The following is a 57,671-nucleotide window of genomic DNA, read 5'->3' on the forward strand; positions in this document are numbered from 1 at the left end:
TAGGTGAAAACTTAAGTTATAAAAAAACCGTCCTTTAAGGACGGTTTTTTTACGTTCTATTGTGCATAGCTAATCACTTTAATAACTTTGCTGACACCACTTACTGTACGAGCTGCTTCTGCTGCTGCATCTGCTTGGGTTGGTGAAAGTTTTCCGACTAAGAACACTTCTCCATTTTCAGTAATGACTTTCACTTCTGTTGATTTTACTTCCGAATTAATCAGTAATTTTGATTTCACTGCGGTAGTAATCCAGCTATCAATAGAGATCTGACCAACACCAATTTTTGAGCCGGTACGAATTTCATTATATATTTCAGTAACACCTTCTGCGCCGGCAGCAAGATTCTTCGCATTTTCAACCGCATCAAACCCCGGAGCTTGACCGATTAGCAATACTTTACCATTGTAAGCGACTACATTAATGCGAGCTTCTTGTTTCAGTTGTTCATCTTTATTGATATTGTAAGCAACACGTTCTTCTAAGATCTCATCATCCACTTGTGTGCCGGTAGAACGAGGATCGGTTGCTACTTTAGTTGCAATAGCTGCGGAAGTAACTACAGTTGTTGCAATACAACCTTGTAATGATAAGAGGCTTACAGCGAATAAACTCGCTACACTGATTCGTTTGGCTAAAGTAAGCATAACAATATCCTTCTAAATGTTAAGAAAAGAGTAACTGGTCAACTAATTCACAGAGTAAGTTTACACAGAATTGATGGCCTTCGATAATTCGTAATTCATTACTGGAAGGCATTGAAATTTCAAGGTCGTGATCGTCAAGCAAACCTTGTGTATGGTCATTACGGCTACTGGTAAATGCTAAAACTTCTAAACCTTCATTTTTTGCAGAATGTAGCGCATTTAAGACCGCTTCTTCATCGCCTAGAGGCGAAAAACTAATAAATAAGTCTCCCTCTTTTGCAATTGCTTGTAGCTGTTTACGATAGATTTGCGTAAGGTCGTTATCTTGTGCAATTACCCCTGCCAACACACCGTCAAATTGCAATAATTGAGCTGCAAAGCTTGGGCGCGCAAGATCGTATTTATGTAATAAATGGCTGACTAAAAGCTGTGCGTTCGCATATGAACGCCCGTGTCCGCATACAATAATCTTATTACCTCTCAATAAACAGGCAACAATGCGATTTGCGGCTTCGCTAAGCGTTTTAGGCAGTAATTCCGCCGCTGCAATCTGGATCTGGATGCTTTCGGTAAAGCGATCTTGTATTTTTTCTAGCATGAAAAGAACTATCCTAAAAAATTGGGGATCCAAAGAGGCGGATCATTTCCTTCAAAGGCAACAACATCAAAGCGACAGTTTGCCGTGTCTAAGCTCTGTTTACGTTGCGTAAACAGCCACATATTTGCGGCATCTAACCATTTTTGTTGTTTTCGGTAATCAATACTTTCGACTGCAGAGCCGAAGCGCTTACTTTTACGTTGGCGAACTTCTACAAAAACCAAGGTTTCACCTTGTTGCATAATAAGATCAAGTTCGCCGCATTTAAAAGTCTGATTAGCCGCAATGAATTTCAGCCCTTGCCCTTCTAAAAAGGCACGGGCTTTATCTTCAAAACAAGCACCTTGAGAACGCTTAGTTAGCGCTTTGAACAGCACCATTACGATATTGCAACCAAGTCATTTCACGTTCGATATTACAATTCGGACCTGCAGTTAAGTTGCCTGTTAAACCGGAGACACTGTAACCCGGAATTTGGCGGAACTCATTAAATTTATTCGCAAGTGCCCAAGCATCGGAACCCATTGCATATAAGCGCATCATTGAGAAATCGCTTGCCGCTAGGCTATCTGCTTTTTTGTATTCATCCGAATCTGTGTCAGACAATAATGGAATTTCGCTGAATTTTACGCCTTCCATCGAAGTACGGAACTCAATCCCGTTATTCGGTGAGTTACTACGTGAAGAGGTATAAATAGCAAGCTGTCCGGCTAGCACCGAGTTATCAACGCCTTGTTTTAATTCAAGTAATTGTTCAGCTGTACCTAGTGCGTATAATGCCGCGCCTTGAATACTGCCTGAGTTTTGAATAGCCACAACAGAATCTTGTGGGATGTTGTAATAACGAACATCTGCATCCGTATTGGTTAATTGTCTCCAGCGTTGAGCAAACGCATCAGCAGAACGTTGTCCGAAATCATCTTGCGGTGCTGCAACAATCGCACGAGAGTAACCGTCACGATATAAACGATCTGCACCTGCTCTTGCTTCAGCTTCCGGTGATAAACCGTAGTAACATACGCCCGGAATCGCTTTAACATTTGGGGTTGAGTTTAGCGCTAACACGTTAACACCTTTAATTTCAGGGCTGATGAGCATTTCATCAACACGAGATTTAAGTAACGGCCCGATAATTGTTTGTGCGCCTTGTTGTTTTGCTTGCGCTAAAATACTTTCAACAGAACCGCTATCAGTATCATAGGTTTGTACTGCAATTGAGTCGCTACCTTTGGCGTCATTAAAGCCTTTTTTGATGATATCGCCTAAAATTTTCGCATCACCACTTAATGGTAAAAGTAACGCAACGCCATTTAATTGAGTTTGTTGGAAGTTTGATACATTTTGTAGTTCAGCCGGCATAAAAGAAACCGCACTGTGATTAGGATACAGTTGCTTCCAGTTATTGATACCTTGTGGCATTTGTGCCGGTGTTGAAACGTTTTGGTTATATACCGCAATAAGCGCTAGCCAACCTGCAAATTCCGTTTCGCCTGGGCCTGCGCTTGCGACTGAAAGCACACCTTTATTGGCATTACGTAATAATGCCCAAATTTGGTCATTATTTTCTTGGCGTAAACGATTTTCAGAGAATTGTGCGCTCATCAAAGAACGGGCACGTACCGCTTCGATAACATCTTTGTTATTTTCCGCAATACGCGCTTGAGTTTGGTGATAACGTAACAATTGTGACTTGCTTAACAATGCGATTGGCACAAGTTTAAGTTGTGCTACTGCCTGAGCGTTGTTGGCTTGTAAAGCGGAAAGCTGCGCCGCAACTAAGTTATATTCGACTTTTTGAATTTCATTTTTTTGAATTTCAGCAAGCGAAGCATTTAATTCATCAAACATATTTTGTGCTTCGAACGCTTTATTTTCATCAATCAATTTACGAATTGCGAGTAAGCGATAAGTGATTTTATCTTCTTTATCCGTCGCTTGCTCCGCTTTATTGATATAAAACTCAGAAGTTGCGTACGCTTCATTTTTTACCGTTTTTGTTAACGGGTTTTCAAAAAAACTTGTACCGGTACAAGCAGAAAGAAAAAGTGCCATTGCCGTTGGGACAAAGACAGTTTTTAGTTTCTGTTTTAAAATAGTCGCCATTGTATTGCTCCTAATAGACTATAATAGGCAGAATAATGTTGAAATCTTACTTACCAAACGAGTGAAAAGCAAATGAAAAACGAACAAAACGGCACTTTGTATATTGTCGCAACGCCAATCGGTAACCTTGGAGATATAACTCAACGAGCATTAGACACTTTTGCCCAAGTCGATTTAATTGCTGCGGAAGATACCCGTCATAGCGGTTTATTACTTAGTCATTATGGCATCAAAAAACCGTTTTTTGCCTTACATGATCATAATGAACAACAAAAAGCTGCCGTATTAGTCGAAAAATTACAACAAGGGCTGAATATTGCCCTGATTTCCGATGCCGGAACGCCATTAATTAGTGATCCGGGTTTCCACTTGGTGCGCCATTGCCGCCAAGCCGGAGTCAAAGTCGTGCCATTACCCGGAGCTTGTGCGGCGATTACTGCACTTTGTGCTTCCGGTATTGCCTCTGACCGCTTTTGTTTTGAAGGGTTCTTACCGGCTAAGACAAAATCACGCTGCGATAAATTAGCGGAAGTGGCTGATGAAGCACGCACACTGATTTTTTATGAATCAACTCATCGCATTTTAGATACGCTTGAAGATATGCAGAAAATGTTGGGCGCTGATCGTTATGTGGTGATGGCTCGTGAAATTACCAAAACGTGGGAAACCATTCACGGCGATACGTTGGCAAATTTAATTGCATGGTTAAATGAAGACAGCAATCGCATTAAAGGTGAGATTGTGTTAGTGGTGGAAGGAAAAACGCAACAAGACGATGAAGAATTTTCCACCCAAGCGGTTAAATTACTCGGTTTACTTTGCCAAGAATTACCGCTGAAAAAAGCGGCGGCAATCGTAGCGGAGACTTTCGGCTATAAAAAGAATGCACTTTATCAATACGGTTTGGAACATCTCTCCGATAACTAAAATACAAGCGGTTAAATTTCCTAAAAATTTAACCGCTTGTTTGTTAGATTCTCGCCAAATCAAAATTTGCTAAATCAATTTTATCCTCTGTGCCGTAGAATTCGGCTAACGCTTTACGTAGCGTTTCGGCACGTTTGGGTAAATAACCACGCTCCGCATAAATTTTTACTTGATCAAAAACTGCTTGTTTAAACGCGGAATTATCGCCCGGATTACCGGAAAGATTATCCGCACTGGCAAAATAGCGGAAGCCGGCAGCGGTTGCCAACACCCATTCAATCGCTTGCGGTTTAACTTCCACTGATTCAAATTCACGCTGACGTTCTGCCGAGCGTCCGTCCGGTTCGTACCAATAGCCGAAATCTTCTAATTTACGGCGTTCAGTTCCTGCCACAAGCCAATGGGCAATCTCATGTAATGCACTGCTGTAATAGCCGTGTGCAAATAAAATCACGTTGTACGGGCGATCGGATTTCACGCCGTCTTCATCTAAAAATGCGGGTAAGTAAATCGGGTAGTCTTCGCCCTTTTCTAAGCGAGTATTGTATTCTTCGGCGAAACATTCATCGAAAATACGAATAATGTCTTCAATTTTATGATTGTCTTGGTTCATAGCAAACTTATTGTGATTAATAAAAAAATGGCACAGGCGATTGACTTGTGCCATAAGATTATAACTGATTTAGCCAATTTAAAAATTGATTTGCTTCTAAGAAGCCGGTAACTCTTGATTGCGTCAGTTCATTACCGTTCTCATCAAAGAATAAAATGGTCGGTAAACCTAGTACGTTGAAGTGTTTCATCAGCTCATCGTTTTGTGGCGAATTATTGGTCATATCCACTTGCAGCACCACCATTTCAGCCAATTTTTGCTGTACAGCTTGGTCGGTAAAAGTGTATTTCTCAAATTCCTTACACGCTACACACCAGTCAGCGTACAGATCTAACATCACTTTTTTGCCTTGTGAAGCGGTCAATTTTGCTTGTAATTCTGCAAGTGATTGCACGCGTTCAAAGGCTAAGTGGTTGCTTACTTGTGCCGAATGGCTACTGTTACCTTGATTCCACACTAAATTCGCCCAAGGGTAAGAAGCAAGCGCAAATGTAAAAAATAGTAGAATTCTGACCGCTTGTTTGATGACACCTTGTGCCGGAATCACGCTAATCAACCAGCCAACAAACACCATTGCCAGCGCCGACCACATCAACGGCTCATAATGGCTTGGTAAAATACGGCTAAGTAAAAAGACCGGTAAAGCTAACATCACAAACCCGAAGGCGGTTTTGACTTTCAATAACCAATCGCCCGATTTCGGCAAAATACGGTTACCGAATAAGGTAATCAGAATTAACGGAATTCCCATTCCTAAAGCTAATAAATAGAGTGCTAATCCGCCTGTGAGTAAGTCCCCACTTTGGGCAACATACAGTAATGCACCGGATAATGGCGCGGAAGTACAAGGTGAAGCGACTAAACCGGCAATCATCCCCATCACAAATACACTACCAAATGCACCGCCTTGCTGTTTCTGACTCATCGCATTCAGTTTTTGTTGCCATGAATTCGGCAAACGGATTTCAAATAAGCCGAACATCGAAGCGGCTAAAATGGTGAATAGAATCGCAAGCGAAATCAGTACCGGCGGACTTTGCAACGCCACTTGGAACGGTAAGCCGATCGCCGCCACCACTAAACCTAATAGCGTATAAGTAAGCGCCATACCTTGTACATAAGCAAAGCTGAGTAATAATGCTTTAAACGTGTTAGGGCGTTGCTTATTGCCAATCACAATTGCAGATAATAACGGCAACATTGGCAAGACGCACGGGGTAAAGGCTAAACCGATACCCAGTACAAAGAACCAGAAAATCGATAAACGATTGTTCGCTAAGTTCTCGGCAAGCTGATCCTGTTCCGCTTTCGGCGCATTAGCCTGTGGCTGAGAAGCGGTTGAATTTTCACTATTTTTTGCAAAATTTTGTGCGGAATCGACCGCTTGTTGCCCGTCTAATGCAATGCTGACCGTTTCAGGCGGGTAGCAAAAACCTTTGGTACAGCCTTGGTAACGAACCGAAAGACTACTGTTTGCTTGTGCCGCAGAGAATGTTACCGGCAGCGTAAGCTGATCACGGAAAATTTCGACATCACCAAAAAATTCATCATGATAATTTTCCGCAGCAGGGAAAGCTAACGGCTGGATTTCAGCATTTTGTGGCGTGACTTGTATTTCTTTTTTATACAGATAATAGCCGTCTGCAATTTGCCAATTCAGCTCAATTTGATTATCGGATTTCGGTGTCGCCGAAAAAGCGAAAGCCTCTGCGCCGCTTAAATATTTTGGCTGATTATTGCCAAACAAGCCGGCATGTGCGGGAAGTGTTAGCGCTAAGCTAACAAATAAGAGAATGAAACGTTTCAACATACGAATTAATACAAATAATAAAGGTGCGATATTTTACCTAAAAGGTGCGATATTGTAATGCAAATAGGTAAAGTCGAGAAAAGTTATGATTTCTTACCAAAATATAGTCTTTAATTAATAATGGTAAAGATTGACAAAAAATTACCTTAAATATTGAGAAAGTTGTTCGATAAAGCCATAATAAATTTACGCGTTTTAATTCAGAGGAGAAAAAACGATGTATGAAATAGTCTTTTATCGAGACCGACGTGGGCGAGAACCCGTCAAGGAATTCCTGCAGGAATTTATTAATGAACAACAAGACGAAAATCGAGAGCGTTTGCACAAAATTAGTCATCATTTGACGATTTTACATTTGCACGGCACTCGAGCAGGCGAAAGTTATATTAAGCATTTAGAAGATCGTATTTGGCAGTTACGTCCAATTAGCGATTGTTTGCTCTTCGCCGGTATTGTACGAGGTCAGTTTGTATTGTTGCATCATTTCGCCAAAAGCAGTAGTCGGCTTCCTAAGCGTGAGCTTGAGCGAGCAAAAAGTCGTTTGGCAGATCTACAGGAGAGGATAAAAGATGAGCCCCATTGGTTCTAGTTGGACATCATTTGAACGAGAAGTGTTTAATGAGTTGGAAATGGAAGAAAACCATTTTCGTGTTAAATTGATTCTTGAAATTATTGAGACCCGACAGGCGTTAGGTATTTCACAACGTAAATTAGAAAAACTAAGTGGCGTAAAACAATCGATGATAGCCCGGGTTGAAAAGGGAAGCTCCAATCCTTCTCTTGGTACGTTACTAAAATTACTGGTGCCGCTGGGGAAAACATTACAAATCGTGCCTTTAGACGATACTCATTCTAAATAAAGACAAACAAGCGGTCGAATTTGCATAAAATTTTGCAAATTCGACCGCTTGTTCTATTTAGATATGATTATAGTGCGGTTTTAAGTAAGTAGAGGGTATAGCCGATATAACATAATAGGAAAATACCGCCTTCTAGACGTGTAATCTTAGCTTGTTTTTTCTTAAAGCTGTAAGCAAAGAAGAAAAGTAATAACGTTAAGGCAAACATCACTAACATATCACGAGAGAATACCGCTGATTCTACCTGCATCGGTTCAATTGCGCCGGCAATACCGACAACCGCAAGGGAGTTGAACAGGTTTGAACCAACGATATTGCCTACCGCTAAATCCGATTCACCTTTGCGAGCGGCAATGATTGATGATGCTAATTCCGGTAATGATGTACCGATTGCCACAATCGTTAAGCCAATCACCAAATCACTTACGCCAAAGTATTTCGCTACTTCAACCGCCCCCCAGACAAGTAATTGTGAACTTGCCATTAAAAACGCTAAACCGATCGCAACCCAAAAGAGTGCTTTTTTAAGTGGTAATTGTTCCGTTTGAAGCGATTCTGTTTGTGCTAACGCATCATCTTTATTGCGTAAGCCAACCCAAATCGTCCAGCCCATATATAGCGTAAAAATCACCAATAAAATGACCGCTTCTAGCTGAGTGACTTGCGCATCAAACAACATATAAGCGGAGATTACCGTTACTAAAATCAGGATCGGTAATTCACGTTTAATCACTTCCGAAGCTACCATAATGGGCTTAATTAACGCAGTAACCCCTAAGATAAGGGCAATATTAGTAATATTAGAGCCGTAAGCATTACCAAGTGCAATGCCTGATGCGCCTTTTAGCGCTGAAGATGCCGAAACAATCATTTCCGGAGCGGATGTACCGAAACCGACAATCACAATACCGATTAACAACGGAGACATGCCAAAATGGCGAGCAGATGAAGCTGCGCCTTCTACAAATTTATCTGCACTCCAAACGAGTAAAATTAAGCCAATTACAATGGCAAGAGAAGCGTATAACATTAGGTTTCCTACGAGTAAAAATGGGCGTATAGTATAGGTTAATTTTTAACTATTGACTATAAGGAACCAGCGATGAAAGTGATTAGTTCAGCAATCAAAAATGGGGCGTTTGAAGACCAATACGGTAAACGTGGTAGCCAATTTAGTCCAAATGGAATGCCGAGTTATTCCATTCCGTTTGAAATTAGCGATGCACCGCAAGGTACGAAATCTTTTGCTGTTGTTTTGGAAGATAAAGATGCGATTACTGCAAGCGGTTTTGTCTGGATTCATTGGTTAATTGCCGATTTAGAACGCACCAAAATTGCCGAAAACGAAAGTCTAACGGCAACTGATTTTGTACAAGGTGCTAACTCGTGGGCAAGTAAATTAGGTAATTTCTCGATCGAAGAAGCTTCAAATTATGGCGGCATGGCACCACCGAATTGCAAACACCGCTATGAACTTATTGTTTATGCGTTGGATACCAAGCTGAATTTAACTTCCGGTTTCCGTTTTAACGATCTGCATTTTGCAATGCAAGACCATATCTTAGCTACAGCAAGTGTAATGGGAACTTATGACGTTTAAGCGTTAAGCTAATTGCTGGTGGTGCATTGAACAGACAGCACGAGTGAGGACACTCCGCCGGCATGGTAAAACTTTTGAGAAAAATGACCGCTTGTTATATTTAATTTTATTGCAAGCGGTTATTTTTTATAAAATTTTTACAAAATCATAAGAAAAACATCTTGCATAATTATGCAATAAAAATTAGTATTCATTCAGTTATTTGAAATATACAGGATTTTAAACGAATGGCAATTCGCATTCACAACGTCAACTTTTTTTACGGTTCAAGCCAAGCATTATTCGATATTAATTTAGATATCGAAAAAGGCGATACGGTAGTGCTGTTAGGTCCGAGCGGTGCGGGTAAAAGTACCCTGATTCGCACGCTAAACTTAATGGAAATTCCACAATCAGGTACGCTTGAAATCGCACAACATAAATTCAATCTTTCAGCAAAAACCGATGCCAAAGAAATTGCATTATTACGCCGTGAAGTTGGTATGGTGTTTCAGCAGTACCATTTATGGCCGCATTTAAGTGTGATGCAAAACTTGATTGAAGCGCCGATGAAGGTGTTAGGCTTAACTAAAGATGAAGCGGTACAGCGTGCTAAATCGCATTTGGAGCGTTTACGTTTAGGCGAATTTGCCGATCGTTTTCCATTACAGTTATCCGGTGGTCAGCAACAACGTGTGGCAATTGCCCGTGCATTAATGATGCAGCCACAGGTGTTATTATTTGACGAGCCGACTGCCGCACTTGACCCGGAAATTACCGCACAAGTGGTTGATATTATTAAAGAACTGCAAGGAACCGGTATTACCCAAGTTATCGTTACCCACGAGGTCGGTGTAGCTCGTAAAGTGGCTACCAAAGTGGTGTATATGGAAAAAGGCAAAATTATCGAACAAGGCGGAGCGGACTGCTTTGAACATCCGAAAACTGCTCAATTTGAAAATTATCTTTCTCACTCAGAATAATTATATGCAAGGACACATTATGAAAAAATTATTATTAGCATCAGCCATCGCACTTAGTGCATTTCCAGTACAAGCAAAAGATTTAACCTTTGCTATGGAACCTAGCTATCCGCCGTTTGAATTAACCAATGAAAAAGGTGAAATCATCGGTTTTGATGTAGATATTGCCAATGCAATCTGTAAAGAAATCCAAGCAAATTGTTCATTCAAAAGTCAATCATTTGACGGTTTAATTCAAGCGGTAAAACAAAAACGTATTGATGCGGCGATCTCTGCGATTGATATTACCGAAGCACGTGCAAAACAAGTGGCTTTCACTGAAGCTTATTACGATAGTTCGGCAAGCTTTATCGCAGTAAAAGGTAAAGCAGATTTAAATACGGCTAAAAACGTGGGTGTACAAAACGGTACGACTTTCCAACAATATGTCGTAGCGGAAGCAAAACAATATGCACCGAAATCATACGCTTCATTACAAGATGCAGTGTTAGATTTAAAAAATGGTCGTATTGATATTATCTTCGGTGATACAGCGGTATTAGCTGATATGCTATCAAAAGAAGCGGAACTTTCATTTGTAGGTGAAAAAGTAACCAATCAAAAATATTTCGGTAACGGCTTAGGTATTGCGGTCAATAAATCAAATAGCGAGTTAGTTGCGGAATTAAATAAAGGTTTAGCGGCAATTAAAGCAAATGGTGAATACCAAAAAATCTACGATAAATGGATGACTAAATAATTTTTATGTTTTCAGAATATCTTCCGCTTATTTATAGTGCAACCCTAATGACCTTAGGGTTAGCACTCGCCTCTCTGGTAGTCGGCTTATTACTTTCAATGCTGTTTGTGGTACTTGAGACCAATAAACAGCCTTGTATTAGTAAACCGACTTCTGTTTTTCTAGCATTATTGCGTGGTTTACCTGAGATTTTAGTAGTTTTACTGATTTTCTTCGGTTCTACCGAATTGCTTGAGAAAATTACCGGTGAATATATTGAATTTAGCGCATTTAATTGCGGGGTATTAGCGCTTTCGTTAATTTTTTCCGCTTATGCTTCGCAATCGTTGCGTGGTGCGATTCAAGCCGTACCAAACGGACAATGGGAAAGTGGTGCAGCTCTTGGGTTAAGCCGTGCGCATACGTTTTTAAAAATTATTATGCCGCAGGTTTGGCGTCATGCTTTACCGGGTTTAAGTAACCAATGGTTAGTATTGTTAAAAGATACGGCTTTGATCTCTTTGATTGGCGTGGATGATTTAATGCGTCAAACCGATTTAATTAATACCAATGAACATCAGCCTTTCACATGGTACGGTTTAGCGGCATTAATTTATTTAGCGATTACTTTAATTAGCCAAGTAATTATTGCCAGACTTGAAAAACGTTTCACACGCTTTGAAAGAGGGGGTAAATAATGTTTCAAGATTATTTAGCCGTCATAGCGCAAGGAATTCCGACCAGTTTAAGTTTAACCGCCGTATCGTTGCTGATTGCCTTTGTGTTAGCAGTGGTTTTTACTTTCTTGCTATCAATGGAAAACAAGCTGATTAAAGCGGCGGTAAACGGTTATTTGATGCTATTTACCGGTACACCGTTGTTGGTACAGTTCTTTTTGATTTATCACGGACCGGGGCAGTTCCAATGGATTGTCGATAGCTTTGCATGGCAATTTTTATCGGATGCGTGGTTTTGTGCGGCGTTAGCGTTGGCATTAAATAGCGCGGCATACTCAACCCAATTATTCCACGGGGCGGTAAAGGCAATTCCGAAAGGGCAATGGGAAACTTGTGCAGCACTTGGTTTAAGCCGTTTAGATACTTTGAAAATCTTAATTCCATACGCATTACGCCGTGCGTTACCGTCGTATAGCAATGAGATTATCTTAGTGTTTAAAGGTACATCGTTAGCTTCGACTATCACGCTATTGGATATTATGGGCTATGCCCGCCAGTTATACGGTACGGAATACGATGCGATTACTATTTACGGTATTGCCGGAGCGATTTACTTAGTAATTACCGGTATTATGACGATTCTGTTACGTAGAGTAGAGGCGAAAGTGCTGGCATTTGAACGTCCGGCAACGGATAAAGCGTAAATTTTTGCGATGGTGCTCGTCTTTGACGAGTACCTTTATTTTTATATACGAACAAGCGGTCTGATTTTGAGAGAAATTTGCAAATTTCCCGTTAAATCAGACCGCTTGTTTTTAGGATAAAATGGATAAATTACGCAACTTTCTTAGCTAACATGGTCGCGAAACGCATTTTAATGCGGTTACCGTTCGCATCGGTTTTATGCAATTCACCCAAATCTTCGTTGTACTTCACTAATTCCCAATCTTGATAATAGTTCGCTAACTCTCGCTCGCCGAAGGTAAATGAGAACGGCATCGGACACGGATATTCTTCAGTACTCATCGCACACACAATTAAGTTATAACCGCCGACTTTGGTGTTTTTTTGCATATTTTCAATAATTGCCGGAATGCGTTCACGGTTTAAGAACATCATTACAACTGTCGAAACAATCAGATCATATTCACCGTTTTGATTACCAATTGTCGCTTGGTTAATATCATAAATACCCGTTTCGATATTGCTCAGATTCTCTTTCTCAATCATATAATTTAAGAATTCGATACTCTCAGCATTATGATCTACCGCTGTCACATCAAACCCTAGTAAATTCAGATAGAGTGAATTGCGTCCTCGTCCACAACCTAAATCCAACGCTTTACCGGCTTTCACATAATTAACCGCATTTAACACTTCGGAGTGTGTAGTGGTCAGGTTATATTTTTTCGCATAGTAATCTTTTGCTTCACAATAGAATGCGAGCTGACATTCCAAATCATCAGAAAGCGCTTCAACTTTATGCCAAAGTTGGGGTTCAACAAACGGAGGCAGATTTTCAGGGGTAAAAGTCAGGCTATTAACTTCTTCACCTTGTTCAGTCAATTCATAAAATTTTAATTCGCCTTTAAGAATGGTTAATTTTGCCCAAGTCCCTTGTTTAGTGTTATGTTTTTCTTGAAACATTTGTGGCAGGCTGTCTTTGGTCCAAACCGGCATTTGTTTGTAGCAAATTAAGTTTTGCATGATTGATCCTCTCTAACAAAATAAGATAATGTTGAATTTTACTCCTCTGATTTCTCTAGGCAATAAAAAAAACCGACTAAAATAGTCGGTCATATCAAAAATACCTAAGATTTATTAGATCACTTTTTTAAATTTCGACGCCTTTAAATTGGCGACCGAAATAGACTAAACCGGTATTTGGGGTGACATCAATATGTTTCAGCTCCACCATAAAAATCGTATGTGTGCCAACCGAATGGGTGTTAACAATATCACCTTGTAAAGACGAGATTGAACCGCGTAACACCGGTTGTCTGTCAATCCCTTCGTCCCAAATATCCCAAGCAAAGCGTTCTTCCATACTGCTATTTAGCATACACGCAAAATGCTTCGCCATTTCTTCTTGTTCATGACTTAATACGTTGATGCACACTTTACCGTTTTGCTTGATGATATCGTGTACGGAGCTGTTTTGATTAATACAGAAAAGTAATGTCGGTGGCGTATCGGTAACCGAGCAAACCGATGATACAGTAATGCCTATTTTACCTGCCGCGCCGTTGGTCGTTACAATACTGACCGCAGCGGATAAATGCGCCATGGCATTACGAAATTGTTGTGAAAATTCAGGTACCTTTTGAGGTTTTGGAATACAAGACATAAATCTCCTTTTAAATTACTCCTTCCAGATAACGTGATATTCTCGGTTATCCGCATCATGAGAAATCAAGAAGCGTGCGAATACATCGTCCATTTCATCTTTATCATTTACTAAGCCAACCCAGACTTCGGCAAATGCGTCAGGGTCAATCAGAGTGCCGATTTCTTGATCCCAATTTTCCGAGGTTTCGACCATTTCAACGGCGCCACGCTCTTCAAATTGTAAATTGAATAATAAAATATCCGCAGGATCTAAATTCTCACCCGCCATTTCAAGGAAAATATCATAAGCGAGGTCAATCGCTTCATCTGGAGTTAATTTGTTCATAATTTGTTTCTTTTATGTAAAAAATAGCGACCTAATTTGCCAATAAAGGTTAAAAAAGTCAAATTTATAGACATTGGATCAAGCGACTTATTACTTGTCCGGCGGTTTTTTCTTTAATAATTTGCCAATTGTTTGGTAATTCAAGCGGCGGATGGTTCTTTTCCGTTTCCACATAAATCAGCGCATTGTCGGCAAGCCATTGGTTTTCAGCCAATAATGTTAGCACCTTCGGCACAAAGCCGTGATTAAAAGGCGGATCGACAAATACCACTTGAAACCCCTGATCAGGATTTTTTTGGGCTAAATATTGCAGCGTATCGGTATTAATCACTGTACCATTGATGGTTTTAAGTGAGGTTAAATTGTTTTTCAGTAGATTTGCCGCATTTGCAAATTTTTCAAGAAAAACAACCGCTTGTGCTTGGCGAGAGAGTGCTTCGATACCAAGTGAACCACTGCCCGCAAAACAATCTAAACAGCGGCTGCCCGCCACATCATTCATCAACCAATTAAACAGAGTTTCTTTCACCCGGTCGGTAGTCGGGCGTAAACCTTCCGCATTTAATACCGGCAGCTTTCGCCCTCGCCATAGCCCAGCAATGACACGCACTTCGCCGGTCGGTTTATTTTGTAAAGTGGAATTACGATTTTTTTTCATACTAACTAAAGGAAAAGTAAGGATTATTTGATAAACTACACAAGTTTAGTCCATTTTAAAGGAAAAGTGAGAAAAATATGGCAGAAAAGAAAAAAGGTTTTTGGTCTTGGCTAGGTTTTGGCAAAAAAGATGAGCCGAAACAAGACGATGTTCCGGCGGAACAAAATGTTGAATCTACAGCAGAAACGCTAGAACAAAAAGTCGAGCAAGCAGAACAAAAAGCCGAGCAGCTACAAGAGACAGTAGAACAAAAATTAGAAGATCTTGAAGATAAAATTGAAGATAAGTTTGAGCAAATTACCTCGCAGCCGGAAATCAAACAATTTGTTGATTCAGTTGAGCAAAAAGCGGAACAGGTTGAGGATTTTGTTGAGCGCATTGAAGATGCGATTGAGCAAAAGTTTGAACAAATCGAAGAATTCGTTGAACAAAAATCAGAGCAAATTGAGCAATTTGTTGAGGATAAAGTCGAAGAAGCCAAAAGCTTTTTGCATGAGACAGCGGAAAAGATAGAGCAATCTTTTGAGCAAGAAAAAGAACAATCCGTTTCAATTATTGATACGGCTAAGGCCGAAATTCCGCCAACAGATGTTACCCAAAACATTGAGCAAGAGGTTGAAGAAACCTCGGTACAAGCGGTCGAATTTGGTGAAAATCTTGCAAATGAAACGACAACTGAGCCAGAGCCGGTAAATCATCATCAGCAAATCGAAGAACGTGTTGAAAAAGTTGTAGAAGCGGAGCTTGCTGGCGAAGTTAAAACAAAATCGGATGCGGAAGAAAACTTTGAAGAGCTGGAAGAATTAGTTGAGCTTGAGGCAGAAAAAGCAGAACACGAGCAAGCGGCACAAAAGGCGGATGATTACCAAGAAAAACCAAGTGAAGGTGGCTTTTTCAGCCGCTTGTTAAAAGGGCTCGTTAAAACGAAACAAAGCATCGGTTCCGGTTTCCGTAATTTCTTTAGCGGCAAAAAAATCGATGACGATTTATTTGAAGAACTGGAAGAGCAGTTATTGGTCGCCGATTTGGGCATGCCGACCACAACTAAGATTATTAACAGCCTTACGCAACACGCAACTAAACAGCAGTTAAAAGATGCGGATTTACTTTATCAGCAACTTAAAGTTGAGTTGGGCGAAGTATTAAAACCAGTTAGCCAACCGCTTGAAATCGATACAAGTAAGAAGCCTTATGTAATTTTAATGGTTGGCGTGAACGGGGTGGGTAAAACTACCACTATCGGTAAATTAGCTCGCAAATTCCAAGCGGAAGGTAAATCTGTAATGCTTGCCGCCGGTGATACTTTCCGTGCCGCTGCCGTAGAACAGTTACAAGTTTGGGGTGAACGTAACAATATTCCGGTGGTCGCACAATCTACCGGTTCGGACTCTGCTTCGGTGATTTTTGATGCGATGCAATCAGCGGCGTCAAAAGGGATTGATATCTTAATCGCAGATACTGCTGGTCGTTTGCAGAATAAAAACAACTTAATGGATGAGCTGAAAAAAATCGTACGTGTGATGAAAAAATATGATGAAAGCGCACCGCACGAAATTATGCTTACCTTAGATGCCGGTACAGGACAAAATGCAATTAGCCAAGCGAAGTTATTTAACGAAGCGGTCGGTTTAACCGGTATTACCTTAACTAAATTAGACGGTACGGCAAAAGGTGGTGTGATCTTTGCGATTGCCGACCAATTTAACATTCCGATTCGCTTTATCGGGGTCGGTGAAAAAATTGAAGATCTCCGCCCATTTAATGCGGAAGAATTTATCGAAGCATTATTTGAACACGAAGAATAACAACAATTATTACGCGCAGGCGGAGAAAGAGATTTTTGCAAAAAATAAGCAAAATTAGACCGCTCTTTCTGGAATGTCGTGATAGAAAAAGGTAAACACAATGATTAAATTCACAAATGTAAGTAAAGCCTATAAAGGTGGCAAGCCGGCATTACAAGGTATTAATTTCCATTTGCCGGTTGGCGGTATGGCGTATTTAACCGGCCATTCCGGTGCCGGTAAAAGTACCTTGCTTAAGCTGATTATGGGCATTGAGCGTGCAAATGGTGGGCAAGTGATGTTTAACGGACACGATATTACACGTCTTGAAGCACACGAATTGCCGTTTTTACGCCGCCAAATCGGTATGGTTCACCAAGATTACCGTTTACTTACCGATCGTACCATTCTGGATAATGTCGCTTTGCCGTTGATTATTCAAGGTATGAATCAGCAAATTGTTGAGCGTGAAGCGCGTATCGCTTTAGAACGTGTCGGCTTGGCAAATAAAGCCAATTATTTACCGCTACACCTTTCAGGCGGTGAACAACAACGTGTGGATATTGCCCGTGCGATTGTACATCGTCCGATTTTATTATTAGCTGATGAGCCGACCGGTAACTTAGACGAAAAATTATCGTTTGAGATTTTCCGCTTATTTGAAGAATTTAATCAATCCGGCACAACAGTATTGGTCGCAACTCACGATACCAATATTATTTCAAAACGCCCGAAACCATGCTTAGTATTAGAGCAAGGTCATCTTAGAAATTAAGGAAACAATATGGCTCGTTCATTTAATACCAGCTTTGGTGCGCAAACACGTTATACCTTACGTTCTGTATGGCAAGATCTCCTAAAACGTAAGTTTGGAACTTTTTTAACCGTATTAGTGATTGCGGTATCACTCACTATTCCGACCGTAAGTTATTTACTTTGGAAAAATACTCATCAGGCAGCGACAGAGTTTTATCCGGAACCGGAGCTCACGATTTATTTGCATAAAAATCTTGCTGAACATGATGTGAATGCCGTGGTAGAACGTATTCGCCACTTTGATGCGGATAAAATTGAATCGTTGAACTATATTTCTCGTCAGCAAAGTTTAGATGAATTTCGTTCATGGTCTGGCTTTGGTGAAGCTTTAGATATTATTGATGATAATCCGCTACCGGCGGTAGTTACCCTCAAACCGAAAAAGCAGTTTACCGCTAATGATGCGATGCTTGAATTACGTAATGGTTTACAGGCGATTAAAGGTGTGCAAGAGGTTCGTCTAGATAACGGTTGGTTAGAAAAATTAACCGCTTTAACTTGGCTGATTGCTCGAATTGCAATGGTTTGTACGGTGTTGATGCTAATTGCGGTATTTTTAGTGGTGGGAAATGCGGTGCGTACTGATGTCGCAAATAGCAAAGCTTCAATTGAAGTGCAGCAATTATTAGGTGCAACGGATCACTTTATTGCTCGCCCGTTCCTTTATACCGGTATGATTTATGGCTTTTTCGGCAGTTTGCTTGCTATTGTGTTTAGTGCGGTTTTAATCAGTTACTTTACCGGTGTAGTGAAATATGTCACTGATATGTTCACGGTTAAATTTGAGTTAAACGGCCTGGATTTTAGTGAAATGTTCTTCCTGATTGTGGCGTGTATCTTTATCGGTTGGTTATCAGCAAAAATTGCGACTAATCGTCATATACACCGAATCGGTTCTCGCTATTAAGCTAATTTAAGGCAATAAAAAACGGATATTCAGTGATGAATATCCGTTTTTTTATATGGTTAGAATTGGTAGTTCAGATTTAATTTTGCGACATTTTGCTTCGCCACTTTTGAACCGTCAGTAACACCGGCTGAAAGGCTGAGTTTGAGATTTTGATATCCCATTTCCACACCTGCCGCTAAATGTTGACGATTGCCTGTTTCTAAGCTGAATTCGTGATCCGCCACTTTAATTTTTGCATCGCCGTTATGTACCCAATACTCTGCGGAGATTAACGGTTTAATATTAAAGTGAGTGCCAAGAGCAAACTTATAACCTAGCTCAAGTCCTGCAAAATAGCTGACAAAATCGACCGCTTGTTCTTGCACATTTAGTCCGTCCAATTGGTAATTGGCGTGTCCTAAATGATTATAGCGAATACCTGTTTTCGCGGTGGTTTCAAGCTGATTCCAAGTTAGTTCCTGTCCTAAAGTTAAGCCGGTTTGTATAAGTTTACGGCTAAAGCTATCGGTTTGGTTTGCCGATTTTAGCTTATTTTTAATTCGTCCCGCACCTAGATCCAATGCAGCAAATGTACCGTTATTTGTTTGATATTTCACAAATGCGGAAGCAACTTGCAAATGATGTTTACCGCTGTTATAAGCAAAATCATTGCTATTACGCACATCGGTTAAGATAGCGCCAACTTGCGTATTGGCATTTACTAAACCACTTACACCTAACTGAGAACGGAAGCTATCCGTTTCATAATGTTGCGGTGCATTACGATAAGCAGAGCTATTCGTAACCGTGTTATTAGACCATACACGGAACTGATTACCATCGGTTGGGAATTTTTCAATCACTTGCTGAGCAATATCCATATTCACATCCGCAATACTATTTAATTGCGCTGCTGCGTTTGATTCGACTAAATTCGAAATTAGCTGAACTTTTTGCTGTTGTTGTAACAACATTTCTGCTCGACGCAGTGCGGCAATTAATGCTTCAGTATCGACCTCAGGTTTTTCGGCAGTAAGGCTTGCGAGTGTTTGCTGTACAACCGGTTCTACTACAGGTTTTGCTTCTGCAGTAACGCTTGTCCCTTTTTGAGTAGTTTCCGGAACATCCGCAGTCGGCTTTTCTGCTTCGGTAACACTTGCTCCTTTTTCAGTAATTAAAGGTACATCAGCTACTGGTTTTTCCGCTTCAGCAACACTTGACCCTTTTTCAGTAATTAAAGGTACATCAGCCGTTGGTTTTTCCGCTTCGGTAACACTTGACCCTTTTTCAGTAATTAAAGGTACATCAGCTACCGGTTTTTCCGCTTCAGCAACACTTGACCCTTTTTCAGTAATCAAAGACATATCAGCCGTTGGTTTTTCCGCTTCGGTAACACTTGCTCCTTTTTCAGTAATCAAAGGTACATCAGCCGTTGGTTTTTCCGCTTCGGTAACACTTGCTCCTTTTTCAGTAATCAAAGGTACATCAGCCGTTGGTTTTTCCGCTTCAACAACACTTGACCCTTTTTCAGTAATCAAAGGCACATCAGCCGTTGGTTTTTCCGCTTCGGTAACAGCTGAACCTTTGGGTAATTAAAGGCACATCAGCCATTGGTTTTTCCGCTTCGGTAACACTTGACCCTTTTTCAGTAATCAAAGGCACATCAGCCGTTGGTTTTTCCGCTTCGGTAACACTTGACCCTTTTTCAGTAATCAAAGGTACATCAGCTACCGGTTTTTCTGCTTCAGTAACAGCTGAACCTTTTTGGGTAATTAAAGGTGTATCAGCTATAGGTTTTTCTTCGACCTGAACACTATCTCCTTTTTCTGTTACTACAGTTGGCGGTGTAACTGGTAGAATAGGTTGAGCCGGCGGAGTAACGGTAACTGGCGGTGGAGTCACCGTATCCAACGGGGCAGTTTTAAACGAGTTACCGTCTTTTACAATATTTAGATCACTTGCTTGTGAAGCCGTCACGGTTAAACCGTCTGCATTACCTTGTACATTAACATAGGTTTCATCTGGATCTAACCAGCCCCTAATATCTAGGTTAATATTTCCAGCGGTACTGGCAAGATCAATGCTGCCCGAGTCTACATTAGCAATTAAGGTACCGCCACTACCGCTAAGATGTTGTATTGAAATTGGGAAGTTTGTATTTTCGGTATTTAGCTTTGTGCCATTTTCAAGTGATAAATTTTCAACTTCCAAATCACTTACCGCAAGATCTGTACCTTGAGTAAGCTTTAAATTCTTCACACCACTGATTGCGGTTGAACGGTGTGTATTAACCCCTTTTAATTCGAGTGTACTATTCGTATTGTTGCCAATATATCCGCCTACTTTATCTGTTTCACTGATTACTGTGACCTCACCGGTCACATTATTTGGTGAGTCTAAGCCGAAATATACTCCTTGCAAGACTTCGGAATGGCTATCAAGCGTAATTTTGGTATTACTTTGTTTTGAACTCGAATTTAGATTACCTGCAAGAATATTTTTAACAATCGTATTTTTAAGTACGAGTTCTGCTTTTCCAGCGTCTTTTGTCGCACCCATACCGCTACCCATAACAATATTTGGGCGGCTTAATTTATTCGCATTAGTACCCATTTGAGTATCTACATTATCGAGTTCTAATCGGTTACCGTTTACAAATATATATTGGGTGATTTCTTGTTGGTTTGCCGCATTTAGATCAAGCGTTAACCCCTGAGAAGGTAAGAAACTCAGTTTGGTATTTCGAATAACCGTATCTCCGGTAATATCTAATGGAGAACCTCGAACAGTGAGGATATGATTAGCTCCATCGATCGTAACGTTACCAATTTCCCATGGTATTTCCTGTCTATTTTGATTTACTTTGGGTAATAAAGTGAAGTCATTCGTAAGGCGAATGGTGAGGTTAGTGGCTGATTTTGCTTGAGCTAATGCACGTTCAAAATCACTTTGTGAAGAGACTTCCACTACACTGGTTTGAGCGTAAGCAATAGGGCTAATCGTTGTTGTTATTATGGTTGGGATGCTACATAAAATAGCAATCGCAACACGATTTTTAGTAAATTTCATATAAACTATATCCTTAGGTGAAAACCAATATAGTTTATAGTATATTTTGACTTTTCTTGGTATTTTGTTGCAAGATTTTACATATCTTTATCATTTGTGAAATGTTAGTTAAGTGTAAGTTCTTTTTGCAGATTTTTTGTAAAAAAAGACCGCTTACCTTTATTTGGTAAGCGGTTTAGTTTGATTGATGATGTATAAGTTATCTAGAAACGTTTGCTAAACTCCACAAAAGCACGGTGTTTATCGTAGCTATAGAATACGTGATTACTTTTTACTTTATTAAAGCTATACGTCAGGCGAGGCGTAATCCCCCAATAATGTACGGCACGATGCCATAGACTTAATGATGCACCGTATTCTTTATTACGTTGTGTAATACCAAAGATTGGCATTGGCGCTTTGTAATTTTTTTGTGCATAGTTAACACTTAATCGTGTTGATAGTCCGAGTGGCCATTCTTGTCCCCAACCAAGCACAATTCCGCGACGGACATAACTATCGTCTTTATCTCGAGTTGCTGTTCTATTATAGTTGATATTGCTAAACCAATATTGTTTTGCATTCGCAAGGTAGGTTAAGCCGCTAGAGACGAAATGGTAATTGCCGTTTAAATGTTTGCGATCCATATAACGTTGTTCGGCATATTCATAGCTGGATTCCCATTGCCATTTAGGTGAGATCCAATAACTTGTTTCTAACGTTGCACCACTTGCTTTAGAAAAGCGTTTTAAACTTTCACTGCTGTTTGAGCCACCGGCATAAAGTGTTTGCTCCATAAAAGGAAGGAGTGCCATGGTAAAGCGAGCGGTTTGATAGCCTAAACCAAGGCTTCCTCTTGCACTTACTTCATTATATTTTTTATTATTCCAATAATATTTTCCGTTACTGCTTAGACGAAATTCATTATAGAAATTATTTCCCCAAGACCATTTTTTACCGGCATAGAAATTAAAGCCGATCCCTTGTGCAGATTCTGATTTAGGTGCGCTCCATTGTCCGTAAGTTGTGCCGGATTTCGGTGCATTATTAATGTTAGGATCGTTTAAATAGGTGAAGCCACCGGAGAATGTCCAACGATCTTTATTTGCAATTGCGGTAATGTACTGATCAATCAAACCTTTGATTTGGGAAGGTGGATTTTCGGATCGTATTTTTTGAAATTGATCTTCGGCCGCTTCCAATTCATTATTCTCAAAGAGTGCCATTGCAAGTTGTAAACGGACTAAGCCTAAACCAGAATGTTCGGCTAATATTTCACGATATTTTGTAATTGCACTATTATAGTTACCTCTGTAGCGAGCTAAAATAGCTTCAGACCACTTAAGCATAATTGGATCTTGGTATTGTGTTGGCAGCTTACTATAAAATGGATAAAGAAAGCTGACTGAATCAGAGTTAGATTGCTGTAATGCCAAAATAAGCGCGTTTGAAATTAAATCTGGGCGCTTAGAAAATTCCTCTTTGCTCATACTTAGACGCTTTTTTTGCTGAATCGCAAGTTGAGGCATTGGGTGACTGGCAGGTTTTTGGATACGAGATTCAATCGCTACTTCCGTTTGGCTGCGTAAATCGTTTAAATGTTCAGAAATTTGTTGCTCTGTCGTATTAGCAAATGCTGAATATGCCGTAGATACGGCAAGTGTAGGAATGAGTAGATTTAATTTCATTTTATGGTTTTTAGTAAAGAATGTAAATTTTAATTATATATGAGAATTATTCTTATTAAAACGACTTTTACATAAAAAAGCTATCCTATCGGATAGCTTTTTTAATTAAAGGATCTTAAATTCTTTTAATGCATGGAGTATGCCATCTTCCTCGATATGTTTCGTGATATAGTCAGCATGCTGTTTTAATTCTTGTTCTGCATTTCCCATTGCTACGCTAAAACCGACAGTATCAAACATTTCAATATCATTAAACCCATCTCCAAATGCCATCGTATTTTCGATATTTAAACCAAAATGGCGGATAACATCTTCGATACCACGGGCTTTAGAATTTTCGATACGTAGAATATCAACCGCATTTGAATTCCAGCGTACGGCTTTAAGTTCATCTAGCAGCAGGCCTGACGCACGAATTTCTTCATCACGACTTTCCGGATAAAACGCAAGCATCTGTACCGCAGTGCTTTTTAAATAGAATTTCGGGTCAACCACATAATCTGCTTTGATTGGTGCGGTCGCCGCTCGCACGATAGGATTTTCTTCCGACACCGCAATCTCTTCCGGTGTGACAAATGCATAAGCAATACCTAATGCATTAAGTTTTTCAATACAACGCTCAATTTGCTCAATAGTTAAACCATATTGACTAATCATTTGATCTTTATAGAAATTATACTGACCGTTAATCGTAACAAATAGCTCAAAGCCATGTTTGCCCATTAATGGTTTTAAGGCTTGAGGAAAACCACCAAAATTACGTCCAGTCGCAATAGCTGGGATAATACCTTTTTCTTTTAGTTTAGGTAGGACTTGTTGAGTGATTGAATCTGGAATATAAGCTTTTGATTTTACATAGAGTGTTTCATCAATATCAAAAAAGATGACTTTAATTGGCTGACTTGGTTTGGTCATTCGTTAGTTTGTCCTTAATAAAAAGCGAGTTATTAAGTAAAGATTTTACTCTTTTTTCGATCTATATCGCAAAAAATCTCCGATTTTTCTGATGAAAGTTTGATACAACCAAACTAAAAAGGAGTAAGTATGAATTATTGGGGATTTAGATGTATTCATTGCCGTAAACCATTAGCAATAGCGCAGCATACTATTTGTAGTAGCTGTTATCGAAAAATAGAAAAAAGCTGCTATTGTGGATGCTGTGGTGCGTTATTGCCAGAAAATCAGTTATATTGCGGTAATTGTTTACGTAATGAGCCAAAATGGCATCGTATCGTACAGATTGCATATTATAAGCCACCGCTTTCCGATTGGATTCATCGGTTTAAGTTTCAGGATCAATTTTGGTTGGATCAAGGTCTTGCTAGATTGTTGCTATTAGCGATAAAGCAAGCGCAAAGAACACATCAATTAGAATTGCCGGAGGTAATTTTCCCGGTACCACTTTTTTGGCACAGAGAATGGCAGAGGGGTTTTAATCAAGCGCAGCTGCTGGCGGAACATTTATCAAATTGGCTAAATATTCCTTTAGATAATGTTAGTTTAAAACGAGTACGAGCGACATATTCTCAACGACAACTTACAGCCTATGAACGGAAGCGCAATTTAAAAGGCGCATTTCGTTATACGCCAAATCGAGCATATCACCGTGTTGCGATTATTGATGATGTGGTGACAACCGGCTCAACGTTAAATGCAATTTGTGCCGAGTTACTTAAGCAGGGTGTACAGCACATTCAAGTTTGGACATTGGCTCGAGCTTAATTTAGCTTTAACAAGCGGTCATTTTTACAGATTTTTTGCAAAAATAACCGCTTGTATGGATTTGTATATGAAGGAATTAGGTTAAATTTTTAAAATAATCGATGATTAATTGGCTTGCCACTCGTACTTTTTCAGACTGAATACGCTGCGGCGTAACTAAATATAGTGGTGTTTTTGGTAATTTCCAATCTGAACAAAGTGAGATTAATTCGCCGGATTCAAGCTGATCTCGAATATATTTAATCGGGAGTTTAGTAATACCTAATCCATTTAACAGTAAACCTTTTGCCGCATTAAGTGAATTGCAAGTAATACGATAATAGGGCATAAATGTTGCGGTATCTCGTCCTCGGCTTAGCAGTATTGGGGATTTTTTCTTTTCTTTATCCGGATAACTAATCCAGTCCAACTTCTCTAGTTCGGATAAATTTTTGGGCAATCCATGGCGCTTAATATAGTCGTGATGCGCCACAATTGCCCATTCAAAATTATGTAGATGACGAGCGACAGTGCGGTCATCTGTGATATTGCCCGAACGTAGCAAAATATCAAATTTCTGCTCCGAAATATCAACAGGAGTATCTTCAAAGGTAAGATTCAAACGAATTTCTGGATGATTATCGAGAATATTCTTAAACGTTCTGATTAAAAAACTATCAATTAGACCACTTACAGAAGCGATTTTTAATTCACCGACAGGTTCTGAGCGAAGCGCTTCAATGCTGCGAACCGCATTTTCTGCGCTGTGTTGAATATGTGCAATATGCTGATAAAAAATGTTCCCCGCATCAGTTAAAGATAGCTTTCGTGTTGTTCTATTTAACAGTTTGATTTTTAACTGATTTTCTAACTTTTTAATCGTTTGCGTTACCGCGGAGGGTGTCATGGACAACTTCTCAGCGGCCGCTTGCATCGCACCTTGCTCAACGACTGTTACAAAGACCAGCATTGCTTTGTAATCATACATACAAAATCCTTTTATTAAGTTGTGCTTAATAGTGTATTAAGTAAAATGGGGTTGTTAAGGCATTTTAAATCATTACAATTAATTTGAAATTTTTACTATTTCATTATTTTTAGCAATGACATATATGAACTAGTTATGCCTTAGAGTTATGATGAGATTCTACGGCTTTTTAGTGTCTTTGCTTAGCGAACTTTTGTATAAAAATAGAAAATTTTCTATTTCAAATGTAAAGCGTTTGTTGAATTAATGAAATAGGGAAAATTTCTGTTATCTCCATTATGAATGAGTATTATTTGTAATAAATGAATAATACATTGGAGTAATAAGCATAGTGATCAACCGCACTAAACAATTTTGATAGTGATTTACGAATTATTATTAGAAGTATTTTGTGACTGGTTTTTTTTCAAAGACGGCTGAAAAGGATTTTCTGGCCGTCTTTTTTCGCTTTAAGCTTTAGCGGAATACACTTTAAATTTATTGGATTTGGCAATCACTTTATGTGAACCGAAAGCTTTATCCAATAAATCCGGATAAGGTAAGAAAGCATTCGCTACAATACGCAGTTCTCCACCACGATTTAAACGATTTTTCGCTTGTGCAATTAAATCTTCTACTGCTCGATAAGCGGTATCAATCCCATCGTGAAACGGCGGGTTTGATACGATCAAATCAAAACGTTCCTCAATATGCGAAAACACATCGCTTGCCACTACAGTTCCTTCCAAAGCATTTTCTGCCAATGTACGACGAGATGATTCAAGTGCCATTGCATGAATATCGGACATAGTTAATTTAATCTTTTCAAATTGCTGTTTTAGGCTTGCCCCAATCACACCGGCTCCGCAGCCAAGATCCAGTATTTTTCCTTTTAAGCGGTCTGCCTTATTAAAACTCGAAAGTAATAATTGCGTGCCACCATCTAATTCTGCCGAACTGAATACAGCCGGTAAAGCAAAAATGGTTAGATTTGGTAACTGGTAAGATTTCCAGAATTTTTTACTGTTAAATTCAGGCATACTTTGCAACTCAAAATGATATAAACCGCAGCGACGAGCGGAATCAATTTTGGCGATATTGCCGTAAGGCTCAAGTAATTTTTCTACCGAACGCACACCGGCACGGTTTTCACCGATAATCAACATTTCTTGTCCTACATCGGCTTGCGAAAGCCATTGTAGTAATTGATATTGACATTCTTGCTTATTTTTAGTCCAGTAAAAGACGGCTAATTCGGCTTTAATTTCGCAATCTAAACCGAAGCTCACATCGGCATATTGGCGTGCATAATCGAAATAACTGCTAAAAACGGCAACGCTTTTTGCATTCGCTTTTATTTGATCGGCAAAGCGATCTCGAACATCACCAAAAAGTAAAATGGATTTATTGGCAAATAACGGTAAATGACGAGTTAATACTTCACTTTCAAGAGAGAGCATAAATATCCTTTTATTTCTGAATATTACGGAGCGTAATCATAAAAACATTTCCGCATTTTACCGACTTTTGGTACTATTCCCTACTTGTTTTTGCGAGGTATGAGATGAATCGGCGAGATTTGCTATTAAATGAGATGAATATTCCTCAATGGATGCTAACAAAACCGCAAGTATTAAAGGGCGATGCGCAAATTCGCTTGGATAAAGCGGTGAAACTGGTTGTGGTATGTGAAGAGAATCATCAAGCTAGCGGTCTGTTTTCGGATATTTTACGCACCTTGCAGCTGCAGCCAAACCAATATCAATGGTTGGATGCGGAACAAGCCCAGCGTTTAGCTTTTGAACATCAGCCTATTTTTTGGTTAATCCAAGCAGAATCACAAGCGGTTGAAATTGCAAAAAAATTTGCAAATCAGACCGCTTGGCAACATAGCTCGTGGCAAGATTTAACTAATGTCACAACTAAACGCCAACTTTGGCGACAAATGGCGGCATTTTGTCAGCATTTTGGGGATAATCATGATTGAAGTAGTGAATGAATCGGATTTTGACCGCTTGTTTGAAATTGAACAAGCCGCACACCTCGTACCTTGGAGCAAAGGCACGTTACTCAATAATCAAGGTGATAAATATTTAAATCTCAAGCTGACCGAACAAAATCAAATCGTGGCTTTTGCTATTTGCCAAACCGTATTGGATGAAGCAACCTTATTTAATATTGCGGTTGACCCTCGTTTCCAAGCAAAAGGTTACGGCAAACGTTTATTATCCGCCTTAATTGAAAGACTGCGTGAACAAGGTATCTTAACGCTTTGGTTGGAAGTACGAGAATCCAATCTCGCCGCACAAAAATTATATGACGTACTCGGTTTTAATGAAGTCACTATTCGTAAAAATTATTATCCGACACCGAGTGGCGCAAGAGAAAATGCCGTTGTGATGGCATTGTATTTATAAAATAATTAGGAACATTAAACATAATGACCACAGAAACCCCATTAATGACCTTTGAGGAATTAGATTTAGCCCCTCAACTGTTAAAAGCATTGAATAAAAAAGGTTATAAACGCCCGACCGCCGTACAAGCGGAAACCATTCCGCACGCGCTTGACGGACGTGATTTACTTGGCTCAGCACCAACCGGCACCGGTAAAACCGCTGCATTTCTATTGCCAGCGATTCAACATTTATTAGATTACCCACGCCGTAAACCGGGTGCACCACGTATTTTAATTTTAACGCCGACTCGTGAACTTGCGATGCAAGTGGCGGAAGAAGCACAAGCTTTTGCTGAATTTACCAAACTTAGTATTGCAACGATTACCGGCGGTGTGGCGTATCAAAACCACGGCGAAGTGTTTAACAGCAACCAAGATATCGTGGTCGCGACACCGGGACGTTTAATGCAATATATCAAAGAAGAAAATTTTGACTGCCGTGCGGTAGAGATTTTGATCTTTGATGAAGCAGACCGTATGTTACAAATGGGGTTTGGGCAAGATGCGGAAAAAATTGCAGCGGAAACCCGTTGGCGTAAACATACGTGGTTATTCTCAGCAACGTTGGAAGGTGAGCTATTAGTGGATTTTACCGATCGAATTTTGGATAACCCGTTAAAAATTGATGCGGAACCAAGCCGCCGTGAGCGTAAAAAAATCCAACAATGGTATTACCATGCGGATAACTTAGAACACAAAACCAAATTGCTTGCTCGTTTAATTTCTACGATGGAAATGGAGAAAGCGATTGTTTTTGTGCGCCGTCGTGAAGATGTGCGTGAGTTAAGCGATACGTTACGTAAACGTGGTTTACGTTCGACTTATTTAGAAGGCGATATGGCACAAACCCAACGTAACCAAGCGATCGCCCGTTTAAAAGACGGTGTAGTTAATGTGTTGGTTGCGACGGATGTTGCTGCACGTGGTATTGATATTGATGATGTTGATTATGTGATTAACTTCGACTTACCGTACAGTGCAGATACCTATTTGCACCGTATCGGTCGTACCGCTCGTGCCGGTAAAAAAGGCTCGGCAATCTCATTGGTGGAAGCGCACGATTACAAACTATTAGGTAAAATCAAGCGTTATACCGAGGAATTGTTAAAACCGAGAGTGATTGAAGGTTTAGAACCTCGTACCAAAGCGCCGAAAGACGGTGAGTTGAACACTACGACCAAAAAAGAAAAAGCACGTATTAAAAAACGCAAAGAAGCGAAAAAAGAAGCGGCAAAAGCCAAAGTAAAAGTGCGTCATAAAGACACCAAAAATATTGGTAAACGTCGTAAACCGGCTTCAGAAGCGACAAAATCTGAGTAATACAAGCGGTTAAATTTTTGCAAAATTTTGCGGAAATTTGACCGCTTTTGCTTTCTAGTTTGTAGAGAGGAAGAAATGGATCTACACAACATCCGAGAAGATTATAGTAAACAAGAATTGTCCCAAGCGCATTGCCATGCGGATCCGATTCAACAATTCGAACAATGGCTACAAGAAGCGATTAGCGCCAAAGTGAACGAGCCGACAGCAATGAATGTGGCGACTGTGTTAGACGGAAAACCGACCAGTCGTATTGTGCTATTAAAAGAAGTGAATCCAAATGGCTTTGTATTTTTTACCAACTATCAAAGTCGTAAAGGGCAAGAGATTGAGCAAAATCCTTATGTTGCGTTAACTTTTTTCTGGGCGGAGTTAGAACGTTCGGTACGCATTGAAGGACGGATTGAGAAAATTTCAGCTGAGGAATCGGATCGCTATTTTGCCAGCCGTCCTTATACCAGCCGAGTTGGTGCTTGGGCGAGTAATCAGAGTCAAGTGTTAGCCAGTAAAAGCGAGTTGGTGGCAAAAGCGGCATTGATTGCGGCAAAACACCCGTTACACGTACCTCGTCCACCGCATTGGGGCGGTTATATCGTTTTACCGGAACGTATTGAATTTTGGCAGGGCAGACCAAGTCGTTTGCACGACCGGATTTGTTATCGCATTGTTGAAGGAAAGTGGCTGAAAGAACGGTTATCGCCATAAGCTAGATACAAAAAAATGGTGGGATTTCCCACCATTTTTTATTGATTTGCACCATTAACTGAAAAGATTTTTAGTCAGCAAGTTTTGTACCGTACAAATAAGTGTAACCGAACGGGCTTTGTTTATAGTCCTGTACACGTTTGCTAGTCGGTGCAAAGTTAATCGAGTGTGCAACGTTAATCCACGGGGCTTGTTCTCTTAACAATACTTGTGCCTGTTCGTAGAGTTTAGTACGTTCCGCTTTATCCGATAAACCGAGCGCTTTGTCTAATAACGCATCTAACTCAGGGCTGTTAAAACGAGCATAGTTACTGTTGCCAACATTTGCTGAACCGAATAATGGCGATAAGAAGTTATCCGGATCACCGTTATCGCCGGACCAGCCGTAAGTACCGGCAGTTAATTCACCCGCTTTTGAGCGTTTAATATAATCGCCCCATTCATAGGTCACTAATTTGGCTTTTACACCAATTTTTGCCCAGTCCGCCTGAATGATTTCAGACATACGGCGTGGATTCGGATTTGAGGCACGAACCACCGGCTGTACCCAAAGTTCGGTTTCGAAACCGTTCGGATAGCCTGCTTCTGCGAGTAATTGTTTCGCTTTTTCGATATTGAATTCCGATTCTGCTAAGCTGTCGTTGTAGCCCCAAATGGTTGGCGGTAATGGATTTTTCGCCGCAATACCGGCACCTTGATAAACCACATCAATAATTGCTTTTTTATCGACCGCAAGATTTAACGCTTGGCGTACTTTCACATTATCAAACGGTGCTTTTTCGGTGTTAAATGCCACATAAGCGATATTTAAGCCCGGTTGTGAAAGTAATTGCACTTTCGGATCGGTTTTCATTTTTTCAATATCGGTCGCATTCGGGAAGTCGATTAAATCGCACTGACCTGCTTGTAATTTTGCATAACGAGCGGTTGCATCCGGTACAATTTCAAAAATTAAGCGGTCAAAATCTGCTTTGCCATTCCAATAATCTTTGTGTGCCACATAGCGGCTTGCCTGATCTAACACGTAGCCGGTAAAGGCGAACGGGCCGGTACCAATCGGGGTAGTGTCGATGGTTTCTGGTTTACCTGCTTTTAACATCGCATCCGCATATTCTGCAGAATAGATCGAAGTGAAATCCATACCTAAACTTGATACGAAGGTTGCATCACGTTTGGTTAAGGTAAATTTAACCGTATGATCATCCACTTTCTCTACCGATTTTAATAAAGTCGGGAATTTCATCGCTTTAAAGTACGGATAAGTCGCTTTTGATACCGTATGGTAAGGATGATTTGGGTCTAATTGACGGTTAAATGAAAATACCACATCATCTGCATTAAAATCACGGCTTGGGGTAAATTCTTTGTTTGAGTGGAATTTTACCCCTTTGCGTAAGTGGAAAGTGTAAGTTAAGCCGTCTTCTGATACATCCCAAGATTCGGCTAATGCCGGCTCAATCTCAGTTGAACCGCGTTTAAATTCAACTAAACGGTTATAAACTTGTTGAGAACTCGCATTGTACGAAATACCGTCCATTGCTAGTGCCGGACTGAAATATTGCGGCGAACGGCTAACGCAGTTCACGAAAGTCTTTTCGGCAGCCGGTTTTGCTGCGGTCTTAGCATCAGTGTTTTTATCGTCACAAGCGGTTAAGGCAAGTGCTACTAATACACCTGCACTTACTTTAGTTAAAGTCGCTAATTTCATAAGTGCTTCTCCAAGTAGGATTTTAAATAAATCGCAAAATAAAAAGTTGCGAGAGATTACCCTGTCTGAGCAATGGAGTAAAGAACAAAAGGCATTTCGTTATAACAAAAAGGTATAAAAAGCGGTCTGATTTGCCCAAGATTTTGCAAAAAAAGTGAGAAATCAGACCGCTTATTCACGGAGATTCAATTCCGACCATTAGTACATGCCTTCACGCTCTTCACGGGTGCTGATGTAGATATTTTTCACTTGGGTATAAGCGTCTAACATCATTTGGTGGGTTTCACGCCCGATACCGGAAGATTTATAGCCACCGAACGGTGCGCCTGCCGGCAGAATATTATAACAATTTACCCACACACGACCGGTTTCGATCGCTTGTGCAACACGTAATGCACGGTTAATGTCTTTAGTCCAAACACCGCCGCCTAAGCCGTATTCCGAATCGTTCGCCATACGAATAACATCTTCTTCGGTTTTAAATTTAATCACGGTTGCCACCGGTCCGAAGATTTCTTCTTGAGCAATTCGGCTGTTATTATCTTTCGATTCAATTAAAGTCGGTTCAACAAATTCACCGCTGGCAAGATTATCCGCTAACACTTTTCTACCGCCGGTAATAATACGGCAGCCTTCTTCTTCACCGATTTTCACATATTTTAAAATGGTGTTAAGTTGTCCCGCATTGACCTGTGCACCCATTTGAGTGTCATCTTCCCACGGTAAACCGACTTTGACTTTCTTAAATTCTTCGGCTAATGCTGCCACAAATTTGTCATAAATTCCTTCTTGTACAAAGATGCGTGAACCGGCACAACAGACTTGTCCTTGATTGAATAAAATCCCTTTTTGTGCGCCCTCTAATGCTTTGTCGAACGGCATATCGTCAAAGAAAATATTAGCCGATTTACCGCCTAATTCTAAGGTTGCCGGAATGAGTAATTCTGCGGCAGAAATCGCAATATGACGTCCCACTTCAGTCGAACCGGTAAATGCCAGTTTGTTAAAGCCTTTGTGTTTAAGCATATATTCACCGGATTTCGAACCTTTACCGGTAATCACGTTTAATACGCCTTTCGGCAGTAAATGATTAATTTTTTGTGCAAAGGATAATAGGCTTAACGAAGTAGTACTGGAAGGGTGAATGACCACGGTACAGCCGGCGGCAAGAGCCGGTGCGATTTTCCATGCCGCCATTAAGAATGGGAAATTCCACGGAATAATTTGCCCAACTACGCCGATTGGCTCACGCAGTACGAGCGAAAGTTCTTCTTGATTGATTTGATTTAAGCTGCCTTCGCCGGCACGAATGGCACTGGCAAAATAGCGGAAGTGATCGGCAGCCAACGGGATATCCGCTGCTCTGGTTTCTCGAATTGGTTTGCCGTTATCTAGCGTTTCTTGCAAAGCGAATAATTCACTATGCTCATCAATCACATCGGCAATTTTATTTAAAATGGCAGCTCGTTCTGCAGTAGTTGTTTTACGCCAAGTTTTAAACGCTTCTTGTGCTGCTGTTACTGCTGCATCCACATCCGCATCGGTTGCATCAACAAAGTGTGCCAGTACATTACCGTTTGCCGGATTGTAAGAAGCGAGTAAATCTTTACCGCTTCCCTGAGTCCATTCACCATTAATTAATAAGCCATAAGTTTTATCAAAAACATTTAGATTTTTCATCGCTTTGCTCCTAGGTTTATTACGGGAAATAAACTGTTACTGAGCGAATAATATGCGCTTAGAATTTAATCTGGCAATGTTTTTGTTAAAAAAATGTGAAAAGTGTGAGGTGGTTCGCAAAAATTGAAGAAGATTAATTGGAGGCTAAAAATAAGGACGCCATAGCGTCCTTATTGCGAGAATTAACTCTTACTGTTTTGGTGCACCGATTGGTAATACTGTGCGACCGAAGCTTTCGTTGATAATTTCTGCCGCTGCTAAGTAAAACGCTAATAAGGCTGTTAATAAACCGAAGTTACCACCGATGTGAGTAAGTGAGTGATCACCGGTGAAATCGCCAGCTGCTAATAAGTAGAAGGTGATGGTTAATGCTAAGAAGATTGCTTGTAATGCACGTGCTTTTGCTAATGTACCGATAAACATCATTAATGTGAATGTACCCCAAGCCACTAAGTACCAGCCGATGAACGGTGCAGTTACGCCTTCAGCGAAGAATACTTTGAATAATGCGAATGACCACCAGAAAGCACCGTAGCTGGTGAATGCAGTGAAACCAAAAGTGTTACCTTTTGAAAACTCAAACATACCTGCGATCATTTGTGCAGTACCACCGAAAGCAAAACCCATCGCAAGCACTAAGCCTACATTTTCGCCACCGAATGTACCGTTGTTGATTAAGCTAAGTAACCAAGTTGTTAATGCAAAGCCGCATAAACCTAATGGGCCCGGATTCGCAGTTAAAGAGTTATGATTTGACATTTAAGACCTCGAGTCATTGTTTAATGTTTAAGAAATTCGTCCTTCCGATTGGAAGGACGTTTGAGTTGCAAGAAATAACAAGCGGTTGTTATTTCTTCAAATTTTGCAAATAACTATTTGCCCGTTTTTAGCAAATTCCAGTATTTTTCGTAGATTTCAACGGCTTTGCCTACGTCTGCTTGCAAGATACCTTTATTAATTTCCTCTTTCGGCGGGAAAATTAACGGATCATTGACAAGCTCTGGAGAGAGTAGACTTTTTACGCCTTCATTCGGCATAGAAAAGCCCATTGTTTCGATTACTTCTTTCGCACTTTCAGGGCGTAATAAGAAATCAATAAATTTATGTGCCGCCTCTTTATTTACCGCACCTTTTGGAATGACATAGTTGTCCATCCAAATCACGGCACCTTCTTTCGGGAACACAAATTTTAAATCCGGATTTTCACTTTTAGCACGGTGCGCAGAGCCGCTCCATTGCATCCCTACGGAAACCTCACCTTGTAAGTAAGGCATTTCCGGTGAATCCGAGTTAAAAACTAATACATTCGGCACTAATTTTTGTAAACGCTGATAAGCACTTTGAATTTCTTGTTCGTTTTCGCTATTCGGTGATTTACCATCAAGTAATAAGGCAATATGAAACACTTCACGCGGATCGTTCATCATCAGCAATTTGCCTTTATACTCATCACGCCATAAATCGCCCCAGCTCGAAATCGTACTCGGATCAAAATCTTGTGAATTGACCCCGATACCGGTTAAGCCATACACATAAGGCAGAGAGTATTTATTTTCCGGGTCGAACGGCTTTGCCATCAACTCCGGTGTTACGTAATTTAAGTTAGTTAATTTGCTTTTATCTAACTCGGCAAGCATTCCTTCTTTCGCCATTTTGCCAACATAGTAGCTAGAAGGAAATACGATGTCATAACCTTTTGAATTTGAAAGTTTTAACTTCGAATACATTTCTTCATTACTTTCAAATGTCGAATAAATGACTTCAATTCCCGTTTCTTTGGTAAATTTTTCTAAGAGTGATGAAGGTACGTATTCCGTCCAGTTATAAACGTATAATTTCTCAGCAGCTTGTGCGGTAATTGCGGAAAATGCGAGGCTTAATACAGCAAGTTTTGCTAAAAATGCACGACCGAATTTAATCAATTTTTTATCCTCTGAAAAAGGCCAATAAAAAACTAGGCGTGATACCTAGTCCAAAAGCGCAGAATTATAGCGATAACAGCGCTGAGTTTCTATAAATAGTCGTTAAAATTGTAAAAATTTTTGTTTATTTGACCGCTTGTATTGACTGAATATATTAAAATACATAAATCTGTTTTAACGCTAATAATTTTTAATTAGAATAATCTTCTTTTTATTTATTCGGAGTTATTGTGTTTTTAATTGAAAATGCGACTTTTGCTATTCCTACTCGAACTTTACTCCATTCAATTTCTTTGCAATTCGAGCAAGGTAAAGTGTACGGTTTAATCGGACACAATGGCTCAGGCAAATCCACCTTAATTAAATTATTGGCGAAACAAAATACGTTATCTGGCGGCAGAATTCTATTTAACCAGCAAGAACTTAGCCGATGGTCATCACGAGATTTTGCTAAACAAGTTGCTTATCTTCCTCAACATCTCCCACAAGCTACCAATCTGACTGCCAGAGAGCTTATCGCCATGGGGCGTTATGCGTGGAACGGTTTATTCGGTTCTAATAAACAAAAAGATCATGAAGCCATCGAACGAGCCTTAGCCTTAACCAACACGGAACAGTTTGCCGAGCAGTTGGTAGATACGCTTTCCGGCGGTGAGCGTTCTCGCATTTGGTTAGCGATGTTATTAGCGCAACAAAGCAAATTCTTGTTGTTGGACGAACCGCTTGCCGCCTTGGATATCGCTCATCAAGTAGAAGTGATGGAATTGGTCAAAAAATTGGCGCACGAGCTGAATTTGGGTGTGATTATTGTGATTCATGATATTAATTTGGCGGCACGTTATTGTGATCAGTTGGTGGCGTTGCATAGCGGCAAATTATTAGCGCAGGGTGATGCGTTTGAGATTGTAAACAGCCCGAAATTAAAACAAATTTACGGTATTGATCTGAATGTGATCGAACACCCTGAAACCAAACGACCGGTGAGTTTTTATTGATGAAACAACTTATTTTTTTACCTCGGAACACACAGAAAAACACAGAAAATATTTATCGTATTTTCCGTGAGCTTCCGTGTTTCTCCGTGGTTAAAACGCTACAAGCGGTCGTTTTTACACTTTTTTTTGCAATGTCTTGTGGGGTGAAGGCAAAATCTTTTGCGACCTTGGATTGGACGGTTGCCGAAACATTAATCGCGTTAGGCGAGAAGCCGGTGGCGGTCGGTGATGTAAAAAGTTATCAGCAGTGGGTCAGTGAACCGGCGTTACCGAATAACACCTTAGATCTCGGCGTGCGAATGCAACCGAATCCGGAACAGATTCTTGCCTTAAAACAGAGCGATCACGATTTACATTTTATTAATAGCAGTTTTTACGCCCAAGCCACCGCAACACTCGAGCCGTTTTCCTCTGTGACATTAGTCGATTTTTATACGGAAGGCGATGCTTGGCAAAATATTGTGAATGCTAGCCGTAAAGTCGCGTTTATTGCGGATAAACAAACGGAATTTGAGCAGCTCATGGCTAATTATTTGCAAAAAATGGGTGAAATCCGACCGCTTGTTCAGCCTTATTTGGAGCGCCCGATTGCCTTAGTACAGTTTATTGATACGCGCCATTTACGCATTTATGCCGCAAATAGTCCGTTTGGTGCGGTGTTGTCACAACTCGGTTTTCACAATGCGTGGAGCGGTTCGCAAAATGCGTGGGGCTTTGAGACGATTGATGTTACTCAGTTAGCCAAACTTGTGCCGAATAGCCGTTTAGTGGTGGTAAAACCGTATCCGGCGAATATTGGATCCGCCTTGCGTTATAACACCTTGTGGCAACATTTGGCTATGGCGAAAGATCCGTTAATTTTACCGGCAGTATGGACATTCGGTGGTATTCCTTCCGCCCAACGCTTTGCCGAAATGTTTGCTAACGGATTATTGCACGGAGGCGAACAATGGTAAAAGCGAGCAAATTATTGTTCAGCGGATTAGCCGTGCTATTTGTCGGGCTATTGCTAACGACATTAACGTTACAATTACCAAACGGAAGCGGGTTGGTTTCGCTCTTTTTGCCGAGCGAAAATCTGGAACTATTGCTGATTCAAAGTTATAGCTTACCGCGTATTGTGATGGCATTACTTTCCGGCGGTTTGCTAGGTTTAGCGAGCTTATTATTACAGCAAGTGATGGCGAATCCGTTGGCATCGGATAATACGCTTGGCATTAGTAGCGGTGCGCAATTCGCCTTATTTTTAACGGCGATTTTTTTACCGGATTGGCTGGAATACGGCTCAAGTGCGGTCGCATTAATCGGTGCGGCATTCAGCCTGATTTTAGTGCTGAGTTTGGCGATGCGAAAAACAATGTCGCCCTTATTGTTGATCCTTGCTGGTTTAGTGGTAAATCTCTATTTTGGTTCATTTTCCGCATTAATGATGCTGTTTTATCCGGAAGAATCTCGAGGTTTGGCACAATGGGGGGCTGGCTCTTTAGTACAAGAAAGCTGGCGGGATTCGTTATTGCTGATTGCTCAAGCGATACCTGCGATCTTGATTATTAGTTTATTGGTTCGTCCGCTAACCATTTTGGCATTAAATGATGCGAATGCGCAGAGCTTAGGTGTGCCGGTAGCTAAATTGCGAGTGCTCGGTGTATTGATCGCGGCATTTTTAATTGCAGTTGTGGTGGCGAAAGTCGGTATGTTGGGTTTTATCGGCTTGGCTTCGGCAACTATCGTTCGCCAACTGCATATTCGCCGTTTTAGTCATCAGCTATGTGCCGCTTTTGTGCTGGGGGCGTTATTGTTGGCGAATACGGATTTGCTGTTACAGTTATTTGCCTTTTTTAGCGGGATTCATTTACCGACCGGTGCGGTGGTCGCATTATTAGGTACGCCGTTGTTGCTTTGGCTAATGTTTAGTGCCTTACCGCATACCGGACGTTTACAAGAGGCGGGTTCGCAAAAAATTCGTCAATTTAGACCGCTTGTTCTTGCTTTGATAGTGGGCGGCTTAGCGTTGGCAATTTGCTTAGCGTTATTTGTCGGCAAAGGTATCAATGGCTGGCAATGGACGCAACAAAGCGAGTTGATTGCATTGCGCCTCCCTCGTTTAATGGCGGCGATAGCAGTCGGAATTTTATTATCGGTTGCCGGTGTAATTTTACAGCGTTTAACGCTCAATCCAATGGCAAGCCCCGAGTTATTGGGCGTTTCTTCCGGCACATCAATGGGCATCTTAGCCGCTTTATTTCTGTTTGGCGTACAACAAACAGAATGGTTTTGGTTAGCAGGGATTCTCGGTGCTTGTGTGGCATTATTGGTATTAACGGCGATTAATCAGCGTAGCGGTATGTTGCCGGAAAAAGTGTTGCTGACCGGTATTAGCTTATCGGCATTATTCGATACGTTGCAACGTTTAGCGATTGCCAGCGGTGATCCCCGAGCGAATCAGTTGATTGCCTGGACATCCGGATCAACGCAAAATGTTACTAATGAAATGGCTATCGGCTTGCTAGCGGTCAGTTTTGCACTACTTTTTGCAAGTTTGATTTTCAGCCGTTGGCTTGCTTTACTGGCGTTACAAGCACCGATGGCACAATCGCTAGGATTAAATCTCAAACAGGTTCGCTGGAGTTTAATTTTATTTAGTGCGTTATTAACTGCGCTAGCGACCTTGGTTATCGGGCCGCTAAGCTTTATCGGTTTACTGGTGCCGCAAATGGTTCGCTTTTTAGGGGTAAAAAAAGTCTCGCAACAGATTTTGATCTCAGCTTGTTTGGGCGGATTGATAATGTCGCTTGCCGACTGGCTCGGCAGACAGTTATTGTTTCCGTATGAAATTCCGGCAGGCTTAGTCGCCACATTAGTTGGTGGAACTTATTTCTTATTAATGCTAAGAAGAGTTTAACCTTCACAATTTAAAAAATTCTTAACAACATTTTAGGGTGAATAAAATGAAAAAAACGTTTTTCTATTCGACAGTCGCTTCGGCAGTTGCCTTAGCCATCTCACCGGCAATCGCACAAGAAACTGCGGTATTGGATGAGGTGTCGGTGGTTGGTTCTGTTTCTAAAGCAGGTAAGGTGGAATATATGACACCTAAATCGGTATCTGTATTAACAGAAGAACAGATTAAAGAGAAAGGTTATAAACAAGCTGATGAAATTGGTCGTTATGAAGCAGGTATCTTAAGCCAGCCGTATGGAGGAGATATTGATACCCATGATTGGATTCGTATTCGTGGTTTTAGCCCAACTCTTCGCATTGACGGTACGGCAATGTATAGCTTTGGTTTCTATCATTGGCAACCGAATATGTATGGCTTAGAAAGTATTGAAGTTGTAAAAGGTGCTGATTCTCTTACTTATGGTTCAGCACAAAGTGGCGGATTAATTAATTTAGTGAGCAAGCGTCCGACAAAAGAGCCGAAAGGTGAGTTGAAGTTTACGTTGGGAAATAGAAACGAGAGAGGTTTTTCAGCAGATTATAGTAATGCTATTAGTGAAAATGTTCGTTTCCGTCTAGTCGGTGATTTCAACCGAAGAGATGGTGAGCCGAAAGGCAGTTATATGGATGCTTATTACTTTGCTCCAAGTCTTTCGTGGGATATTAGTAAAAATACCAGTTTGACTTTATTAGCAAGTGTTCAGCATGATAATGGTCGTCCAAGTTCAGGTTTTTTCCCTGCCGGTTATGAAAGATTATCTTCTTTAGGATTATCTAATCGTACTAACTTTGCAGAAAATGTACCGGAATATTTGCGCCGTAATCAATATTCTGTCGGTTATGAATTTACTCATAAATTTAGTGATGATTTAGTTTATCAGTCAAATTATCGCTATGCTTATAGCAATAAAGACCAATTTAGTGCTTCTATCGGTTGGGATGGTTCATCTTTAAGTACAATGACGGCAAGAGGAAAAACCTTTACGCATTCATTAGATAATCGCTTAAGTAAAACATGGGCGATAGATCGTGTTGAAAATATATTGACGGTCGGTTTCGATTACACGATTGGTAAAAACTATGCGGCAAACGGTTATGGTAGTGAAATATTAAGCAATTTATACGGTAATTATCCAACGGCGGTGCAACCGTTTGATGCAGTATCACCTTATGTAAATAAAGAAAAACAATTAGGCGTATATGTACAAAATCAATTCCGTTTTGACAATAAATTGCTAGTAAATTTAGGTGCTCGCCGTGATTTTGCAAAAGGTGATTATTATAGTACGTACGGTGGTGAAGGGTATGATCTAAATCATAATAGCTACTCAGCCGGTGTAATGTACGTTACCGATTCAGGTTTATCTCCGTTTTATAACTATTCTGAATCTTTCCGCCCAATCTCAGGTTCTAATGTTAATGGGCACATAGTACGCTATAAGCCTTATGAAGGTTCGCAACATGAAGTAGGTTTTAAATATTTACCGAGTTTTGTTGATGGAACACTCTCTATTGCTTATTTTGATTTAAAAGAGAAAAATGGTTTGGTTCAGGGACAAGTGAACGGACAAGTTATTCAATTGCAAACAGAGAAAGCCAAAAGTAAAGGTGTTGAATTACAAACAGATATGAAGCTGAATGATAATATTTCGGCATTATTAGCTTATACTTATACTGATGCTAAAGTAAATAATATACGTAAGGCGATTATTCCTCGTCATACATATTCCGCTTTCATGAATTACGCATTCACAAATAATACATTAGTTGGTCTTAAAGTAGGAGCGGGAGTTCGATACGTAGGTACAAGTACTAATGGTGTAATAGAAGAAAAAATTCCGGCTTATACATTAGTGGACTTAATGGCTAAATATGATTTCAACAAGCATTGGGTTGCACAAGTTAATGTTTCGAATTTGAGTAACAAAAAATACATAAGTGCATGTGATACCTATTGGTGTTATATGGGAGAAGGACGCAAAGTTACAGCGAACTTAACCTACAAATTCTAATTTGCAAAACCTATCAAAAGAGCTGATAATCTCAGCTCTTTTTTATCATAATCATAAGGAAACAATATGCAATTTAAAGACTATTTAGCCACCTTTTCAGCGGTTGATCATCTTGCCGGTTTAAATGTGCGTAATGCACAAGGGGAAGTGATTCATCATATTCCGGCTGTGGAAGGCAAATTGGGTTCACTTAAACTTTACAACGCCTTAGCGGAAAAATTTGACGGGAAATTAACCGCTTCAACGGCACAGCAAGGCATCGAATGGTTTGCCGAACACGTGGAAGATGCAAAACAAAATGCCGGCAAACACCCGAATATCGACTTATTATTTAAAGTCATTAGCGAAGATTTAGCATTAACGCTAGAGCCTGTCGCTAAGTAAGTAGTGTGAAGTAATTCATAAACAACAAGCGGTCGAAATTTGCAAAAAATTTGCAGAATCCGACCGCTTGCTTTTAGGGAAAACTGAGAACTATTTGGTTAATAAATCTAACGCTTCTTGGTATTTTGCCACGGTTTTTTCAATCACGTCTGACGGAACTTTCGGTGCCGGAGCCTGTTTATTCCAACCGCTGTTTTCCAACCAGTCACGCACAAATTGCTTGTCGAATGACGGCGGGTTTGTGCCTTCTTGGTAAGTATCTACCGACCAGAAACGGCTTGAGTCAGGGGTTAGCACTTCATCCATTAAAGTTAGCGTACCGTTCTCATCTAGACCGAATTCAAATTTGGTGTCGCAAATAATAATGCCTTTTGTGAGCGCATATTCCGCCGCTTCGGTATAAAGTGCAATCGCCGCATCACGCACTTTTGCCGCTAATTCCGCACCGATTTGGCGTTCACATTCTTCGTATGAAATATTGATATCGTGATCACCCACTTCCGCTTTGCTTGACGGAGTGAAAATCGGTTGTGGCAATTTGCTTGCTTCCACTAAACCTTCCGGTAATTTTAAGCCACAAATTGTGCCGGTTTGGTTATAGTCTTTTAAACCCGAACCGGTTAAATAGCCACGCACAATCGATTCGATTTTTACCGGTGTTAAGCGTTTACAAACTACGGCACGGTGCTGAATTGCTTCCGCTTCTTCTTTGGGTAAAACATCAAAAACAGAATCACCAGTAAAATGATTTGGCATAATGTGGGCTAACTTTTTGAACCAGAAATTAGAGATTTGGGTGAGAATTTCGCCTTTACGAGGAATCGGATCATCTAAGATTACATCAAATGCGGATAAACGGTCGGTGGCGACCATCAACATACGTTTATCATCAATTTCATAAAGATCACGTACTTTTCCCGAATAGATTTTTTTTAAGCTAATTTGCATGGTTAAAAATTCCTTTAGAACAAAAAATTAAGCGAATTATACCCTTTTACGCAAACGATTGCGAATTTATTCTAAAAGAAGAAATTTTTATCAAAAACAACTTGCAATCTATAAATTTTGAGCGTATTTTAAATAGCAACTCAACAAATTTATACGAAATTTTATATAAGAGAACCCATTATGAACTTTATCCGTACTCATCATCACCATCATTCAACCTGATATCTTTCGGGCATTTGAGTGTGGTCGGAAGATAGCAAATCTTCCGAGTACGTATAAAGCACAATCGCATATCGCAGCAAAATACATAACCTCTCGGAAGGCAACTTTCGAGAGGTTTTTTTATATCCGAAATTTAAACACAACCTTAAACACAACATAGGAAAGACAAAATGACAACCACAAACCGTTTACGTATCGCTCTGCAGAAAAAAGGGCGTTTAAGCAAAGATTGCAACGAATTACTCAAGCAATGCGGGGTAAAAATTAACTGGAATGAACAGCGTTTAATCGCTTATGCGGAAAATATGCCGATTGAAATTTTACGTGTGCGTGATGACGATATTCCTGGCTTGGTTTTTGAAGGTGTAGTGGATCTCGGCATTATTGGGGAAAATGTACTGGAAGAAGAGGAACTCGGTCGTCTTGCTCGAGGTGAGCAGGTTGAATATAAAAAATTACGCACCTTGGATTTTGGCGGCTGCCGTTTGTCGCTGGCGATTGATCGTGATCGCAGTTATAACGGTGTGCAAGACTTTGTTAATTCACGTATTGCCACCAGCTATCCGAACTTACTCAAACGCTATATGAACGAAAAGGGCGTAGCGTTTAAAAGCACCTTACTTAACGGCTCTGTCGAAGTCGCCCCTTCCGCCGGTTTAGCCGATGCGATTTGCGATTTGGTTTCATCCGGCGCAACGTTAGAAGCGAACGGTTTAAAAGAAGTGGAAGTGATTTATCAATCCAAAGCCTGCCTGATTCAACGTGCCGAACCGCTTTCAGCCGAAAAACAAGCGTTAGTCGATCGTTTACTCACCCGTATTCAAGGCGTGCAACAAGCGGCGGAAAGTAAATACATTATGCTGCACGCACCAAAAGATAAACTCAAAGAAATCACCGCACTTTTACCGGGTGTGGAAAACCCAACCATTCTCCCGCTCGCTAATGATTCCGCCCGTGTTGCGATGCACGTCGTCAGCCAAGAAAACTTGTTTTGGGAAACGATGGAACAACTCAAAGCAATGGGCGCAAGCTCGGTATTAGTACTGCCGATTGAGAAGATGTTGGCGTAATGACCACGCACTAACGTACGTGGTTACGCATAATGATGTCGCTCTGCGACATTGTACAGAATAAGGTTGCGGAGCAACCATACCATAAGTAACCCCATACGAGAGTATGGGGCGTGGAGAGAAAAATATGCAAACCCTAATTTGGAAAAACCTAACCGAACAACAACGCCAAGCGTCACTTACTCGTCCTGCAATTAGCTCCTCGCTGAATATTCAACAAGCGGTTGATGCGATTCGTGAAAACGTACTGGCAAATGGCGATAAGGCATTATTTGAGCTTTCGGAAAAATTCGACAATGTGAAATTAGATAATCTTGTTGTTTCAAAAGCGCAGATTCAAGCGGCAAGTGATCGTTTATCAGATGAACTAAAACAGGCGATCCAAAATGCCAAAGCAAATATCGAAAAATTTCACACAGCTCAAATTCCACAGCCGGTTGACATCGAAACTCAAGCTGGTGTGCGTTGCCAAGTGCTAACTCGCCCGATTAATCGTGTCGGCTTATACATTCCAGGTGGTTCAGCACCACTATTTTCCACCGTTTTAATGTTAGCTATTCCGGCAAAAATTGCCGGTTGTAAAAAAGTGGTGCTTTGCTCACCGCCACCGATTGCCGATGCGATTTTGTATGCGGCGAATTTGTGTGGCGTGGAAACCATTTACCAAGTGGGCGGTGCGCAAGCGATTGTGGCAATGGCATTCGGCACGGAATCCGTGGCAAAAGTGGATAAAATTTTCGGGCCGGGTAATAGCTTTGTAACCGAGGCGAAACGCCAAGTGTCGCAAACAGTAAATGGTGCAGCGATTGATATGCAAGCAGGCCCTTCGGAAGTGTTAGTGTTGGCGGATAAAAATGCCGATCCTGAATTTGTGGCGAGCGACTTGCTTTCCCAAGCGGAACACGGTGCAGACAGCCAAGTGATTTTGGTCACGAATAGTGAAACGTTAGCAAAACAGACCGCACTTGCGATTGAAAACCAACTTGCAAAATTGCCGAGAAAAGAGACCGCTTGCAAAGCACTAGAACACAGCCGAATTTTCATCGCCGAAAGCCTTGAACAAGCGGTCGAAATCAGCAATGAATACGCCCCTGAACACTTGGTGGTTCAAGTGGAAAACGCCCGCTCTTTACTCGATCAACTCGACAACGCAGGCTCGATTTTCCTAGGGGCATATTCCCCTGAAAGTATGGGCGATTACGCCAGCGGTACCAACCACGTGCTACCGACCTACGGTTACACCCGCACCACATCAAGCCTAGGTTTAGCGGATTTCAGCAAACGAATGACCGTGCAAGAGCTCACCCCGCAAGGTTTCAAAGATTTGGCAAAAACGGTGGAAGTAATGGCAAGTGCGGAACAGTTGGAGGCGCATAAACAGGCGGTGAGTATTCGGTTGGCGAAGATTGCCTAGCCCCACGCACTGATGTGCGAGGTTACGCATAATGTTGTCGCTCTGCGACAAGTAAATCGGTTGCAGAGCAACCGTATAATGATTAACCCCATACGTCAGTATGGGGTATAAAATAGGAACAAAATATGCAAATCTCACAACTCTCTCGAAAAAATGTACAAGCCCTAACTCCATACCAATCGGCACGTCGCTTGGGTGGCAATGGCGATGTGTGGCTGAATGCGAATGAATACCCAACTTCGCCAAACTTTGATTTAATTAACCGCACTTTTAACCGCTATCCGGAAGCACAACCAGCCGATATAGTAAATGGCTACGCCCAATATGCAGGCGTTCGCCCTGAAAACGTGATCGTTACCCGTGGTGGCGATGAAAGCATTGAGCTGATTATTCGAGCATTCTGTGAGCCGAGCGATAGCGTGCTTTATTGTCCGCCGACTTACGGAATGTATAGCGTATCGGCGGAAACTTGCGGTGTCGCACTCAAAACAGTGCCTTTAACTACTGATTTTCAGCTTAATTTGCCTGAAATCGAACGCAATCTTGACAGCGTAAAAGTGGTGTTTGTCTGTAGCCCAAACAACCCGACTGGCACGCTCGTCAAGCGGTCGGATTTACTTAAACTTTTGCAAATCACCGCAGGGCGAGCAATTGTAGTGGTGGACGAAGCCTACATCGAATTTTGCCCCGAAGCGACAATGGTAAGCGAGCTTGCCAACTTCCCACACTTAGCGATTATTCGCACGCTCTCGAAAGCCTTTGCCTTAGCGGGCTTGCGTTGTGGCTTTACCCTTGCCAACGAAGAATTAATCGGTGTCCTGCAAAAAGTGATCGCCCCGTATCCTTTGCCAGTGCCAGTTTCCGACATAGCCGCCCAAGCCTTGTCTGAACAAGGTATCGCTCAAATGCAATCACAGGTGCAAAACGTGCTAGATAACCGAGCGTGGTTGATTGCCGAACTGCAAAAATTGCCTTGCGTAGAACAGATTTTCGACACCGAAGCTAACTATGTTCTCGTTAAGTTCCAAGACGGACAAAAAGTGTTTAAAGCATTGTGGGAAAAAGGCATTATCTTGCGTGATCAGCACAAAGCGTTGGGATTGCAGAATTGTATTCGGATTTCGATTGGGACGAGGGGGGAGTTGGAGAGAACGGTGGAAGCAATTAGAAATGCCTAGCACGAGCCGTGCTAGGTTCCACAATCCCAGCCACGCTGTGGCTGTTAATTAGATAATATAGAGCCACAGCGTGGCTCAGATTAAGCAGCCCCATACGGCTCGTATGGAGAATAAAAGGAGAAATATGAGCTATACCAAACTTTTTTATCATATCGTTTTTCGCACGCTACAAAGCGTTCCTGCAATTAACGAAGAAAATGAGAAAGAGTTGTACCAATATATTTGGGCATTTTGTCAGCAACAAAAATGCACTTTGCATCGCATAAACGGAATGCCTGATCATTTACATTTATTGGTAGAAATTCACCCAAGTATGGCGGTGGCAGATTTTGTAAAACAGCTTAAAAATGCGAGCCATAAATGGCTTGAACATCATAGTGATCTTTTTCCTGATTTTTACGCTTGGTCGAAAGGTTATTGTGCGTTGAGTTATAGCGAACACGAAATTGGGAAAATTATCAATTACATCAAAGGGCAGAAAGAACATCATAAAACGTGGAGTTTTGTTGATGAGATGAAAGCGTTGCTTGGAAATGTAAATGAATATCTCGAACAAGATTTATAACCTAGCACGAGCCGTGCTAGGTTCCATAAACCCAGCCACGCTGTGGCTGATAATTAGATAATATAGAGCCGCAGGGCGGCTCGGATTAAGTAGCCCCGTACGGCTCGTATGGGGGATCACAGGAGCAAACATGACACAACCAACCCTATTCATCGACCGAGACGGCACTCTGATTGACGAGCCGAAAACTGATTTCCAAATTGATAGCTTGGAGAAACTTAAATTTGAACGCAATGTGATTCCTGCGTTACTGAAATTAAAAGATCACTACCGTTTTGTGATGGTCAGCAATCAAGACGGTTTGGGAACGGAGTCGTTTCCACAGGAAAATTTCGATAAACCGCATAATGCGATGTTAGAGATTTTCCGCTCGCAAGGCATTGAATTTGATGCGATTTTGATTTGTCCGCACAAGCCAGAAGATAACTGCGATTGCCGTAAACCGAAGATCAAATTGCTGAAAAAATATATCGACAAAAAACTGTTCGATCCTGACCGCAGTTTTGTGATCGGCGACCGTGCCACCGATGTGCAACTGGCGGAAAATCTTGGTATTCAGGCGTTGCAATATCACCCAGAAAAATTGGATTGGGATCTGATTGTGGAAAAATTATTGCCAAAAACGACCGCTTGTGAACGTCCGCCACGCTATGCGGAAGTGGTTCGCACCACCAAAGAAACCGACATCAAAGTGCAAGTGTGGCTGGACGAAACAGGCGTAAACCAAATCAGCACAGGCGTGGGCTTTTTCGACCATATGCTAGACCAAATCGCCACGCACGGCGGTTTCCGAATGAACGTGCAATGTAAAGGCGACTTGTGGATTGACGAACATCACACCGTTGAAGACACCGCACTTGCACTCGGCACGGCATTAAAACAGGCGTTAGGCGACAAATGTGGTATTCAACGTTTCGGCTTTGTGCTACCAATGGACGAATGTAAAGCGGAATGCACAATGGATTTATCGGGTCGGCCATATTTCAAATTTAAGGCGAAATTTAAGCGTGAAAAAGTGGGCGATTTCAGCACCGAAATGACCGAGCATTTCTTCCAATCGCTCGCCTACACCCTAATGGCAACGCTCCACCTGAAAACCCAAGGCGACAACGACCACCACAAAATCGAAAGCCTGTTCAAGGTGTTCGGCAGAACCTTAAGACAGTGCATCAAAGTGGAAGGGAATGAATTGCCGAGTTCAAAGGGTGTGTTGTGATTTTACGTGGGAATGCCCTACACTGGCGTGTAGGGTTACGCATAGTGCGGTTGCTCTGCAACCAATCTAGCTTGTCGCAGAGCGACAATACAATGCGTAACCTAGCACAAGAGTGCTAGGCAAAAGTGTAGTTGGGTTTTGCAAAGTTTTTTGGTAATTTGGCTGCTTGTACTATTGAGATGGATTAATGAAATGCTTAACAAAGAAACACTTAATAATTTACTACGATCAATTGATGTATACATTCAAAATAATCCTAATGAAGACATACAACTGGAAAAATGTAATTTCTGCAAAGATGTTATAAGTATGTTTTATGAAAATTATGAAGAGTGGAAATTAAATTGCCCTTTTAGCATGCAGAATATTGGAGAATACCTAAATGAAAAATATATAACAATTCGTGGTATCGATGATAAGTTTTATCTAACTTGTGCAAGGTTTTTTAGAGAATATTTATTGTCAGAACAAAGAAAAGGACATTATATACCTATTTTGAATGATGATTGGAATAAATTTAAAAGAAAATCCCCTGATTTAATTGATAAAAATCATAATTCTTGGTTAGAGTATTTGCTAAATAATCAATTTGATATTGATGTGTTAAATCATTATTTAGGTGATAAATCCTTTCAAGCTTTTCTAAATTATGAAAACAATCTAAAAAATGCAGAGGAAAAGTCAGAGAATCTCAAAGTTAATATTGCAGATAAAGCAAGTAAATTAGAAAATTTCATTAAAGAAAAAGAGAAAAGGGTTAATGAGTTAGCAGAATTATTAAAAGAACAAAAAACAGCATTTAATTTTGTTGGCTTATCTAAAGGTTTTGAAAAATTACTTTCTCAAAAACTATGGAGTAAATGGACTTCGTTTGGGATTATGTCTGTATTTTGTGTTCTTTTGATTGCATTACCAATAGTTATTATTGGTGGAAGATTTTTTAATTGGTTTGCAGAATATAATATTGAATGGAGCAAGATTGGTTGGGAACAAATGTTACCAATGTTAGGTTTAGAATTTATTTTTATTTATTTTTTCAGAGTTGCCTTAACACATTATAATTCAATCCAAACCCAAATAATGCAACTTGAATTACGACAATCTCTTTGCCAATTTATTCAAAGTTATGCTGATTATGCAAAAGAGATAAAAGAAAAAGATGGTGTTTCACTAGAAAAATTTGAGAATTTAATTTTTAGTAGCATTCTTTCAACACCAGATAAAGTACCAAGTACATTTGATGGTTTAGAACAATTATCTAATTTGATAAAAGAATTTAAAAAATAAAATAGCAGGAAACTAAATGCCAAACCTAATCATCATCAACACAGGCTGTGCAAACCTGTCATCGGTAAAATTTGCATTCGACCGTCTGGGGATTCAGGCGGAGATTAGTTGCGATTTAGACAAAATCAAATCGGCAGATAAATTGCTGTTGCCTGGGGTGGGGACGGCTGTAGCGGCGATGAAGATTTTGCAAGATCGTGATTTGATTGACACGATCCGCAACGCCACTCAACCAATGCTCGGTATTTGTTTGGGAATGCAGCTAATGACTGAATTTTCTGCCGAAGGTGAGGTGGGAACGCTTGGGCTAATGAGCGGCAAAACCGAGCTAATCCCAAATACAGGTTTGCCGTTGCCACATATGGGCTGGAACAAGGTGCAATATCAAGCCGACCACCCATTATTTCACGGTATTGAGCAAAACAGTCATTTCTATTTTGTGCATAGCTATGCGGTATTGCCGAATGAAAACACTATCGCCACCGCTGATTATGGCGTGCCTTTCTCGGCTGCGATTGCGAGCAAAAACTTCTATGGCGTGCAGTTCCACCCAGAGCGTTCTGGCAAAAATGGAGCGATGTTGTTGAAGAATTTTGTGGAGCTTATTTAGTGCCTCATACTGCCGTATGAGGTTACGCATAGTGCGGTTGCTCCGCAACCAATTTTGTTTGTCGCAGAGCGACAACATTATGCGTAACCTAGCACGAGAGTGCTAGGTAAACGTGCGGTAGATATTTGCGAAGTTTTTGGAGAATTTGACCGCCTGTAATGGAACATAAATATGGAGAAAATAGAAAAATTACCAAACTGGATTTTAAAAATACTGCCACTTTTGACTGGAAATATGTCACTTTCAGAATTTCAAGAGTGGCTTTATCAGCCTGATACAGAGAAATTTTTTCCTAATAATATATATATTGAATTGATTTCATTTGATTATAAAACTAAGTTGGTTTTTATAGATGAATTCATTTCTCAATTTATTTCCTTTGAAATGAAATTAGAATTAAGAAGAGTTTGTATATTTTTATCTGAACCAACGATTCTTTACCTTGAAGAAAAAGATCTTGGTATATTACCCGTATCAAAAGGGTTATTAAAATTCATATATTCTGAATTAAATCGAATATCATATGATATAAAGTATTGGGAATGGGAAGAGAATAATTATAAGTACGGGCAAGAATTAAGAAAACTTTTTAAGCTGTATGCAACTATGATAGTTTCATTATTGAGTGAATATGGAAGAAACACTGATAGTTATATTATTAAAACTCTAGCTACAATTTACTCCTATCAAAAATAAGCAGGATAAAAAGTGAATTTAATAACTATCAACATAAGCGGTGTAAACTGGCTAGTTTAACCCCCATACGAGCCGTATGGGGCTACATAATCCGAGCCACGCTGTGGCTCTTTGATACAGCCGCAGAGCGGCTGAGTTTATTCAGCCTAGCACGGCTCGTGCTAGGTACAGGAACACAATATGCAAAAAAAATCAATCATCATCCCCGCCCTTGACCTAATCGACGGCAATGTCGTTCGCCTACATCAAGGGGACTATGCGAAACAAACCACTTATTCCGATAATCCGCTTGAGCAATTCGCAAACTATCTCGCACAAGGGGCAGAGCAGCTGCATTTGGTTGATCTGACGGGGGCGAAAGATCCTGCGAAAAGACAGACCGCACTTATTGGAAAGATTATTGCGGCGACAAATTGCCAAATCCAAGTGGGCGGTGGTATTCGCACCGAGCAGGACGTGGCGGATTTATTGGCAGTGGGGGCAAATCGTGTAGTGATTGGCTCAACGGCAGTCAAAGATCGAGCTATGGTCAAGGGCTGGTTTGAAAAATACGGTGCGGAGAAATTTGTACTGGCGTTAGACGTGAACATTGACGCAAGCGGTCAAAAAATCATTGCCATTAGCGGTTGGCAAGAGGCGAGTGGTGTATCACTCGAAGAACTGATCGAAGATTATCAAGCGGTCGGATTACAGCATGTTTTATGCACCGATATTTCCCGAGATGGCACGTTAGCAGGCTCTAATGTGGATCTTTACCGTGAAATCTGTGCCAAATATCCTGAAATCCATTTCCAATCATCAGGCGGAATTGGCTCGCTTGACGATATTAAGGCGTTAAAAGGCACAGGTGTGTCGGGCGTGATCGTAGGGCGTGCGTTGTTAGAAGGCAAATTTAATGTCGCGGAGGCAATCGAATGTTGGCAAAACGGATAATCCCTTGTTTGGACGTGCGTGATGGTCAGGTGGTCAAAGGCGTGCAGTTCCGTAATCACGAAATTATTGGCGATATCGTACCGCTTGCGAAACGCTATGCGGAAGAAGGGGCGGACGAGTTAGTGTTTTACGACATTACCGCCTCATCGGACGGTCGCACGGTGGATAAAAGCTGGGTGGAGCGTGTGGCACAAGTGATCGATATTCCGTTTTGCGTAGCAGGTGGAATTAAGACGATTGAAGACGCAGAAAAATTGTTCGCTTTCGGAGCGGATAAAATCTCGATCAATTCCCCCGCACTTGCCGATCCGAATTTGATTACCGCATTGGCAGATCGCTTTGGCGTGCAAGCTGTGGTAGTCGGTATTGATAGTTGGTTTGAAAAAGAAACCGGCAAATATTGGGTTAATCAGTACACCGGCGATGAAAAACGCACTCGCCAAACCAACTGGCAACTGCTCGACTGGGTGCAAGAAGTGCAAAAACGTGGGGCGGGTGAAATCGTACTAAATATGATGAACCAAGACGGCGTTCGCAACGGCTACGATTTAACCCAACTCAAATTAGTACGTGAAGTATGCAACGTGCCGTTAATCGCCTCTGGCGGCGCAGGCGAAATGGTGCATTTCCGAGATGCTTTTACCCAAGCCAACGTGGACGGAGCATTGGCAGCAAGCGTGTTCCACAAGCGGATTATTGAGATTGGGGAGTTGAAAGCGTATCTTAACGCGGAAGGTGTTGAGATACGTCGTTAATACCTAGCACGAGCCGTGCTAAGTTCAAGAATCCTAGCCGCTCTGCGGCTGTATATCTGAAAGAAAAAGAGCCACAGCGTGGCTCAGATTATGTAACCCTATACGGCTCGTATAGGGTAAGGAATAATATGCAAAACAAAATCAACTGGCAAAAAGTAGATCAATTACTCCCCGTCATTATCCAACACTTCCAAACCAGTGAAGTGCTGATGTTGGGCTATATGAACCAAGAGGCGTTAGCTAAAACCTTAGCAGAGAAAGTGGTAACCTTCTATTCTCGCACCAAACGACGCTTGTGGACGAAAGGCGAAACATCGGGGCATTTTCTCAATGTGGTGGATATGAGTTTGGATTGCGATAACGATACGTTATTGATTTTAGTGAATCCAATCGGGCCGACTTGCCATACGGGCGAGAGGAGCTGTTTCCACCAATTTGAAAGCCAGTCTGAAGGCGATTGGACGTGGTTTGCGAAATTGGAACAGGTGCTTGCCGAGCGTAAATATGCCGATCCAGAAAGCTCTTATACTGCAAAACTGTATGCCAAAGGTGTGAAGAAAATCGCTCAAAAAGTTGGCGAAGAAGGTGTTGAAACCGCATTGGCAGCGGTGTCGCAAGATAAAGAAGAAGTGGTAAGCGAAGCGGCGGACTTAGCCTATCACTTGACTGTATTATTACATTCGATGAATCTTGAATGGGGCGATGTGATTGCTAAATTAAAAGAGCGTCATCAAGGTATAGGGCTTCACCCTGAAGGTTCAAATAAATAACATAAGCGGTTGAGTTTTGTAAAAAATTTGCAAAATTTGACCGCTTGCGTATAATGCGCCCCTCAAAATTGGTTGCCGAGTTCCCTTACCTCGGCTTTTTATTTTTAAAAAGGAATAATATGAACTTTCAAATTGATTTTTCAGACGCACAAAAGCGTCGTTCTCTTGTTTTACTTTCCCTTTTCCATATCTTTATTATCGCGATCAGTAACTATTTGGTGCAGATTACTTTTGAGGTAAAAATTCCGTTTACCGACATTGTGATTCCAACCACATGGGGCACATTTACTTTCCCGTTTGTGTTTTTGGCGACGGATTTAACCGTACGAGTATTTGGTGCAAGTCTTGCCCGTAAAATTATTTTTGTCGGTATGTTGCCGGCGTTACTGATTAGTTATGTGATTTCGGTGCTGTTTTTTGAGACTCAATTCCAAGGCTTTAATGCGTTAAACGAATTTAATCTGTTTGTGTTCCGTATTGCGTTGGCAAGTTTTTGTGCTTATGTAGTCGGGCAGCTATTGGATATTGTGGTGTTTAATCGCTTACGTCAGGGCAAAACGTGGTGGTTAGCTCCGATGTGTTCGACTATCTTCGGTACATTGATTGATACTTTCGCTTTCTTTGCAGTAGCGTTTTATAAAAGCGATGATGCTTATATGGCGGAACATTGGTTCACCATCGGTACGGTGGACTATGCGTTTAAACTGTTTGTTAGCTTATTACTGTTTTTACCGCTCTATGGCGTGTTACTCAATTATTTAGTCAAAAAATTTAAACTGAAATAGTCGTTTGGGGATTATGCTGAAAAAAGGTATAATCCCCTTACTTTTTTCTGCGTATTTGCAAGAAAATTGAGAAATTTAACCGCTTGAATTAAGAAGAGAGAACAGCATGAGCAAGATTCCATTAAGAACCGAAGAAGAGATTGAGAAATTACGTGTCGCTTGTAAATTAGCCTCTGACGTATTGGTAATGATTGAGCCGTATGTAAAAGAAGGTGTAAGTACCGCAGAATTAGACCGTATTTGCCACGAATATATCGTAAACGAACAGCAGGCGATTCCGGCGTGTTTAAATTATCACGGCTTTCCGAATGCCACTTGTATTTCATTGAACGAAGTGGTGTGTCACGGTATTCCGAGTGCGGATCGTAAATTGAAAAAAGGCGATATTTTAAATATTGATGTAACGGTAATTAAAGACGGTTACTACGGCGATAACTCGAAAATGTATGTGGTCGGAGAGCCGAGTATTCGTGATAAACGTTTAATTGAAGTGACATTAGAATCGCTTTATATCGGTTTACGCACAGTAAAACCAGGTATTCGTTTAAAAGAAATCGGTAAAACCATTCAGCAATATGTGGAAAAACAAGGTTTCTCTGTGGTGCGTGAATACTGCGGTCACGGTATCGGTACCGAATTCCATTGTGATCCGCAAGTACTTCACTACAATTCTGATGATGGTGGTGTAGTGCTGCAAGAAGGTATGGTGTTTACTATTGAGCCGATGGTGAATGCGGGTAAAAAAGAAATCCGTAATATGCCGGACGGCTGGACGGTAAAAACCAAAGACCGTAGCCATTCAGCGCAGTTTGAGCACCAAATTGTGGTGACCAAAGAAGGCTGTGAAGTGATGACGATTCGTGATGAAGAAATTGCCGAGGGTCGTATTTCTCGTATCATGAAAAACGTGTAATCGTGATAAATAAAAAATCCGCCGTAGGTTTTCACTTACGGCGGATTTTTTTATTTAGCAATGGCGAATTAGAGTTTTTCAAGGTTTGCCATTTTGGCAATCAACCATTTAATGCCATTTCCGGCAAAGGCGATTTGTAAACGGGTTGCTTCGCCGCTGCCTTCCACATTAACAATTGTGCCTTGTCCGAATTTAGCGTGCTGCACCTTTTGCCCCATTTTCCAACTATTGTCTTCTAAACAAGAAGCGGTCGTTTTTGCTGAATTTTTTGCAAAAGGTGTGCTTTGGGCAAAACTTGCCGCACGGTTGATAGAGCCTCTCAAACGCACTTCTCGAATATGCTGTTCGGGCAATTCGGCAATAAAACGAGAAGCGATATGACGCTCTTCTTTGCCGTATAAACGTCTGAGTTCGGCATAACTGATCGTTAATTTTTTCTTCGCTCGAGTAATGCCGACATAAGCCAAACGGCGTTCTTCTTGCAGTCTGCCTTCGTCAAAGCTCATTCCGCTCGGGAAAATACCTTCTTCCACACCGACCATAAATACACGAGGGAACTCTAAACCTTTCGCGGAATGTAACGTCATTAATTCGACATAATCCTGATGCGGGGAGGCTTGCGCTTCACCAGCTTCTAATGAGGCGTGAGTTAAAAATGCGGTGAGATCCGACATTTCTTCCGCTTCGTCAGGCTTGCTGAATTGTTTGGTAGCGGTGACCAGCTCTTCTAAGTTCTCAATACGAACTTCGCCTTTTTCTCCTTTTTCTTGTTTATACATTTCGTATAAACCGGATTTTTTAATCACAAAATCGGTTTGTTCAAACAGTGGCATTTGTTCGGTTTCTTGTTCGAGCGCATTAATCAATTCGACAAAACGCAGCAAGGCGGAAGCGGCTCTGCCGGACAGTTGTTCTTCTTGCACAGCTACTTGAATCGCCTGCCATAAGGTTATTTGGCGATTACGGGTAATTTGACGAATCGTATCTAACGTGCGTTCGCCAATCCCTCTTGGCGGTGTGTTAATCACACGTTCAAATGCTGCATCGTCTTGGCGATTAGCAATCAAGCGTAAATATGCCAGTGCATCTTTGATTTCTTGGCGTTCGAAGAAACGCATACCGCCGTAAATACGGTAAGGAATATTCGCTTGAATTAATGCTTCTTCAATCACTCGGGATTGGCTGTTACTACGATATAACACCGCACATTCATTTAGGCTGCCTTCGTCTTCTTTCCATTGTTTGATTTGTGAGGCAACAAAACGAGCTTCGTCTAATTCATTGAAAGCACAATAAATTTCAACCGGATCGCCATCACCCTGATCGGTCCATAAATTCTTACCTAAGCGGTCTTCGTTATTGGAAATTAACTCATTGGCGGTCGCCAAAATATGTCCGGTTGAACGGTAATTTTGCTCAAGACGAATAGTTTCCGCTTTTTGGTAGTCATTTAAGAAACGCTGAATATTTTCAACCTGCGCACCACGCCAGCCGTAAATCGATTGGTCGTCATCGCCGACAATCATCACGTTACCGGTTTCACCGGCAAGCAGACGGATTAAGTCATATTGAATATTGTTGGTATCTTGGAACTCATCGATCAAAATCTGCTGAAAACGTTGCTGATAGCGCTGCAAGATCGGCGGTTTGTCTCGGAAAAGTTCATAAGCTCGAATCAATAATTCGGCAAAATCTAACAGACCAGCACGATCGCAGGCATCTTGATAGATTTGGTAGATTTGGACTAATTTCTTCTCGTTCGGATCGTTATGATGATCAATATCTTTCGGACGTTTACCTTTATCTTTTTGCGCACTGATATACCACGCCACGTGTTTCGGTGGGAAATGTTTTTCATCAATATTGTGCAACTTTAACAAACGTTTAAGTAAACGTTGCTGATCCTCACTATCCATAATTTGGAAATCTTGTGGCAGATTAGCGTCAAGATAATGTGAACGTAACAAGCGGTTAGCAATGCTGTGGAACGTACCGACCCACATACCGAACAGGCGGTGATGACTGCTGGAAGAAAGAGTATGTTCGATACGATGACGCATTTCCGCCGCCGCTTTATTGGTAAAGGTTACTGCCAGAATATTCGATTCCGGTACGTTTTCTACACCGATTAACCACGCAATACGATGGGTAAGCACCCGTGTTTTACCGGATCCGGCTCCCGCTAATACTAAATAATTGCCCAACGGTGCAGCGACAGCCTCTCGCTGCTTATCATTTAAACCGTCTAATAATAAAGAAAAATCCATTACCGCCTCGTATTTAATTAATGTTTGTTTATACAGTTAATCCTATTATAGATCAAAGCGGTTAAATTTAGCGAAAGTTTTGCAAAGAGTTTGGAACTTTTTTTGATTTAGACTTACTATAGAGTGTCATTTATATTGACGAATTTTTAACTCCCTTTCTTGTTTTATAAGGACATAT

The 57,671-nt window shown here is 40.9% G+C and carries 57 protein-coding genes and 1 other annotated feature; of the genes, 34 read left to right on the forward strand and 23 right to left on the reverse strand.

The features are described 5' to 3' along the window. Positions 1-56: 56 nt before the first annotated feature. The 4 genes from dolP to ASU1_RS11300 are packed head-to-tail and all read right to left on the reverse strand — an operon-like array spanning position 57 to position 3,348. Positions 57-647, reverse strand: a complete 591-nt coding sequence (dolP, locus tag ASU1_RS11285; RefSeq protein WP_015674476.1) for a division/outer membrane stress-associated lipid-binding lipoprotein — start codon at positions 645-647, stop codon at positions 57-59. Between the two features lie 19 nt (positions 648-666). Beyond that, positions 667-1,245 (reverse strand): D-sedoheptulose-7-phosphate isomerase, encoded by a 579-nt coding sequence (locus ASU1_RS11290; protein ID WP_015674477.1) that lies wholly within the window; start codon positions 1,243-1,245, stop codon positions 667-669. Between the two features lie 8 nt (positions 1,246-1,253). After that, complete coding sequence (locus ASU1_RS11295; RefSeq protein ID WP_015674478.1) at positions 1,254-1,625, reverse strand: YraN family protein; 372 nt, start codon at positions 1,623-1,625, stop codon at positions 1,254-1,256. Beyond that, positions 1,600-3,348: a penicillin-binding protein activator gene (locus ASU1_RS11300; RefSeq protein WP_015674479.1), complete on the reverse strand. Its 1,749-nt coding sequence runs from the start codon at positions 3,346-3,348 to the stop codon at positions 1,600-1,602. Before ASU1_RS11300 ends, ASU1_RS11295 begins: the two co-directional genes overlap by 26 nt. Positions 3,349-3,420: 72 nt before the next feature. Here ASU1_RS11300 and rsmI point away from each other — a divergent pair, with 72 nt between their 5' ends. After that, positions 3,421-4,275 (forward strand): 16S rRNA (cytidine(1402)-2'-O)-methyltransferase, encoded by an 855-nt coding sequence (gene rsmI, locus ASU1_RS11305; protein ID WP_015674480.1) that lies wholly within the window; start codon positions 3,421-3,423, stop codon positions 4,273-4,275. 43 nt (positions 4,276-4,318) lie between these two features. Here rsmI and ASU1_RS11310 read toward each other — a convergent pair whose 3' ends face one another. Both ASU1_RS11310 and ASU1_RS11315 read right to left on the reverse strand, forming a co-directional pair. Beyond that, on the reverse strand, positions 4,319-4,888 hold the full coding sequence (locus tag ASU1_RS11310) for an elongation factor P hydroxylase (protein WP_005608594.1): 570 nt from the start codon (positions 4,886-4,888) through the stop codon (positions 4,319-4,321). A 58-nt stretch (positions 4,889-4,946) separates the two neighbouring features. Beyond that, a complete protein-coding gene (locus ASU1_RS11315; RefSeq protein WP_015674481.1) occupies positions 4,947-6,698 on the reverse strand; it encodes a protein-disulfide reductase DsbD in 1,752 nt (583 codons plus the stop codon). A 217-nt stretch (positions 6,699-6,915) separates the two neighbouring features. On the opposite strand from ASU1_RS11315, the gene ASU1_RS11320 reads away from it, so the two are divergent. Together ASU1_RS11320 and ASU1_RS11325 are read left to right on the forward strand one after the other, a co-directional pair. Then, the gene (locus ASU1_RS11320) at positions 6,916-7,287 is read left to right on the forward strand and encodes a type II toxin-antitoxin system RelE/ParE family toxin (RefSeq protein ID WP_005621659.1); all 372 of its coding nucleotides are present in this window, start codon (positions 6,916-6,918) and stop codon (positions 7,285-7,287) included. Continuing rightward, complete coding sequence (locus ASU1_RS11325; RefSeq protein WP_005621656.1) at positions 7,268-7,558, forward strand: helix-turn-helix domain-containing protein; 291 nt, start codon at positions 7,268-7,270, stop codon at positions 7,556-7,558. The genes ASU1_RS11320 and ASU1_RS11325 overlap by 20 nt, the downstream gene beginning before the upstream one ends. A 67-nt stretch (positions 7,559-7,625) precedes the next feature. On the opposite strand, the gene ASU1_RS11330 is transcribed toward ASU1_RS11325, so the two are convergent. Further along, positions 7,626-8,588, reverse strand: a complete 963-nt coding sequence (locus ASU1_RS11330) for a calcium/sodium antiporter (protein WP_015674482.1) — start codon at positions 8,586-8,588, stop codon at positions 7,626-7,628. Between the two features lie 72 nt (positions 8,589-8,660). Here ASU1_RS11330 and ASU1_RS11335 point away from each other — a divergent pair, with 72 nt between their 5' ends. The 5 genes from ASU1_RS11335 (at position 8,661) to artM (ending at position 12,219) form a co-directional block, all read left to right on the forward strand. After that, positions 8,661-9,158, forward strand: coding sequence for a YbhB/YbcL family Raf kinase inhibitor-like protein (locus ASU1_RS11335; RefSeq protein ID WP_015674483.1), 498 nt, complete (start codon positions 8,661-8,663; stop codon positions 9,156-9,158). 227 nt (positions 9,159-9,385) lie between these two features. After that, complete coding sequence (gene artP, locus ASU1_RS11340; RefSeq protein WP_015674484.1) at positions 9,386-10,120, forward strand: arginine ABC transporter ATP-binding protein ArtP; 735 nt, start codon at positions 9,386-9,388, stop codon at positions 10,118-10,120. Between the two features lie 19 nt (positions 10,121-10,139). After that, positions 10,140-10,859, forward strand: coding sequence for a transporter substrate-binding domain-containing protein (locus ASU1_RS11345; protein ID WP_015674485.1), 720 nt, complete (start codon positions 10,140-10,142; stop codon positions 10,857-10,859). Positions 10,860-10,864: 5 nt separating this feature from the next. Further along, the gene (artQ, locus tag ASU1_RS11350; protein WP_015674486.1) at positions 10,865-11,536 is read left to right on the forward strand and encodes an arginine ABC transporter permease ArtQ; all 672 of its coding nucleotides are present in this window, start codon (positions 10,865-10,867) and stop codon (positions 11,534-11,536) included. Beyond that, the gene (artM, locus tag ASU1_RS11355) at positions 11,536-12,219 is read left to right on the forward strand and encodes an arginine ABC transporter permease ArtM (protein ID WP_015674487.1); all 684 of its coding nucleotides are present in this window, start codon (positions 11,536-11,538) and stop codon (positions 12,217-12,219) included. Before artQ ends, artM begins: the two co-directional genes overlap by 1 nt. 130 nt (positions 12,220-12,349) lie before the next feature. Here the strand turns inward: artM and tehB are convergent, their stop codons facing one another. The 4 genes from tehB to rsmD all read right to left on the reverse strand — a co-directional run bounded on the left by tehB (position 12,350) and on the right by rsmD (position 14,847). Then, entirely contained in the window at positions 12,350-13,222 is an 873-nt protein-coding gene (gene tehB, locus ASU1_RS11360; RefSeq protein WP_015674488.1) for an SAM-dependent methyltransferase TehB, read from the reverse strand. Between the two features lie 127 nt (positions 13,223-13,349). Further along, positions 13,350-13,862, reverse strand: a complete 513-nt coding sequence (gene hpaC, locus ASU1_RS11365) for a 4-hydroxyphenylacetate 3-monooxygenase, reductase component (protein ID WP_015674489.1) — start codon at positions 13,860-13,862, stop codon at positions 13,350-13,352. A 15-nt stretch (positions 13,863-13,877) separates the two neighbouring features. Further along, positions 13,878-14,189 (reverse strand): HI1450 family dsDNA-mimic protein, encoded by a 312-nt coding sequence (locus ASU1_RS11370; protein ID WP_005598462.1) that lies wholly within the window; start codon positions 14,187-14,189, stop codon positions 13,878-13,880. A 64-nt stretch (positions 14,190-14,253) separates the two neighbouring features. Further along, the gene (gene rsmD, locus ASU1_RS11375) at positions 14,254-14,847 is read right to left on the reverse strand and encodes a 16S rRNA (guanine(966)-N(2))-methyltransferase RsmD (RefSeq protein ID WP_015674490.1); all 594 of its coding nucleotides are present in this window, start codon (positions 14,845-14,847) and stop codon (positions 14,254-14,256) included. 77 nt (positions 14,848-14,924) lie between these two features. On the opposite strand from rsmD, the gene ftsY reads away from it, so the two are divergent. The 3 genes from ftsY (at position 14,925) to ftsX (ending at position 18,354) form a co-directional block, all read left to right on the forward strand. Continuing rightward, entirely contained in the window at positions 14,925-16,652 is a 1,728-nt protein-coding gene (gene ftsY, locus ASU1_RS11380) for a signal recognition particle-docking protein FtsY (protein ID WP_039195651.1), read from the forward strand. 100 nt (positions 16,653-16,752) lie between these two features. Then, entirely contained in the window at positions 16,753-17,406 is a 654-nt protein-coding gene (gene ftsE / locus ASU1_RS11385; protein ID WP_015674492.1) for a cell division ATP-binding protein FtsE, read from the forward strand. 9 nt (positions 17,407-17,415) lie between these two features. After that, entirely contained in the window at positions 17,416-18,354 is a 939-nt protein-coding gene (gene ftsX / locus ASU1_RS11390; protein WP_015674493.1) for a permease-like cell division protein FtsX, read from the forward strand. A gap of 59 nt (positions 18,355-18,413) precedes the next feature. On the opposite strand, the gene ASU1_RS11920 is transcribed toward ftsX, so the two are convergent. The 4 genes from ASU1_RS11920 to ASU1_RS11410 all read right to left on the reverse strand — a co-directional run bounded on the left by ASU1_RS11920 (position 18,414) and on the right by ASU1_RS11410 (position 23,987). Continuing rightward, positions 18,414-19,880 (reverse strand): autotransporter outer membrane beta-barrel domain-containing protein, encoded by a 1,467-nt coding sequence (locus ASU1_RS11920; RefSeq protein WP_158319030.1) that lies wholly within the window; start codon positions 19,878-19,880, stop codon positions 18,414-18,416. A 1-nt stretch (position 19,881) separates the two neighbouring features. After that, a complete protein-coding gene (locus ASU1_RS11400; RefSeq protein WP_015674496.1) occupies positions 19,882-21,405 on the reverse strand; it encodes a hypothetical protein in 1,524 nt (507 codons plus the stop codon). 203 nt (positions 21,406-21,608) lie between these two features. After that, a complete protein-coding gene (locus ASU1_RS11405; protein ID WP_015674497.1) occupies positions 21,609-23,072 on the reverse strand; it encodes a surface lipoprotein assembly modifier in 1,464 nt (487 codons plus the stop codon). Positions 23,073-23,177: 105 nt separating this feature from the next. Continuing rightward, positions 23,178-23,987: a Cof-type HAD-IIB family hydrolase gene (locus ASU1_RS11410; protein WP_015674498.1), complete on the reverse strand. Its 810-nt coding sequence runs from the start codon at positions 23,985-23,987 to the stop codon at positions 23,178-23,180. 129 nt (positions 23,988-24,116) lie between these two features. Between ASU1_RS11410 and ASU1_RS11415 the strand changes: the two genes are divergently transcribed. After that, entirely contained in the window at positions 24,117-24,794 is a 678-nt protein-coding gene (locus tag ASU1_RS11415; RefSeq protein WP_005624668.1) for an amidophosphoribosyltransferase, read from the forward strand. Positions 24,795-24,870: 76 nt separating this feature from the next. Here the strand turns inward: ASU1_RS11415 and ASU1_RS11420 are convergent, their stop codons facing one another. Both ASU1_RS11420 and rsmC read right to left on the reverse strand, forming a co-directional pair. Then, positions 24,871-25,761: a LysR family transcriptional regulator gene (locus ASU1_RS11420; RefSeq protein ID WP_015674499.1), complete on the reverse strand. Its 891-nt coding sequence runs from the start codon at positions 25,759-25,761 to the stop codon at positions 24,871-24,873. 449 nt (positions 25,762-26,210) lie between these two features. After that, positions 26,211-27,200 carry a 16S rRNA (guanine(1207)-N(2))-methyltransferase RsmC gene (rsmC, locus tag ASU1_RS11425; RefSeq protein ID WP_015674500.1) on the reverse strand — a complete coding sequence of 330 codons (990 nt, stop codon included), beginning with the start codon at positions 27,198-27,200 and terminating at the stop codon, positions 26,211-26,213. A 104-nt stretch (positions 27,201-27,304) separates the two neighbouring features. On the opposite strand from rsmC, the gene ASU1_RS11430 reads away from it, so the two are divergent. From ASU1_RS11430 to pdxH, 4 genes are all read left to right on the forward strand, one after another. Then, positions 27,305-27,727, forward strand: coding sequence for a DNA polymerase III subunit psi (locus ASU1_RS11430; protein WP_015674501.1), 423 nt, complete (start codon positions 27,305-27,307; stop codon positions 27,725-27,727). Then, a complete protein-coding gene (rimI, locus tag ASU1_RS11435; RefSeq protein WP_015674502.1) occupies positions 27,720-28,157 on the forward strand; it encodes a ribosomal protein S18-alanine N-acetyltransferase in 438 nt (145 codons plus the stop codon). The genes ASU1_RS11430 and rimI overlap by 8 nt, the downstream gene beginning before the upstream one ends. A 23-nt stretch (positions 28,158-28,180) precedes the next feature. After that, positions 28,181-29,518 carry an ATP-dependent RNA helicase SrmB gene (gene srmB / locus ASU1_RS11440; RefSeq protein ID WP_015674503.1) on the forward strand — a complete coding sequence of 446 codons (1,338 nt, stop codon included), beginning with the start codon at positions 28,181-28,183 and terminating at the stop codon, positions 29,516-29,518. Positions 29,519-29,593: 75 nt separating this feature from the next. Beyond that, positions 29,594-30,223 carry a pyridoxamine 5'-phosphate oxidase gene (gene pdxH, locus ASU1_RS11445; protein ID WP_015674504.1) on the forward strand — a complete coding sequence of 210 codons (630 nt, stop codon included), beginning with the start codon at positions 29,594-29,596 and terminating at the stop codon, positions 30,221-30,223. 70 nt (positions 30,224-30,293) lie between these two features. On the opposite strand, the gene ASU1_RS11450 is transcribed toward pdxH, so the two are convergent. The 4 genes from ASU1_RS11450 to ASU1_RS11465 form a co-directional block, all read right to left on the reverse strand. Continuing rightward, positions 30,294-31,931, reverse strand: a complete 1,638-nt coding sequence (locus ASU1_RS11450) for an ABC transporter substrate-binding protein (protein ID WP_015674505.1) — start codon at positions 31,929-31,931, stop codon at positions 30,294-30,296. A gap of 198 nt (positions 31,932-32,129) precedes the next feature. Further along, positions 32,130-33,611, reverse strand: coding sequence for an aldehyde dehydrogenase family protein (locus tag ASU1_RS11455; protein ID WP_015674506.1), 1,482 nt, complete (start codon positions 33,609-33,611; stop codon positions 32,130-32,132). A 189-nt stretch (positions 33,612-33,800) separates the two neighbouring features. Next, positions 33,801-34,370 (reverse strand): acetate uptake transporter, encoded by a 570-nt coding sequence (locus ASU1_RS11460; protein WP_015674507.1) that lies wholly within the window; start codon positions 34,368-34,370, stop codon positions 33,801-33,803. Between the two features lie 113 nt (positions 34,371-34,483). Then, the gene (locus ASU1_RS11465; RefSeq protein WP_015674508.1) at positions 34,484-35,533 is read right to left on the reverse strand and encodes an extracellular solute-binding protein; all 1,050 of its coding nucleotides are present in this window, start codon (positions 35,531-35,533) and stop codon (positions 34,484-34,486) included. 230 nt (positions 35,534-35,763) lie between these two features. Here ASU1_RS11465 and ASU1_RS11470 point away from each other — a divergent pair, with 230 nt between their 5' ends. The 5 genes from ASU1_RS11470 (at position 35,764) to ASU1_RS11490 (ending at position 41,864) form a co-directional block, all read left to right on the forward strand. After that, entirely contained in the window at positions 35,764-36,528 is a 765-nt protein-coding gene (locus ASU1_RS11470; protein ID WP_015674509.1) for an ABC transporter ATP-binding protein, read from the forward strand. Continuing rightward, positions 36,528-37,484 carry an iron-siderophore ABC transporter substrate-binding protein gene (locus tag ASU1_RS11475; RefSeq protein ID WP_039195656.1) on the forward strand — a complete coding sequence of 319 codons (957 nt, stop codon included), beginning with the start codon at positions 36,528-36,530 and terminating at the stop codon, positions 37,482-37,484. The genes ASU1_RS11470 and ASU1_RS11475 overlap by 1 nt, the downstream gene beginning before the upstream one ends. Continuing rightward, entirely contained in the window at positions 37,478-39,430 is a 1,953-nt protein-coding gene (gene fhuB, locus ASU1_RS11480; RefSeq protein ID WP_015674511.1) for a Fe(3+)-hydroxamate ABC transporter permease FhuB, read from the forward strand. The genes ASU1_RS11475 and fhuB overlap by 7 nt, the downstream gene beginning before the upstream one ends. Before the next feature lie 46 nt (positions 39,431-39,476). Next, a complete protein-coding gene (locus ASU1_RS11485; protein WP_015674512.1) occupies positions 39,477-41,480 on the forward strand; it encodes a TonB-dependent siderophore receptor in 2,004 nt (667 codons plus the stop codon). A 66-nt stretch (positions 41,481-41,546) separates the two neighbouring features. Further along, complete coding sequence (locus tag ASU1_RS11490; protein ID WP_015674513.1) at positions 41,547-41,864, forward strand: DUF2322 family protein; 318 nt, start codon at positions 41,547-41,549, stop codon at positions 41,862-41,864. A gap of 90 nt (positions 41,865-41,954) precedes the next feature. Here the strand turns inward: ASU1_RS11490 and ASU1_RS11495 are convergent, their stop codons facing one another. Beyond that, positions 41,955-42,812, reverse strand: a complete 858-nt coding sequence (locus ASU1_RS11495; protein WP_015674514.1) for a phosphoribosylaminoimidazolesuccinocarboxamide synthase — start codon at positions 42,810-42,812, stop codon at positions 41,955-41,957. A gap of 200 nt (positions 42,813-43,012) precedes the next feature. Further along, positions 43,013-43,157 (forward strand) — a sequence feature (His leader region). A 47-nt stretch (positions 43,158-43,204) separates the two neighbouring features. Here ASU1_RS11495 and hisG point away from each other — a divergent pair. The 13 genes from hisG (at position 43,205) to map (ending at position 55,226) form a co-directional block, all read left to right on the forward strand. Beyond that, positions 43,205-44,104 (forward strand): ATP phosphoribosyltransferase, encoded by a 900-nt coding sequence (gene hisG / locus ASU1_RS11500; RefSeq protein ID WP_015674515.1) that lies wholly within the window; start codon positions 43,205-43,207, stop codon positions 44,102-44,104. Positions 44,105-44,231: 127 nt separating this feature from the next. Next, positions 44,232-45,518, forward strand: coding sequence for a histidinol dehydrogenase (gene hisD, locus ASU1_RS11505; protein ID WP_015674516.1), 1,287 nt, complete (start codon positions 44,232-44,234; stop codon positions 45,516-45,518). A gap of 125 nt (positions 45,519-45,643) precedes the next feature. Next, positions 45,644-46,696 (forward strand): histidinol-phosphate transaminase, encoded by a 1,053-nt coding sequence (gene hisC / locus ASU1_RS11510; protein WP_039195659.1) that lies wholly within the window; start codon positions 45,644-45,646, stop codon positions 46,694-46,696. 124 nt (positions 46,697-46,820) lie between these two features. Further along, a complete protein-coding gene (tnpA, locus tag ASU1_RS11515) occupies positions 46,821-47,261 on the forward strand; it encodes an IS200/IS605 family transposase (protein ID WP_005599862.1) in 441 nt (146 codons plus the stop codon). A 130-nt stretch (positions 47,262-47,391) separates the two neighbouring features. Continuing rightward, entirely contained in the window at positions 47,392-48,477 is a 1,086-nt protein-coding gene (gene hisB / locus ASU1_RS11520; protein ID WP_015674518.1) for a bifunctional histidinol-phosphatase/imidazoleglycerol-phosphate dehydratase HisB, read from the forward strand. Between the two features lie 192 nt (positions 48,478-48,669). After that, positions 48,670-49,764, forward strand: a complete 1,095-nt coding sequence (locus ASU1_RS12080; RefSeq protein ID WP_015674519.1) for a hypothetical protein — start codon at positions 48,670-48,672, stop codon at positions 49,762-49,764. 16 nt (positions 49,765-49,780) lie between these two features. Further along, positions 49,781-50,374 carry an imidazole glycerol phosphate synthase subunit HisH gene (gene hisH / locus ASU1_RS11530; RefSeq protein ID WP_015674520.1) on the forward strand — a complete coding sequence of 198 codons (594 nt, stop codon included), beginning with the start codon at positions 49,781-49,783 and terminating at the stop codon, positions 50,372-50,374. Between the two features lie 171 nt (positions 50,375-50,545). Next, entirely contained in the window at positions 50,546-51,070 is a 525-nt protein-coding gene (locus tag ASU1_RS11535; RefSeq protein WP_039195662.1) for a hypothetical protein, read from the forward strand. 180 nt (positions 51,071-51,250) lie between these two features. Further along, on the forward strand, positions 51,251-52,003 hold the full coding sequence (hisA, locus tag ASU1_RS11540; protein WP_015674522.1) for a 1-(5-phosphoribosyl)-5-[(5-phosphoribosylamino)methylideneamino]imidazole-4-carboxamide isomerase: 753 nt from the start codon (positions 51,251-51,253) through the stop codon (positions 52,001-52,003). Beyond that, positions 51,985-52,758, forward strand: a complete 774-nt coding sequence (gene hisF, locus ASU1_RS11545; RefSeq protein WP_015674523.1) for an imidazole glycerol phosphate synthase subunit HisF — start codon at positions 51,985-51,987, stop codon at positions 52,756-52,758. The genes hisA and hisF overlap by 19 nt, the downstream gene beginning before the upstream one ends. Positions 52,759-52,886: 128 nt before the next feature. Then, entirely contained in the window at positions 52,887-53,528 is a 642-nt protein-coding gene (gene hisIE / locus ASU1_RS11550; RefSeq protein ID WP_015674524.1) for a bifunctional phosphoribosyl-AMP cyclohydrolase/phosphoribosyl-ATP diphosphatase HisIE, read from the forward strand. A 119-nt stretch (positions 53,529-53,647) separates the two neighbouring features. Continuing rightward, on the forward strand, positions 53,648-54,313 hold the full coding sequence (locus tag ASU1_RS11555; protein ID WP_015674525.1) for a 7-cyano-7-deazaguanine/7-aminomethyl-7-deazaguanine transporter: 666 nt from the start codon (positions 53,648-53,650) through the stop codon (positions 54,311-54,313). A 106-nt stretch (positions 54,314-54,419) separates the two neighbouring features. After that, entirely contained in the window at positions 54,420-55,226 is an 807-nt protein-coding gene (gene map, locus ASU1_RS11560) for a type I methionyl aminopeptidase (protein WP_015674526.1), read from the forward strand. 68 nt (positions 55,227-55,294) lie between these two features. On the opposite strand, the gene uvrD is transcribed toward map, so the two are convergent. Further along, positions 55,295-57,493, reverse strand: a complete 2,199-nt coding sequence (uvrD, locus tag ASU1_RS11565) for a DNA helicase II (protein ID WP_015674527.1) — start codon at positions 57,491-57,493, stop codon at positions 55,295-55,297. Positions 57,494-57,671: the final 178 nt, after the last annotated feature.

It is taken from the genome of Actinobacillus suis ATCC 33415 (genome assembly GCF_000739435.1).
Lineage (GTDB): Bacteria > Pseudomonadota > Gammaproteobacteria > Enterobacterales > Pasteurellaceae > Actinobacillus > Actinobacillus suis.

Coding starts and splice junctions, on each gene's coding strand:
- ASU1_RS11335 (WP_015674483.1), top strand. CDS start 8,661: ATGAAAGTGATTAGTTCAGCAATCAAAAATGGGGCGTTTGAAGACCAA.
- tnpA (WP_005599862.1), top strand. CDS start 46,821: ATGAGCTATACCAAACTTTTTTATCATATCGTTTTTCGCACGCTACAA.
- hpaC (WP_015674489.1), bottom strand. CDS start 13,862: ATGTCTTGTATTCCAAAACCTCAAAAGGTACCTGAATTTTCACAACAA.
- uvrD (WP_015674527.1), bottom strand. CDS start 57,493: ATGGATTTTTCTTTATTATTAGACGGTTTAAATGATAAGCAGCGAGAG.
- ASU1_RS11495 (WP_015674514.1), bottom strand. CDS start 42,812: ATGCAAATTAGCTTAAAAAAAATCTATTCGGGAAAAGTACGTGATCTT.
- ASU1_RS11475 (WP_039195656.1), top strand. CDS start 36,528: ATGAAACAACTTATTTTTTTACCTCGGAACACACAGAAAAACACAGAA.
- ASU1_RS11300 (WP_015674479.1), bottom strand. CDS start 3,348: ATGGCGACTATTTTAAAACAGAAACTAAAAACTGTCTTTGTCCCAACG.
- hisIE (WP_015674524.1), top strand. CDS start 52,887: ATGCAAAACAAAATCAACTGGCAAAAAGTAGATCAATTACTCCCCGTC.
- ASU1_RS11400 (WP_015674496.1), bottom strand. CDS start 21,405: ATGAAATTTACTAAAAATCGTGTTGCGATTGCTATTTTATGTAGCATC.
- ASU1_RS11330 (WP_015674482.1), bottom strand. CDS start 8,588: ATGTTATACGCTTCTCTTGCCATTGTAATTGGCTTAATTTTACTCGTT.
- ASU1_RS11555 (WP_015674525.1), top strand. CDS start 53,648: ATGAACTTTCAAATTGATTTTTCAGACGCACAAAAGCGTCGTTCTCTT.
- ASU1_RS11535 (WP_039195662.1), top strand. CDS start 50,546: ATGGAGAAAATAGAAAAATTACCAAACTGGATTTTAAAAATACTGCCA.
- artQ (WP_015674486.1), top strand. CDS start 10,865: ATGTTTTCAGAATATCTTCCGCTTATTTATAGTGCAACCCTAATGACC.
- dolP (WP_015674476.1), bottom strand. CDS start 647: ATGCTTACTTTAGCCAAACGAATCAGTGTAGCGAGTTTATTCGCTGTA.
- ASU1_RS11490 (WP_015674513.1), top strand. CDS start 41,547: ATGCAATTTAAAGACTATTTAGCCACCTTTTCAGCGGTTGATCATCTT.
- map (WP_015674526.1), top strand. CDS start 54,420: ATGAGCAAGATTCCATTAAGAACCGAAGAAGAGATTGAGAAATTACGT.
- ASU1_RS11450 (WP_015674505.1), bottom strand. CDS start 31,931: ATGAAATTAGCGACTTTAACTAAAGTAAGTGCAGGTGTATTAGTAGCA.
- artP (WP_015674484.1), top strand. CDS start 9,386: ATGGCAATTCGCATTCACAACGTCAACTTTTTTTACGGTTCAAGCCAA.
- ASU1_RS11345 (WP_015674485.1), top strand. CDS start 10,140: ATGAAAAAATTATTATTAGCATCAGCCATCGCACTTAGTGCATTTCCA.
- artM (WP_015674487.1), top strand. CDS start 11,536: ATGTTTCAAGATTATTTAGCCGTCATAGCGCAAGGAATTCCGACCAGT.
- hisG (WP_015674515.1), top strand. CDS start 43,205: ATGACAACCACAAACCGTTTACGTATCGCTCTGCAGAAAAAAGGGCGT.
- ftsY (WP_039195651.1), top strand. CDS start 14,925: ATGGCAGAAAAGAAAAAAGGTTTTTGGTCTTGGCTAGGTTTTGGCAAA.
- rimI (WP_015674502.1), top strand. CDS start 27,720: ATGATTGAAGTAGTGAATGAATCGGATTTTGACCGCTTGTTTGAAATT.
- hisF (WP_015674523.1), top strand. CDS start 51,985: ATGTTGGCAAAACGGATAATCCCTTGTTTGGACGTGCGTGATGGTCAG.
- ASU1_RS11370 (WP_005598462.1), bottom strand. CDS start 14,189: ATGAACAAATTAACTCCAGATGAAGCGATTGACCTCGCTTATGATATT.
- ASU1_RS11430 (WP_015674501.1), top strand. CDS start 27,305: ATGAATCGGCGAGATTTGCTATTAAATGAGATGAATATTCCTCAATGG.
- ASU1_RS11405 (WP_015674497.1), bottom strand. CDS start 23,072: ATGAAATTAAATCTACTCATTCCTACACTTGCCGTATCTACGGCATAT.
- ASU1_RS11325 (WP_005621656.1), top strand. CDS start 7,268: ATGAGCCCCATTGGTTCTAGTTGGACATCATTTGAACGAGAAGTGTTT.
- hisC (WP_039195659.1), top strand. CDS start 45,644: ATGCAAATCTCACAACTCTCTCGAAAAAATGTACAAGCCCTAACTCCA.
- ASU1_RS11290 (WP_015674477.1), bottom strand. CDS start 1,245: ATGCTAGAAAAAATACAAGATCGCTTTACCGAAAGCATCCAGATCCAG.
- hisH (WP_015674520.1), top strand. CDS start 49,781: ATGCCAAACCTAATCATCATCAACACAGGCTGTGCAAACCTGTCATCG.
- ftsE (WP_015674492.1), top strand. CDS start 16,753: ATGATTAAATTCACAAATGTAAGTAAAGCCTATAAAGGTGGCAAGCCG.
- hisA (WP_015674522.1), top strand. CDS start 51,251: ATGCAAAAAAAATCAATCATCATCCCCGCCCTTGACCTAATCGACGGC.
- ASU1_RS11460 (WP_015674507.1), bottom strand. CDS start 34,370: ATGTCAAATCATAACTCTTTAACTGCGAATCCGGGCCCATTAGGTTTA.
- ASU1_RS11310 (WP_005608594.1), bottom strand. CDS start 4,888: ATGAACCAAGACAATCATAAAATTGAAGACATTATTCGTATTTTCGAT.
- ASU1_RS11315 (WP_015674481.1), bottom strand. CDS start 6,698: ATGTTGAAACGTTTCATTCTCTTATTTGTTAGCTTAGCGCTAACACTT.
- ASU1_RS11320 (WP_005621659.1), top strand. CDS start 6,916: ATGTATGAAATAGTCTTTTATCGAGACCGACGTGGGCGAGAACCCGTC.
- ASU1_RS12080 (WP_015674519.1), top strand. CDS start 48,670: ATGCTTAACAAAGAAACACTTAATAATTTACTACGATCAATTGATGTA.
- ASU1_RS11415 (WP_005624668.1), top strand. CDS start 24,117: ATGAATTATTGGGGATTTAGATGTATTCATTGCCGTAAACCATTAGCA.
- ftsX (WP_015674493.1), top strand. CDS start 17,416: ATGGCTCGTTCATTTAATACCAGCTTTGGTGCGCAAACACGTTATACC.
- ASU1_RS11295 (WP_015674478.1), bottom strand. CDS start 1,625: ATGGTGCTGTTCAAAGCGCTAACTAAGCGTTCTCAAGGTGCTTGTTTT.
- ASU1_RS11485 (WP_015674512.1), top strand. CDS start 39,477: ATGAAAAAAACGTTTTTCTATTCGACAGTCGCTTCGGCAGTTGCCTTA.
- rsmC (WP_015674500.1), bottom strand. CDS start 27,200: ATGCTCTCTCTTGAAAGTGAAGTATTAACTCGTCATTTACCGTTATTT.
- hisD (WP_015674516.1), top strand. CDS start 44,232: ATGCAAACCCTAATTTGGAAAAACCTAACCGAACAACAACGCCAAGCG.
- rsmD (WP_015674490.1), bottom strand. CDS start 14,847: ATGAAAAAAAATCGTAATTCCACTTTACAAAATAAACCGACCGGCGAA.
- ASU1_RS11420 (WP_015674499.1), bottom strand. CDS start 25,761: ATGTATGATTACAAAGCAATGCTGGTCTTTGTAACAGTCGTTGAGCAA.
- rsmI (WP_015674480.1), top strand. CDS start 3,421: ATGAAAAACGAACAAAACGGCACTTTGTATATTGTCGCAACGCCAATC.
- tehB (WP_015674488.1), bottom strand. CDS start 13,222: ATGCAAAACTTAATTTGCTACAAACAAATGCCGGTTTGGACCAAAGAC.
- ASU1_RS11455 (WP_015674506.1), bottom strand. CDS start 33,611: ATGAAAAATCTAAATGTTTTTGATAAAACTTATGGCTTATTAATTAAT.
- srmB (WP_015674503.1), top strand. CDS start 28,181: ATGACCACAGAAACCCCATTAATGACCTTTGAGGAATTAGATTTAGCC.
- pdxH (WP_015674504.1), top strand. CDS start 29,594: ATGGATCTACACAACATCCGAGAAGATTATAGTAAACAAGAATTGTCC.
- fhuB (WP_015674511.1), top strand. CDS start 37,478: ATGGTAAAAGCGAGCAAATTATTGTTCAGCGGATTAGCCGTGCTATTT.
- ASU1_RS11410 (WP_015674498.1), bottom strand. CDS start 23,987: ATGACCAAACCAAGTCAGCCAATTAAAGTCATCTTTTTTGATATTGAT.
- hisB (WP_015674518.1), top strand. CDS start 47,392: ATGACACAACCAACCCTATTCATCGACCGAGACGGCACTCTGATTGAC.